Source organism: Cedecea sp. B1(4) (assembly GCF_059414925.1).
Genome location: NZ_JCAHMZ010000004.1, coordinates 57,672 through 114,747, shown reverse-complemented (window position 1 = coordinate 114,747; position 57,076 = coordinate 57,672). Strand labels below are relative to the sequence as shown.

At 57.1% G+C, this 57,076-nt stretch carries 52 protein-coding genes (2 of these 52 only partly in view); 27 read left to right on the top strand and 25 right to left on the bottom strand.

Annotated features, from left to right (window positions below; genetic code table 11):
* On the bottom strand, positions 1-1,398 hold the 5' portion of the coding sequence (norR, locus tag ACR6JA_RS10155; RefSeq protein WP_494492677.1) for a nitric oxide reductase transcriptional regulator NorR. It extends 144 nt beyond the left edge of the window; only the first 1,398 of its 1,542 coding nucleotides appear in the window; the start codon lies at positions 1,396-1,398; the stop codon falls past the left edge of the window.
* 221 nt (positions 1,399-1,619) lie between these two features.
* On the opposite strand from norR, the gene norV reads away from it, so the two are divergent.
* Together norV and norW are read left to right on the top strand one after the other, a co-directional pair.
* Positions 1,620-3,071, top strand: a complete 1,452-nt coding sequence (gene norV, locus ACR6JA_RS10150; RefSeq protein ID WP_494492676.1) for an anaerobic nitric oxide reductase flavorubredoxin — start codon at positions 1,620-1,622, stop codon at positions 3,069-3,071.
* A complete protein-coding gene (gene norW, locus ACR6JA_RS10145; RefSeq protein WP_213715593.1) occupies positions 3,068-4,204 on the top strand; it encodes an NADH:flavorubredoxin reductase NorW in 1,137 nt (378 codons plus the stop codon). The genes norV and norW overlap by 4 nt, the downstream gene beginning before the upstream one ends.
* A gap of 83 nt (positions 4,205-4,287) precedes the next feature.
* Here the strand turns inward: norW and ACR6JA_RS10140 are convergent, their stop codons facing one another.
* Entirely contained in the window at positions 4,288-5,367 is a 1,080-nt protein-coding gene (locus ACR6JA_RS10140; RefSeq protein ID WP_213715592.1) for an oxidoreductase, read from the bottom strand.
* A 176-nt stretch (positions 5,368-5,543) separates the two neighbouring features.
* On the opposite strand from ACR6JA_RS10140, the gene ACR6JA_RS10135 reads away from it, so the two are divergent.
* From ACR6JA_RS10135 to ACR6JA_RS10120, 4 genes are read left to right on the top strand one after another with little or no spacing between them, the layout of a single operon-like run.
* Positions 5,544-7,049 (top strand): sugar ABC transporter ATP-binding protein, encoded by a 1,506-nt coding sequence (locus tag ACR6JA_RS10135; protein WP_494492675.1) that lies wholly within the window; start codon positions 5,544-5,546, stop codon positions 7,047-7,049.
* The gene (locus tag ACR6JA_RS10130; protein ID WP_008460348.1) at positions 7,046-8,041 is read left to right on the top strand and encodes an ABC transporter permease; all 996 of its coding nucleotides are present in this window, start codon (positions 7,046-7,048) and stop codon (positions 8,039-8,041) included. Before ACR6JA_RS10135 ends, ACR6JA_RS10130 begins: the two co-directional genes overlap by 4 nt.
* 28 nt (positions 8,042-8,069) lie before the next feature.
* Positions 8,070-9,134 (top strand): sugar ABC transporter substrate-binding protein, encoded by a 1,065-nt coding sequence (locus ACR6JA_RS10125; protein WP_213715589.1) that lies wholly within the window; start codon positions 8,070-8,072, stop codon positions 9,132-9,134.
* A gap of 11 nt (positions 9,135-9,145) precedes the next feature.
* A complete protein-coding gene (locus ACR6JA_RS10120; protein ID WP_213715588.1) occupies positions 9,146-10,384 on the top strand; it encodes an LVIVD repeat-containing protein in 1,239 nt (412 codons plus the stop codon).
* Between the two features lie 659 nt (positions 10,385-11,043).
* Here ACR6JA_RS10120 and mtnK read toward each other — a convergent pair.
* Entirely contained in the window at positions 11,044-12,243 is a 1,200-nt protein-coding gene (gene mtnK, locus ACR6JA_RS10115) for an S-methyl-5-thioribose kinase (protein WP_494492674.1), read from the bottom strand.
* A gap of 106 nt (positions 12,244-12,349) precedes the next feature.
* Between mtnK and mtnA the strand changes: the two genes are divergently transcribed.
* Complete coding sequence (gene mtnA / locus ACR6JA_RS10110; RefSeq protein ID WP_494492673.1) at positions 12,350-13,375, top strand: S-methyl-5-thioribose-1-phosphate isomerase; 1,026 nt, start codon at positions 12,350-12,352, stop codon at positions 13,373-13,375.
* Between the two features lie 238 nt (positions 13,376-13,613).
* Here mtnA and ACR6JA_RS10105 read toward each other — a convergent pair whose 3' ends face one another.
* Both ACR6JA_RS10105 and mtnC read right to left on the bottom strand, forming a co-directional pair.
* Complete coding sequence (locus ACR6JA_RS10105) at positions 13,614-14,156, bottom strand: 1,2-dihydroxy-3-keto-5-methylthiopentene dioxygenase (RefSeq protein WP_494492672.1); 543 nt, start codon at positions 14,154-14,156, stop codon at positions 13,614-13,616.
* The gene (gene mtnC / locus ACR6JA_RS10100) at positions 14,153-14,836 is read right to left on the bottom strand and encodes an acireductone synthase (RefSeq protein WP_494493243.1); all 684 of its coding nucleotides are present in this window, start codon (positions 14,834-14,836) and stop codon (positions 14,153-14,155) included. The genes ACR6JA_RS10105 and mtnC overlap by 4 nt, the downstream gene beginning before the upstream one ends.
* 149 nt (positions 14,837-14,985) lie before the next feature.
* Here mtnC and ACR6JA_RS10095 point away from each other — a divergent pair, with 149 nt between their 5' ends.
* Complete coding sequence (locus ACR6JA_RS10095; RefSeq protein WP_494492671.1) at positions 14,986-16,146, top strand: pyridoxal phosphate-dependent aminotransferase; 1,161 nt, start codon at positions 14,986-14,988, stop codon at positions 16,144-16,146.
* A 31-nt stretch (positions 16,147-16,177) separates the two neighbouring features.
* On the opposite strand, the gene ACR6JA_RS10090 is transcribed toward ACR6JA_RS10095, so the two are convergent.
* The 3 genes from ACR6JA_RS10090 to upp form a co-directional block, all read right to left on the bottom strand.
* The gene (locus tag ACR6JA_RS10090) at positions 16,178-16,879 is read right to left on the bottom strand and encodes a DnaA inactivator Hda (protein ID WP_213715630.1); all 702 of its coding nucleotides are present in this window, start codon (positions 16,877-16,879) and stop codon (positions 16,178-16,180) included.
* A gap of 97 nt (positions 16,880-16,976) precedes the next feature.
* A complete protein-coding gene (gene uraA, locus ACR6JA_RS10085; RefSeq protein ID WP_039296041.1) occupies positions 16,977-18,263 on the bottom strand; it encodes a uracil permease in 1,287 nt (428 codons plus the stop codon).
* Positions 18,264-18,348: 85 nt separating this feature from the next.
* Positions 18,349-18,975, bottom strand: a complete 627-nt coding sequence (upp, locus tag ACR6JA_RS10080) for a uracil phosphoribosyltransferase (protein WP_008459367.1) — start codon at positions 18,973-18,975, stop codon at positions 18,349-18,351.
* 223 nt (positions 18,976-19,198) lie between these two features.
* Here upp and purM point away from each other — a divergent pair, with 223 nt between their 5' ends.
* From purM to ppx, 4 genes are all read left to right on the top strand, one after another.
* On the top strand, positions 19,199-20,236 hold the full coding sequence (purM, locus tag ACR6JA_RS10075) for a phosphoribosylformylglycinamidine cyclo-ligase (RefSeq protein WP_166871772.1): 1,038 nt from the start codon (positions 19,199-19,201) through the stop codon (positions 20,234-20,236).
* Positions 20,236-20,874: a phosphoribosylglycinamide formyltransferase gene (purN, locus tag ACR6JA_RS10070; RefSeq protein ID WP_494492670.1), complete on the top strand. Its 639-nt coding sequence runs from the start codon at positions 20,236-20,238 to the stop codon at positions 20,872-20,874. Before purM ends, purN begins: the two co-directional genes overlap by 1 nt.
* 173 nt (positions 20,875-21,047) lie before the next feature.
* Positions 21,048-23,108, top strand: a complete 2,061-nt coding sequence (gene ppk1 / locus ACR6JA_RS10065) for a polyphosphate kinase 1 (protein ID WP_494492669.1) — start codon at positions 21,048-21,050, stop codon at positions 23,106-23,108.
* A 23-nt stretch (positions 23,109-23,131) separates the two neighbouring features.
* Positions 23,132-24,673 (top strand): exopolyphosphatase, encoded by a 1,542-nt coding sequence (gene ppx, locus ACR6JA_RS10060; protein ID WP_008459374.1) that lies wholly within the window; start codon positions 23,132-23,134, stop codon positions 24,671-24,673.
* 1 nt (position 24,674) lies between these two features.
* Here the strand turns inward: ppx and ACR6JA_RS10055 are convergent, their stop codons facing one another.
* Positions 24,675-26,936 carry an EAL domain-containing protein gene (locus ACR6JA_RS10055; protein WP_494492668.1) on the bottom strand — a complete coding sequence of 754 codons (2,262 nt, stop codon included), beginning with the start codon at positions 26,934-26,936 and terminating at the stop codon, positions 24,675-24,677.
* Positions 26,937-27,292: 356 nt separating this feature from the next.
* Here ACR6JA_RS10055 and ACR6JA_RS10050 point away from each other — a divergent pair, with 356 nt between their 5' ends.
* The 4 genes from ACR6JA_RS10050 (at position 27,293) to ACR6JA_RS10035 (ending at position 30,011) form a co-directional block, all read left to right on the top strand.
* A complete protein-coding gene (locus ACR6JA_RS10050; RefSeq protein ID WP_034809523.1) occupies positions 27,293-27,466 on the top strand; it encodes a YfgG family protein in 174 nt (57 codons plus the stop codon).
* A 146-nt stretch (positions 27,467-27,612) separates the two neighbouring features.
* On the top strand, positions 27,613-28,032 hold the full coding sequence (locus ACR6JA_RS10045) for a VOC family protein (protein ID WP_008459377.1): 420 nt from the start codon (positions 27,613-27,615) through the stop codon (positions 28,030-28,032).
* A gap of 187 nt (positions 28,033-28,219) precedes the next feature.
* Positions 28,220-29,221 carry a fatty acid desaturase gene (locus ACR6JA_RS10040; RefSeq protein WP_213715578.1) on the top strand — a complete coding sequence of 334 codons (1,002 nt, stop codon included), beginning with the start codon at positions 28,220-28,222 and terminating at the stop codon, positions 29,219-29,221.
* Positions 29,214-30,011, top strand: a complete 798-nt coding sequence (locus ACR6JA_RS10035; RefSeq protein WP_213715577.1) for a phosphate/phosphite/phosphonate ABC transporter substrate-binding protein — start codon at positions 29,214-29,216, stop codon at positions 30,009-30,011. Before ACR6JA_RS10040 ends, ACR6JA_RS10035 begins: the two co-directional genes overlap by 8 nt.
* A gap of 121 nt (positions 30,012-30,132) precedes the next feature.
* On the opposite strand, the gene ACR6JA_RS10030 is transcribed toward ACR6JA_RS10035, so the two are convergent.
* The 5 genes from ACR6JA_RS10030 to ACR6JA_RS10010 are packed head-to-tail and all read right to left on the bottom strand — an operon-like array spanning position 30,133 to position 34,813.
* On the bottom strand, positions 30,133-31,464 hold the full coding sequence (locus tag ACR6JA_RS10030) for an NtaA/DmoA family FMN-dependent monooxygenase (RefSeq protein WP_494492667.1): 1,332 nt from the start codon (positions 31,462-31,464) through the stop codon (positions 30,133-30,135).
* 45 nt (positions 31,465-31,509) lie between these two features.
* Positions 31,510-32,409 carry an ABC transporter substrate-binding protein gene (locus ACR6JA_RS10025; protein WP_045783513.1) on the bottom strand — a complete coding sequence of 300 codons (900 nt, stop codon included), beginning with the start codon at positions 32,407-32,409 and terminating at the stop codon, positions 31,510-31,512.
* 37 nt (positions 32,410-32,446) lie between these two features.
* Positions 32,447-33,115: an ABC transporter permease gene (locus ACR6JA_RS10020; RefSeq protein WP_213715574.1), complete on the bottom strand. Its 669-nt coding sequence runs from the start codon at positions 33,113-33,115 to the stop codon at positions 32,447-32,449.
* Positions 33,115-33,744, bottom strand: a complete 630-nt coding sequence (locus ACR6JA_RS10015; protein WP_494492666.1) for an ABC transporter permease — start codon at positions 33,742-33,744, stop codon at positions 33,115-33,117. The genes ACR6JA_RS10020 and ACR6JA_RS10015 overlap by 1 nt, the downstream gene beginning before the upstream one ends.
* Positions 33,737-34,813: an ABC transporter ATP-binding protein gene (locus ACR6JA_RS10010; protein ID WP_494492665.1), complete on the bottom strand. Its 1,077-nt coding sequence runs from the start codon at positions 34,811-34,813 to the stop codon at positions 33,737-33,739. Before ACR6JA_RS10010 ends, ACR6JA_RS10015 begins: the two co-directional genes overlap by 8 nt.
* Before the next feature lie 269 nt (positions 34,814-35,082).
* Here ACR6JA_RS10010 and ACR6JA_RS10005 point away from each other — a divergent pair, with 269 nt between their 5' ends.
* Genes ACR6JA_RS10005 through ACR6JA_RS09995 form a run of 3 tightly spaced genes read left to right on the top strand, consistent with a single transcriptional unit; the run spans position 35,083 to position 37,009 of the window.
* Positions 35,083-35,589, top strand: a complete 507-nt coding sequence (locus ACR6JA_RS10005) for a P-loop nucleotide/nucleoside kinase family protein (protein WP_494492664.1) — start codon at positions 35,083-35,085, stop codon at positions 35,587-35,589.
* Between the two features lie 23 nt (positions 35,590-35,612).
* Entirely contained in the window at positions 35,613-36,620 is a 1,008-nt protein-coding gene (locus ACR6JA_RS10000) for a S66 family peptidase (protein WP_494492663.1), read from the top strand.
* A 17-nt stretch (positions 36,621-36,637) separates the two neighbouring features.
* Entirely contained in the window at positions 36,638-37,009 is a 372-nt protein-coding gene (locus ACR6JA_RS09995) for a DUF4180 domain-containing protein (protein ID WP_494492662.1), read from the top strand.
* Here ACR6JA_RS09995 and ACR6JA_RS09990 read toward each other — a convergent pair.
* On the bottom strand, positions 37,003-37,923 hold the full coding sequence (locus ACR6JA_RS09990; protein ID WP_213715569.1) for a LysR family transcriptional regulator: 921 nt from the start codon (positions 37,921-37,923) through the stop codon (positions 37,003-37,005). The genes ACR6JA_RS09995 and ACR6JA_RS09990 overlap by 7 nt on opposite strands.
* Before the next feature lie 184 nt (positions 37,924-38,107).
* Between ACR6JA_RS09990 and ACR6JA_RS09985 the strand changes: the two genes are divergently transcribed.
* Positions 38,108-38,722, top strand: coding sequence for a LysE family transporter (locus ACR6JA_RS09985; RefSeq protein WP_494492661.1), 615 nt, complete (start codon positions 38,108-38,110; stop codon positions 38,720-38,722).
* A gap of 50 nt (positions 38,723-38,772) precedes the next feature.
* Here the strand turns inward: ACR6JA_RS09985 and ACR6JA_RS09980 are convergent, their stop codons facing one another.
* Positions 38,773-39,978: a M24 family metallopeptidase gene (locus ACR6JA_RS09980; RefSeq protein ID WP_494492660.1), complete on the bottom strand. Its 1,206-nt coding sequence runs from the start codon at positions 39,976-39,978 to the stop codon at positions 38,773-38,775.
* A 95-nt stretch (positions 39,979-40,073) separates the two neighbouring features.
* Entirely contained in the window at positions 40,074-40,907 is an 834-nt protein-coding gene (locus ACR6JA_RS09975) for an enoyl-CoA hydratase/isomerase family protein (protein ID WP_494492659.1), read from the bottom strand.
* Between the two features lie 124 nt (positions 40,908-41,031).
* On the opposite strand from ACR6JA_RS09975, the gene ACR6JA_RS09970 reads away from it, so the two are divergent.
* The 3 genes from ACR6JA_RS09970 (at position 41,032) to ACR6JA_RS09960 (ending at position 42,815) form a co-directional block, all read left to right on the top strand.
* Positions 41,032-41,394: a winged helix-turn-helix transcriptional regulator gene (locus tag ACR6JA_RS09970; RefSeq protein ID WP_213715565.1), complete on the top strand. Its 363-nt coding sequence runs from the start codon at positions 41,032-41,034 to the stop codon at positions 41,392-41,394.
* A gap of 107 nt (positions 41,395-41,501) precedes the next feature.
* The gene (locus ACR6JA_RS09965; protein ID WP_494492658.1) at positions 41,502-42,350 is read left to right on the top strand and encodes an AraC family transcriptional regulator; all 849 of its coding nucleotides are present in this window, start codon (positions 41,502-41,504) and stop codon (positions 42,348-42,350) included.
* Between the two features lie 57 nt (positions 42,351-42,407).
* Positions 42,408-42,815 carry a DUF2000 family protein gene (locus ACR6JA_RS09960; protein WP_494492657.1) on the top strand — a complete coding sequence of 136 codons (408 nt, stop codon included), beginning with the start codon at positions 42,408-42,410 and terminating at the stop codon, positions 42,813-42,815.
* A gap of 67 nt (positions 42,816-42,882) precedes the next feature.
* Here the strand turns inward: ACR6JA_RS09960 and guaA are convergent, their stop codons facing one another.
* Complete coding sequence (guaA, locus tag ACR6JA_RS09955) at positions 42,883-44,460, bottom strand: glutamine-hydrolyzing GMP synthase (RefSeq protein WP_213715562.1); 1,578 nt, start codon at positions 44,458-44,460, stop codon at positions 42,883-42,885.
* A 67-nt stretch (positions 44,461-44,527) separates the two neighbouring features.
* Entirely contained in the window at positions 44,528-45,994 is a 1,467-nt protein-coding gene (guaB, locus tag ACR6JA_RS09950; protein ID WP_213715561.1) for an IMP dehydrogenase, read from the bottom strand.
* A 160-nt stretch (positions 45,995-46,154) separates the two neighbouring features.
* Between guaB and xseA the strand changes: the two genes are divergently transcribed.
* The gene (gene xseA / locus ACR6JA_RS09945) at positions 46,155-47,540 is read left to right on the top strand and encodes an exodeoxyribonuclease VII large subunit (protein WP_494492656.1); all 1,386 of its coding nucleotides are present in this window, start codon (positions 46,155-46,157) and stop codon (positions 47,538-47,540) included.
* Positions 47,541-47,545: 5 nt separating this feature from the next.
* Here the strand turns inward: xseA and ACR6JA_RS09940 are convergent, their stop codons facing one another.
* Complete coding sequence (locus ACR6JA_RS09940; RefSeq protein WP_213715559.1) at positions 47,546-47,767, bottom strand: zinc ribbon domain-containing protein; 222 nt, start codon at positions 47,765-47,767, stop codon at positions 47,546-47,548.
* Between the two features lie 258 nt (positions 47,768-48,025).
* Here ACR6JA_RS09940 and ACR6JA_RS09935 point away from each other — a divergent pair, with 258 nt between their 5' ends.
* From ACR6JA_RS09935 to biuH, 3 genes are read left to right on the top strand one after another with little or no spacing between them, the layout of a single operon-like run.
* Positions 48,026-49,474 carry an amidase gene (locus ACR6JA_RS09935; protein ID WP_494492655.1) on the top strand — a complete coding sequence of 483 codons (1,449 nt, stop codon included), beginning with the start codon at positions 48,026-48,028 and terminating at the stop codon, positions 49,472-49,474.
* Entirely contained in the window at positions 49,467-50,777 is a 1,311-nt protein-coding gene (locus tag ACR6JA_RS09930; RefSeq protein WP_494492654.1) for a purine-cytosine permease family protein, read from the top strand. Before ACR6JA_RS09935 ends, ACR6JA_RS09930 begins: the two co-directional genes overlap by 8 nt.
* Positions 50,770-51,477, top strand: coding sequence for a biuret amidohydrolase (biuH, locus tag ACR6JA_RS09925; RefSeq protein ID WP_494492653.1), 708 nt, complete (start codon positions 50,770-50,772; stop codon positions 51,475-51,477). The genes ACR6JA_RS09930 and biuH overlap by 8 nt, the downstream gene beginning before the upstream one ends.
* A 52-nt stretch (positions 51,478-51,529) precedes the next feature.
* On the opposite strand, the gene der is transcribed toward biuH, so the two are convergent.
* The 5 genes from der to ispG all read right to left on the bottom strand — a co-directional run.
* On the bottom strand, positions 51,530-53,035 hold the full coding sequence (der, locus tag ACR6JA_RS09920; RefSeq protein WP_039305677.1) for a ribosome biogenesis GTPase Der: 1,506 nt from the start codon (positions 53,033-53,035) through the stop codon (positions 51,530-51,532).
* Between the two features lie 123 nt (positions 53,036-53,158).
* Positions 53,159-54,340, bottom strand: coding sequence for an outer membrane protein assembly factor BamB (gene bamB / locus ACR6JA_RS09915; protein ID WP_166871687.1), 1,182 nt, complete (start codon positions 54,338-54,340; stop codon positions 53,159-53,161).
* 10 nt (positions 54,341-54,350) lie between these two features.
* Positions 54,351-54,971, bottom strand: a complete 621-nt coding sequence (locus tag ACR6JA_RS09910; protein ID WP_494492652.1) for a YfgM family protein — start codon at positions 54,969-54,971, stop codon at positions 54,351-54,353.
* Between the two features lie 35 nt (positions 54,972-55,006).
* Positions 55,007-56,281, bottom strand: coding sequence for a histidine--tRNA ligase (hisS, locus tag ACR6JA_RS09905; protein ID WP_008459407.1), 1,275 nt, complete (start codon positions 56,279-56,281; stop codon positions 55,007-55,009).
* A 115-nt stretch (positions 56,282-56,396) separates the two neighbouring features.
* Positions 56,397-57,076, bottom strand: partial view of a flavodoxin-dependent (E)-4-hydroxy-3-methylbut-2-enyl-diphosphate synthase gene (gene ispG / locus ACR6JA_RS09900; protein WP_494492651.1) — the 3' portion only. Its footprint extends 442 nt past the window's final position; only the last 680 of its 1,122 coding nucleotides appear in the window; the start codon falls outside the window, past its right edge — the gene reads right to left on this strand; the stop codon is at positions 56,397-56,399.

The following is a 57,076-nucleotide window of genomic DNA, read 5'->3' as shown; positions in this document are numbered from 1 at the left end:
AAACGCATCGGTCGCTTCTCGCAGGCTGGCAAAAGGGGTTTCTACAGGTGGAATTTCTGGCTCGTGGGCTACCACATCCAACTGGCCAGCAAGCTGGAAATGTTGAGGCTGAAGCACAAGCTCGCCCTGCGGGTAACCGGCGCGGGCCAGCACAATCGCGCGATAAATGGCGTGTTCCAGCTCGCGGATATTTCCCGGCCAGCCATACTGCGCCAGAAGCATCCGAGCCGATTCACTCAGCCCAACCTGCTTCAGCCCCATCTTCACGCGGCTTTGCTCGCAGAAAAAACCGGCCAGCAGCGCAATGTCCTCTCCCCGCTCGCGCAACGGTGGAATGTGCAGCGGAAAAACGCTCAGGCGGTGAAACAGGTCGGCGCGAAACTCGCCGGCCAGTACCTGCTGGCGCAGATCGCGGTTAGTCGCGGCCAATACCCGAACATCCACGCGCTGGCTGCGATCGTCCCCTACCCGCTGAATATCACCGTACTGCAACACGCGCAGCAGCTTGGCCTGCAGCGCCAGCGGTAATTCACCGATTTCATCGAGAAACAGTGTGCCGTTATCCGCCATTTCAAACTTGCCGGTACGGTGATGAATCGCCCCGGTAAAAGCGCCCTTCACATGGCCGAACAGCTCACTTTCCGCCACGCTTTCCGGTAGCGCGGCGCAGTTAAGGTAAACCAGCGGACTGGCCACCCTGACCGATCCGGCGTGAATCGCCCGCGCCACCAGCTCTTTCCCCACGCCAGTCTCGCCGGTGATCAGCACGTTCAGATCGGAACTGGCAACGATATCAATCTCTTTTTTCAGTTGGATGATGCCCGGCGAGCGGCCAATCATCTCCCCAGCGGCCTCCCGCGCAATAGCGGGCTGCACCGTGCCTTCCGGCGTTTGTTTTTCAAGCTGTTCCAGCAGCAAAGCATTGTTCAGCGCCCCGGACGCCAGCACGCCAATCAGCCTGAGTTCCTCATCGCTGAAGCTGTCGAACTGATAAGGATCCATGCCGTCCACGGTCAGCGCCCCGATGAGCGTCTGGTCGGCAAACAGCGGCAGCCCCAGACAGGCGTGAACCTTGAGTTCTTCATGGTCTGGAATCAGGCCGTCATACGGATCGGGCAGCTCGCTGTCTGCCGGGAAACGCACCACGTCACCCGCGCGGGCAATGGCCTCCAGTCGCGGATGAGCGTCCACGGCAAAGCGCCGCCCCAGCACATCGATGGCAAGGCCGTCTATCGCCAGCGGGTAAAAATGCCTCGACTCGTAGCGCAGCAGCGCCGTGGCATCACCGCCGAGCAGCTTTCTCAGGGTTCGGATAACGCGGGTAAAGCGATCGGAATGGCTGATGCCGCTCTGCAGTTCGATTGCAATGGCGGCGAGAGAAGACATCGACAGGCTCATAGGGAGGCTCCTGGAACGCGAGGCGTTCAGCTTACGCCTGAATAGTCAAAATGACAAACATCAGAGTCATTATGACCAAAAACAAAAATGTCATTATGACAATAAAAAAGAACACAAAAAACAACAAATAATTAAAAATCAATAAATTATAAAACTGGCACGATACTCGCAATAACACAGTCATTGAAGTACTTAACGCTATGACATCAATGAGGTTCTCAATGGCTATTCAGGTTAAAAACAACATTCAGTGGGTTGGGCAACGTGACTGGGAAGTGCGTGATTTTCACGGCACCGAATATAAAACGCTGCGCGGCAGCAGCTACAACAGCTACCTCATTCGCGAAGAGAAAACTGTCCTGATCGATACTGTGGACCACAAGTTCAGCCGCGAGTTTGTGCAAAACCTTGAGCGTGAAATTGACCTTAACACGCTCGACTACATCATTATCAACCACGCAGAAGAAGACCACGCGGGAGCGCTGACCGAGCTGATGTCACGCATCCCGCACACGCCAATCTACTGCACCGCCAACGGCATCGACTCCATTAATGGTCACCACCATCACCCGGAGTGGAACTTTAAGGTGGTGAAAACCGGCGACAGCCTGGACATCGGCAATGGCAAACAGCTGATCTTCGTTGAAACGCCAATGCTGCACTGGCCGGACAGCATGATGACCTACCTGACCGGCGACGCGGTGCTGTTCAGCAACGACGCCTTCGGCCAACATTACTGCGATGAACATCTGTTTAACGACGAAGTGGATCAGACCGAGCTGTTCGAACAATGCCAGCGCTACTACGCCAACATCCTGACGCCGTTCAGCCGCCTGGTAACGCCGAAAATTACCGAAATCCTCGGCTTCAATCTGCCGGTGGAGATGATTGCCACTTCCCACGGCGTGGTCTGGCGCGACAACCCGACGCAAATCGTTGAGCTGTACCTGAAATGGGCCGCCGATTACCAGGAAGACCGCATCACGCTGTTCTACGACACCATGTCGAACAACACCCGCATGATGGCGGACGCCATTGCCCAGGGCATTCACGAAGTTGACCCACGCGTGGCGGTGAAAATCTTCAACGTGGCGCGCAGCGATAAAAACGAAATTCTGACCAACGTGTTCCGCTCGAAAGGCGTGCTGGTCGGCACCTCCACCATGAACAACGTGATGATGCCGAAAATCGCCGGGCTGGTGGAAGAGATAACCGGGCTGCGCTTCCGCAACAAACGCGCCAGCGCCTTCGGCTCCCACGGCTGGAGCGGCGGCGCGGTCGATCGCCTTTCCACCCGTCTGCAGGACGCCGGGTTTGAAATGTCCCTCAGCCTGAAGGCGAAATGGCGTCCGGACGGCAACGCCCTGGAACTTTGCCGCGAACACGGTCGCGAAATCGCCCGCCAGTGGGCGCTCTCCCCGCTGCCGGTGGCTCAGGCTTCAATCTCCGTCGCTCCGCTAGCCGAAGAAGCAAAAGCAGAATCCACCGGCGCCGACCTCGGCCCCTGCATGCAGTGCAGCGTTTGCCAGTGGATTTACGATCCAGCCCAGGGCGAACCGATGCAGGCCGTTGAGCCAGGCACGCCATGGAGCGAAGTGCCTGACAGTTTCTTGTGCCCTGAATGTTCGCTGGGCAAAGACGTCTTCGACGAACTGGCAACGGAGGCCAAATGAACAACGGCATTGTGATAGTCGGCTCGGGCTTTGCCGCCCGCCAGTTGGTGAAAAATATCCGCAAACACAGCGCAGAGGTGCCCATCCGGCTTATTGCCGCCGACAGCGCCGACGAGTACAACAAACCGGACCTGAGCCACGTCATCAGTTTAAATCAGCAAGCCGAAGCGATGACCCGCCAGCAGGCTGGCGCGTTTGCGGAGCAGTTCAACCTGACGCTGCACGCCAATAGCTGGGTCAGCAGCCTTGACCCCAAAAATAAACGGGTCAGCTGCGGCGAGCAGCAATGGCACTACGACAAGCTGGTGCTGGCGACCGGCTCTTCCGCCCTGCTGCCGCCCGTTGCCGGCAAAGAGCTGATGACGACGCTCAACAGTCAGCAGGAGTATCAGGCCTGTGAAGCCCGGCTGCGCGACGCCCGGCGGGTGATGATCCTCGGCGGCGGGCTGATCGGCAGCGAGCTGGCGATGGACTTCTGCCGTGCGGGCAAAGAGGTCGTGCTGGTGGATAACGCCAGCCACCTGATGGCGTCGCTGCTTCCGGCAGAGGTTAGCGGCCGCCTGCAATCCCGCCTGAACCAGATGGGCGTCGAGCTACTGTTCAACCAGCGTCTGGCAGCGGTGAGTCAGGCGGAGTCAGGGCTGTGTGCCACGCTCAACAACGGACGTGAGCTGCAAGTTGATGCGGTAGTGTCCGCCATCGGCCTGCGCCCGAACGTTGGGCTGGCCCAGCATGCAGGGCTTGAGGTTAACAGGGGCATCAAGGTGAACAGCCAGCTGCAAACATCCGATCCGAATATTTACGCCCTCGGCGACTGCGCAGAAATCGATGGCAAAGTGCTGCCGTTCCTGCAGCCGATTCAGCTCAGCGCCATGACGCTGGCGAAAAACCTGCTCGGGGCGAGCGACGCGCTTTCTCTTCCGGCGATGCTGGTCAAGGTGAAAACGCCGGAGATGCCGCTGCACCTGGCCGGAGAAACCCACCGCCGCGACCTGGTCTGGCAGATTAGCGCCAGCCCGCAAGGGCTGATTGCCAAAGGGATGGACGCTGCGCAGCAGCTAAGGGCGTTTATCGTCAGCGAGGATCATATGAAGCAGGCGTTTAGTTTGGTGCGGGAGTTGCAGTTAAGCTGAAGGGAAATGAGCGTAGGGAGCAATTTGTCCCCTCACCCCGGCCCTCTCCCCTGTGAGGAGAGGGTTAGGGGGAGGGGCAAACCTTACAACGCCTCAACCTTCTCCAGCGCCGCCAGCAAACTCTCCGGCGACAGCGCCACCGGCAGCGCATGAATCGACTCCCCGGCCTGTAAAGTACGGGCAATCATCTTATTCAGGTTGGCACGATTATGGATATCCACATCCAGCTGCGCCAGTTTCGTTGGCAGATTGAAACGCTTATAGGCCTGCGTCAGCTGCGCCAGAACATCGTCCTGCCCCAGCAGTGCGCTCTGCACCAGAATCCCGTAGGCCACTTTCGTGCCGTGCAGGAAGCGGTCGGTTTGCGGCAGCGTCGTCAGCCCGTTATGGACGGCATGCGCGGCGGCAACGCGGGTGTAACGTTCGCCCAGGCCGCCCACCATCCCGCCCCCGGCAATAATCGCCTCGACCACGTCCAGAAACGCCTGACTTAACTTGCCCTGGCGCTGATCTTCCAGCGCCTGCTCGCTGCTCTCCAGCAAAACATCGCGGATCGCCAGCGCCGCACCAATGCCGAGGCGCACGGTCAGCGGCAGATTTTCCGGCTGCGGGCTAAGCACCACCGCTTCGTACCACTTCGCCAGCGTGTCGCCGACGCCGGCCAGCAGATATTCCTGCGGCGCACGCAGGATAATTTCCGGCTCCACCAGCACCAGATGGTTAGCATCGTTGAAAATCTCGAAGCGCAGCGCCTGCCCTGCGTCGTTGTACCACACGGACAGCGGCGTCCAGGCCGCGCAGGTTGCCGCGATGGTCGGGATCGCCACCACTGGTGCATTCAGCCGACGAGCAACCACTTTGACCGTATCCAGCAGCGCTCCACCGCCGAGGCCGATCACCACCTGACGTTCACCAGACTCCGCCACCAGCCTCTGCACGTCGCTTTCGCTGCAGTGCCCACCAAACTGAATATGCTTCGCGCCTGGCAGCGAAAACGCCGCCGGCAGGAAAGGCCGGGCCGCCGCAAACGCACGTTCGCCGTAGATCCAGACCGCGTTATTCAGCTGATCTTCGCTGTAAAACTCAGTCAGACGGGCAAGGCTGCCGGGGTGTGAATAGTAATTCGCGGGGCCGGTAACCACGCGGATAGCGGTGCTGGTCATGATGCATTTCCTTTTCTTCGCTGGCGGGATATATTCTATGCCGATGATATGTCCAGACATCTGGACGGCTAATATCATTTTGCTTTATCTTATGTCTTTTCGTTCATTGCCCGCAACCCAGAAGGCCGTTAAAAATTCGACAGATCAATTCATTAAACCCGGAAGCCGCCGCCGCTATGACCACGCTTAACCGCCTTGAGATGCGAGAAATCTCTATCGCCTTCGCGGGCTTTAACGCGCTGAGCCAGGTGAGTTTCCGGCTGGAGGGCGGCTCGGTACATGCTTTAACCGGCGCAAACGGCGCGGGTAAATCCACGTTGATGGCGGTGCTTTCCGGCGCGCACGAGGGTTACCAGGGCAAAATCCTGATCGACGGTGAAACGGTGACGATCCGCAGCCCGCGTGACGCCAAACTGCTGGGGATCCATCTGGTGCAGCAGGAAGTGGACGTTGCCCTGGTGCCGGGCCTGAGCGTGGCGGAAAACATCATGCTCGATAAGCTGGCCGAAACGGGGCATGTCTACCGCTGGTCGAAAATTTACCGGCAGGCTCGCGAAGCGCTGGCGCAGCTCGACGTGGAGATCGACGTCAAAAAACGTATTGAGCAATGCACCCTGGCGGAAAAACAGCAAATCCTGCTGGCACGGGCGCTCTCTCACCATTGCCGCTTTCTGATCCTCGACGAACCCACCGCTCCGCTGGACAGCCAGGAAAGCGAGCATCTTTTCCGCGTCGTGCAGCGACTACAAAGCGGTGGCATCGGCGTGGTGTTTATCTCACACCGCATTCACGAGCTAAAAGCCATTTGCGACCAGATGACGGTGCTTCGCGACGGCAAGCTGGTGGACAGCGGCCCGATGGGGCATCTCAGCGGCGAAGAGATTGTCGAGAAAATGCTGGGCCACCAGTTGGACGATATTTATCCCCCTCACCGCCCGCCGGTTGAAGGCGACACGCTGCTGGCGGTGGAAGGTTTGCATGACGATGCGCTGCTGCGCGACATCTCGTTGCGCCTGCGCAAAGGCGAAATTCTGGGCATTGCGGGCCTCGCCGGAGCGGGGAAAACCGAGCTTTGCAAAGCGCTGTTCGGCGCCACCCGCAGCACGCTTGAGGGTGGCGAACTAAAAGGCAAGGCCTGGCGCCCGACCGACCCGGCGGATTCCGTCACTCGCGGCATTGTGCTGGTGCCGGAGGAGCGCCGCAAAGAAGGTATTTTTATCGACGAGTCGGTCACCATGAATCTCGCCGTCAGCGCCGACAGCCAGTTTACCCGCTGGGGGCTGTTCGACTACCGCAAAGCCAGGCGCTGGGCGGAGGAGACCATTCAGCAGTTGGGCATTCGCACCAGCGGCCCGGCGCAAACGCTGCGCCGCCTGTCCGGCGGCAATCAGCAAAAAGTGGCCATCGGCAAATGGCTGCGCAACGAAGCCGACGTGCTGATTTTTGATGAGCCAACCAAAGGCGTAGACATCAAAGCCAAAACCGACCTCTTCGTGCTGATTGATAAGTTGGCCCGCCGTGGCAAAGGGGTGATTTACGCCTCGGGCGAATTTGCCGAGCTGGTCGGGCTGTGCGATCGCATCTGCGTACTGTGGGACGGGCACATCGTCGCTGAACTGGACGGCCACCAGGCCACCGAAGAAACCTTATTACTCTACTCCACCGGAGGAACCCCCGCGTGAGCAAAGCATTATCCCTTAAGGCCAGCGCGTCAGGCCGCCAGCAGTTCTTTGACTTTCTCTACAAATGGGGGATGTTGCTCACCGTGGTGGCCCTGGTGGCGCTGTTCGGCATCGCGTCCGACAGTTTCCTTGAGCCGAACAACATCATCAACATTCTGCGCTCCATCGCCATCGTGACGGTGATCGCCATCGGCGTGTCAATCTCGCTCACCGTGGGCGGGTTTGATTTGTCGGTCGGCTCGACCGCCTCGCTGGCAAACGCGCTGGTGATTTCGCTGTTCGTCTGGCACGGCTTCGGCACCACCGAAGCGATTCTTATCACCCTGGTGCTGTGCACGCTGGTCGGGCTATTCAACGCCTTCCTGATCGTGGTGCTAAAAATTCCCGACATGCTTGCCACGCTTGCCAGCCTGTTTGTGATTCAGGGCGTGGCGATGACCTACAGCTACGGTGGCTCGATCACCGAAAACATGGTGCTGCCGAGCGGCGACATGGCGGAAGGGACGATTCCCGCCGCCTTTGGCCTGCTCGGGCAGGTGCCGACCATCGTCATCATCATGCTGGTGGTTACGCTGGTCGCACAACTCGCGCTCTCTCTGACCAAACATGGCCGCCGGATGTACGCCATCGGCGGCAACCCGGAGGCGGCTCGCCTGTCCGGCATTCGCACCACCCGTTACCGCGTGGCGGCCTACGTGCTGGCCTCGCTGCTGGCAGGTTTGGGCGGCATCCTGCTGGCCTCACGTATTGGCTCTTCACAGGTTAACGCCGGTGGCGGCTACCTGATGGATGCCGTAGCTGCCGCCTGGATTGGTTTCTCTCTGGCAGGTTCCGGTAAACCTAACGCGCTCGGCACGCTGGTAGGCGCGGTGATTCTGGGCGTGTTGCAAAACGGGCTGGTGATGCTCTCCGTGCCCTATTACGCGATGGACATTATTAAAGGCCTGGTGCTGGCTGCCGCACTGGCAATTACTTACATACAACGACGCTAAAACAACAACTTCACACAGGGTAACGACCATGAAAAAACTGACAACTTCACTGCTGGCGCTTAGCCTGCTTGCCGCTCTGCCGGGCCACGCCGCCACGCCATCGCCGGTGCCGGAAAAAATCGCCGCCCACGACGGCCCAATCCGCATCGCCGTGATCCGCAACCTGGGCTCCGACGACAACACCACGCAGTTTGTCGCAGGTGCGGTTCAACAGGCTAAAAAGCTGGGCTTCAAGGTCAGCACGTTCCTGAGCAACGGCGACGACGCCCGCTTCCAGGACTTTGTGAACCAGGCGATCAGCCAGAAGTATGACGGGATTATTCTTTCTCAGGGTCGCGATCCTTACTCCACCGAACTGGTGAAAAAAGCCGTAGCCGCAGGCATTGCGGTGTCGGTCTTTGATACCGCTGTAAACGGCACCATTCCCGGCGTGACCGTCACCCAGCAGGACGACGCCTCGCTGACCAGCCTCTCCTTCGGCCAGTTGGTCAAAGACTTCAACGGCAAAGCCAACATCATCAAGCTGTGGGTGGCCGGTTTCCCACCGATGGAACGCCGCCAGGCCGCCTATCAGGAACTGCTGAAAGCCAACCCGGGCATTAAAGAGCTGGAGTCCATCGGCGCGGTTTCTTCCGACGTGCAGGGCGACACCGCCAACAAAGTGGGCGCAGTGCTGGCGAAGTACCCGAAAGGCAAGATCGACGCAATCTGGGGCACCTGGGATGCCTTCAGCCAGGGCGCCTATAAAGCGCTGCAGGAAAACGGCCGTACCGAAATTAAGCTCTATAGCATCGACGTTTCCAACCAGGACATTCAGCTGATGCGCGAAGCCAACAGTCCGTGGAAAGTCAGCGTGGCGGTCGATCCGAAGCTGATCGGTGCCACCAACGTGCGCCTGGTGGCCTACAAGATCGCCGGGGAACAAACGCCTGCGACCTACGACTTTAAAGCCGCAGCCATTCCGCAGGCTCTGCTAGCCAACCAGCCTGGCCCGGTCAACGTCACTTCGTTGGGCAAAATCATTCCAGGCTGGGGCCAGACCGACGACTTTATCGCGCCGTGGTTCGCCACGCTCGAAGCGAAAAATAAATAAGGAGTTCCGCAATGGCACTGCCACAACCCGAATACAGCCGCAATATGCGGCTGATCGGCCATAGCGATCAGGGAGGAAAACCGGACGGCGTGCAGCTAATGGTGCACCGGGGATATGCGTATATCGGCCATATGGTGTCGCAGGGCTTTTCGATTGTGGACGTCCGCGATCCTAAAAACCCGAAAGCGGCGGGCTTCATGCCTGCGCCGCCGGGCACCTGGAATATTCACCTGCAGGCGCACGACGACCTGCTGCTGGTGATTAACGCCCGGGATCTGTTTGCCGACGTGCGCTTCGCCGATGAGAAGGTTTACTACACCAAATCGGTTGGCGAAACGGTTCGCGACGTGCAGGACAAAGGCTGGAGCGCCGGGTTACGCATTTTCGATATCTCCACGCCGGACAAGCCTAAAGAAATCAGTTTTCTGTCGCTGAGCGGCATCGGCATCCACCGCTGCTGGTACGTGGGCGGCCGCTGGGCCTATGTTTCCGCGCTGATCGATGGGTTTAGCGATTATATCTTCCTGACTATCGACCTCGCCGACCCGCGCAATCCGCAGGTGGCAGGCAACTGGTGGCTGCCGGGCATGAACACCGCCGCAGGCGAGCAGCCCACCTGGCCGGAAGGCAAACGCTATGCGCTACACCACGCGATTATCAGCGGCGACACGGCGTATGCCAGCTGGCGCGACGGCGGCCTGACGCTGCTGGACGTTTCCGATCGCGCTCAGCCGCAGCTCATCAGCCACCGTAACTGGAGCCCGCCCTTTGGCGGCGGTACCCATACGGCGCTGCCGCTGCCGAATCGCGATTTGTTGGTAGTACTCGACGAAGCGGTGCTGGACAATCAGGAGGACGGCGAGAAGCTGATTTGGCTGTTCGATATTCGCACCCCGTCGAACCCGGTCAGCATCTCCACATTCCCGCAGCCGGATGAGATTGATTATGTGGCGAAAGGCGCGCATTTCGGCCCGCATAATCTGCACGAAAACCGCCCAGGCAGTTTTATCAGCGATACGCTAATTTTCGCGACGTATCAGAACGCTGGCGTGCGAGCCTACGATATTTCCAACCCGTACCGCCCGGTAGAAACAGGTGCGCTGGTACCTGCCGCCCCGGAAAAGATGATGGATACTCGCCCTGGACGCCCACGGGTGATCCAGTCCTGTGATGTCTTTGTCGACGCTCAGGGGATTGTGTACAGCACGGATTATAACGGCGGGTTGTCGATTATTGAGTATTTGGGGTAGTTTGACTTAAAGAGGCAATTGCTTTGACATTGATAATTTTTATGCAGATACGGATGAAATTCCGTTCACTTCCAGCCCTGTCAGATATGTCGCACCCCAGCTTGTGAACGGCTCGGGGGAGTCACCGTCACTCCCCCGAGACCCTGGACTCCCGGCCAAATAAATCAACCGCTGAAGCGGCAGACCTCCGTTTTATCTCCCAGTCCAGGGTCGCCTGAGATGCGTTTCCGGCGGCCGGGCCCTGGCCAGTCGGAGAGAAAACGCAGGCGATTTAAGCCGGAACCGTGCCTCGTTTCAAGCTCATAGCCACGCGGAACGCTAACGTTGCTGCAAGACCCACAGCCACGTCCTTGTCCCCGGCTCTCAGCGCCCCCGGTGATGACACAACTCAAGCGGGGTTGAGCTGTCGGGAACAGCGAAAGAGAGCGATCGTCGGGAACGAATCGCGAACAACCCCGAATGTTTGGGTGATAGCCGGTGGGTTTACCGCTTCAGCGGCGATGAGCTTGCCGAGCGCCGGGGGTTGTCAGGGGGCATGGCGTAATGCCACCTGACACGTTCACCGGTTCGGTGGTCACATATGAAACGGGATTGGAAGTGAACGGAACCTTTCTCTAGACCCACATAGACCCTATTTAAATCTAACGTAGCAGAGAAACTCACCCCTTCTGCCGAACTCTGGCAATAAACTCATCCACCGAATTCACCTGCCCGGCGATCAGAATCAAAAACTTGCCCAGCTCAATCGCGTGGCTGACACAGGCCAGGCGCGCCGCCTCATCCTCAATACTTTCCAGATCGGCAACGTGCGACAAACCAACCGAGCGGCGAATCAGTTCGGTGCCGCAGAAGCCTACCGCATCAACCCACACTTTTTGCAGGTAGTGCTCAACATAGCCTTCCGTTGCCAGCGCCGCGTCGCGTGTTTTCTCGCGGGCAAGCGCCGTAAAGCGCTCTGAGAAGCTCAGCCACAGTTCCTGAATATCCTTCAGGCGCTGTTCACGCTGGCTGGCTGCGTCCCGTGGACCAAAATGCCCCGGCAGCGCACAGTAGTTCAGCAGCAGGTTGCCGATGGCGGTCCCAAGATCAAACCCGGCCGGGCCCACGTAACCAAATTCAGCGTCGATCGCTTTCAGGCTACCTTCCGCAACGAAAATCGACCCGCTGTGGATATCGCCGTGCAACAGCGCTTCAGCGCTGGAAAAGAATTTATGCTTCAGTAACGCCACGGCCAACTTCAGGTCGCTGTCGCTTCGCAGCGCGGCAACCTGTTGTTCCAGCGCGGCCGGGTAGTTATTTCGCTCGTGGATCTGATACGGATCGTTAAAGAACAGATCTTCGGTGATTTCGCACATTTCCGGGTTGATAAAGCGGGCAACCAGCGCCTTCTTATCATGTGCATGCAGATAAAAATCTGACGTGTGGAACAGCGCCTTTGCCAGATACTCACCAAGCTGGCTGGCCGCCTGAGGATAATAAACTCCCTTCACCAACTCGCCGCGCCAGATGCGATGGCTGGAGAGATCTTCCATCACCATCACCGCCAACTCTGGGTCGTAATGCACCACGTTGACCGTGTGTTCCGGGCTGTGCTGGTAGTGCTCCACCAGGGTTTGCGCCTCAAGGCGAGCGCGATCCAGCGTCAGCGGCCAGGACTCGCCCACGCAGCGCACATACGGCAGCGCCTGCTTCACGATAGTCCGGCTGATGCCCTGCGTATCAAAGATTTTAAACACCAGATTGAGGTTGCCGTCGCCCACTTCCTGCGCCTCCACCAGCTCAGACGGCGTCTGCAGCCCGCCAAACTGTTGAGCATAGGCCACTGCGTCAGCGGCGGTAAAAGTGCGGTATTGCGACATGGCGATCCTCTCAGAAATAAAGTTAATTAAGACGTTTGGACGTCTATACATCTGGAAGTCATGTTGGCACAATATACCGCAACAACGCAACATGGAATTAACACGAATGCATAATTTAAAAACCACCAGCCTTGAAGTGCGTGATAACCAGCTTTGGATCCTTGACCAGCAGGCGCTGCCGCAGCAGAAAAACTGGCTCCCGGCGCACACCGTGTCACAGCTGGTCGCGCATATTCACGCCCTCAGCGTACGCGGCGCGCCGCTCATCGGCCTTTCCGCCAGCCTGCTGCTGGCGCTGTTGGCGGAGCAAGGGCTGACAAAAGCTCAGCTCGCTGAAGCGCTGGAAACCCTGCGGGCGTCCCGCCCGACGGCGGTGAACCTGATGAATAACCTCGACCGCATGAAGCAGGCGCTGGCTCAGGAAAATGTTGTGGCTGCGCTCGAAGAAGAAGCGCTGCGGCTGGTGGCAGAAGATAAAGTGCTGTGCGATAACATCGCCCAGGCGGGTGCGGCGCTGGTTAAACCCGGTAGCCGCCTGCTGACCCACTGCAATACCGGCGGGTTGGCTACCGTAGGCGTGGGCACCGCGCTGGGCGTTATTCAGCGGGCATTTAACGAAGGTAACGTCGCGAGCGTTTGGGTGGACGAAACCCGCCCGCTGCTGCAAGGCGGCAGGCTGACGGCGTGGGAACTAGGGGAGCTGGGTATTCCTTACCAGCTGATTTGCGATTCCATGGCCGCCAGCCTGATGGCGAAAAAGCAGGTGGACGCCATCTGGGTGGGCGCGGACCGCATCGCCGCGAATGGTGACGTGGCCAACAAAATCGGCACATACAGCCTGGCTGTACTGGCACATTATCACGGCGTTCCGTTCTATGTTGCCGCCCCGCACACCACGCTCGACAGAAACTGTCCAAACGGCGAAGCCATTCCGATTGAGCAACGTGCCGCCAGTGAAGTGACCGGCGTGGCGGGCAGCTTTGGCAGCGTGCAGTGGGCGCCAGACAACGCAAGCGTATATAACCCGGCGTTTGACGTTACCCCGGCAGAATTAATTAGCGGCTGGATTTTGGATACGGGCGTGGTAACACCGGAACAGGTTCGGGATGGCATATTTTTACCGAAGAAATAATTCCCCTCACCCCGGCCCTCTCCCTCTGGGAGAGGGTTAGGATAAGGGTAAAAAAACCAGAAGCGACACTGTGGCTAAGGGAAATATTGTTCGTACTGCGAGGCACGGTTTAGGCTTAAATCGCCTCGGTTTTCTCTGACTGGCCAGCCTCAAGCCGTCGGAACCGGCCAGAGGCTGGAGGTGAACGGCACAACAGCTGGACTAAAAAGCCTTCCCGAAGGAAGGCTCAACTAAACAGCTAAGGCAAGCGTGGATAAGCATCCGCAATCGTATCGCCGGTAAAGTGCGCCACCCAGCCTTCCGGGTTATCAAAAATACGAATCGCGGTAAAATGCGGCTCAGACCCCATATCAAACCAGTGCGGTGTCCCGGCCGGGACGGAAATCAGGTCGTTCTTCTCGCAGAGGATCTGATACACCTTGTCGTCCAGATGCAGGCAGAACAACCCCGCGCCTTCGACGAAGAAACGTACTTCATCTTCGCCGTGGGTATGTTCAGACAGGAATTTAGTCCGCAGCACGTCTTTCTGCGGGTTATCCGCCCGCAGGCTGATCACATCCCAGCTCTGATAGCCCTTCTCCGCCACCAGCTTGTCGATAGCATGCTGATAAGCATGGATCACCGTTTCCGGCGTTGGGTCGTTGCCTAAATCCTGGTTCGCTTCCCAGCGTTCAAAACGCACGTCTTTGGCGTTCAACTGCTCGCGAATTTCTTGCGCGTCCGTGCTGTGCCATACCGGCTCCTTTGCTTCGGTATCGGTAAAAATGGTCAATGCGCTCATGAAGAAAACGACTCCAGATTAATGTGGTCGAAACGGTTTACCTGGCGATGGCGGCTGACGTCATCCGCCTCGCCGCGAATAAGCTGCACGGTTTGCCAACCGGCCTCCCGTGCGGCATCCAGCTCCTGGTGAATATCTGACAAGAACAGCAGCGACTCTGGTGCCACGCCGATCTCCGCCGCGATTTTGCGGTAGGACTGCGCTTCACGCTTAGCTCCAACGTGAGTATCAAAATAGCCGCTGAACAACTCAGTAATATCCCCGGCGTCGCTGTAGCCAAAAAGCAGCTTCTGCGCCGCCACCGAGCCGGATGAATAGACAAACAGGGCAATGCCCTGCTGTTTCCAGGCCTTGAGCGCGGGCAGAACGTCATCATAGAGATGGCCGGTGAAGTCTCCATTCACGTAGCCATCTCGCCAGATAAGTCCCTGCAACGCTTTTAGCGCGGTAGATTTACGATCTACATCCATGAAGCTAAACAACGTCTCAATCAGCCGTTCAATATCCGCCTGCGGTTCATTAATTTCCGCCCGCAGGTCGTTGAGTATTGGGGCTATTTCATTTTGCTGCTCGCGAACAAAACCCGCGAGGCGTTCGCGGGCATACGGGAACAGGATGTTGTGCACAAAGCGAATGTCGCTGGTGGTGCCTTCAATATCGGTAACAATGGCGCGAATCATCATCTCTCCAGCCGTTAACGCTGCGTTATGTTTGCAACTGAGGTCATTATTATTTAGACGTCTAAGCGTCTTGATTGCTAAATCTTAACATCGTGTTATAGTCCCGGCAACACAGGGAAACAGACGCACCACGTTAAGGTCGAAGAATAATGAGCCACTCCCCTTTGATTCCAGAAAGCAAACTGCCGGCGCTCGGCACCACTATTTTCACGCAAATGAGCGCCCTCGCGCAGCAGCACAATGCGATTAACCTTTCCCAGGGCTTCCCGGATTTTGACGGACCGCGCTACCTGCAGGAACGCCTGGCGTTTCACGTCAGTCAGGGCGCAAACCAGTACGCCCCGATGACCGGCGTGCCGGCCCTGCGCGAAGCCATCGCCGAGAAAACCGAAGCCCTGTACGGCCACAAGCCGGATGCCAATACCGATATCACGGTCACCGCTGGCGCCACCGAAGCGCTTTATGCCGCCATCACCGCGCTGGTTCGCCCGGGCGATGAAGTGATTTGCTTTGACCCAAGCTATGACAGCTATGCCCCAGCCGTGACGCTTTCCGGCGGCATTCTGAAACGTATTGCTCTCCAGCCGCCGCACTTCCGCGTCGACTGGCAAGAATTTGCTGCTCTGCTGAGCGACAAAACTCGCCTCGTCATTCTTAACACGCCGCACAACCCCTCCGCTACCGTCTGGCGCAAAAGTGATTTTGCCGCGCTGTGGCAGGCCATTGCGCAGCACGAAGTCTACGTGCTGAGCGACGAAGTGTACGAGCATATCTGTTTCGACGAAGAAGGCCACGCCAGCGTACTGGCCCACCCGCAGCTGCGCGAGCGCGCTATCTCTGTGTCCTCTTTCGGCAAAACGTTCCATATGACGGGCTGGAAAGTGGGCTACTGCGTGGCACCGGCGGCCATCAGCGCTGAGCTGCGTAAAGTTCATCAGTATCTGACGTTCGCGGTGAATACCCCGGCGCAGCTTGCGATTGCCGACATGCTGCGTGCCGAACCGGAACATTATCGTGAACTGCCGGAGTTTTACCGCGCGCGCCGCGACCGCTTTGTTGAAGCGTTGGCGGACAGCCGGTTTGAAATTCTGCCCTGCGAAGGGACTTACTTCCTGCTGGCCGACTACAGCGCAATCTCCGATCTCGACGACGTGAGTTTCTGCCAGTGGCTGACCAAAGAAGTCGGTGTGGCGGCAATTCCGCTGTCGGTGTTTTGCGCGGATGCTTTCCCGCATAAGCTGATTCGCCTGTGCTTTGCCAAGCAGGAAGCGACGCTGGACGCTGCGGCAGAAAGATTACGCCAGGTATAAAGCGACATTCCCCGTCAGCGGACGGGGAAAACTACAGGCTGAGGATCTCTTTAACGAACGGAATAGTGAGTTTGCGCTGGGCGGTAATCGAGGCGTGATCGAGCTGATCGAGCGTCATAAACAGGGTTCGCATTTCGCGATCGAGGCGTTTTAACAGGAAACGCCCCACGTCTTCCGGCAGCTCAAACCCCCGCAACCGGGAGCGCAGCTGCAGCGCCTGCAGCTTGTCGTCATCGGAAAGCGGCTGCAGCTTGTAGATTTGTCCCCAATCGAGGCGGGAAGCCAGGTCAGGCAACTGCAGGTTGAGCTGGCGAGGCGGCCTGTCACCTGTGATCAGCAGGCGCGTTTTCCCGGATTCCAGAATGCGATTATAAAGATTGAAGATCGCCATTTCCCACGGCTCATCCCCGGCCACGCATTCGATATTGTCGATGCAAACCAGCGACAGCTGCTCCATCCCGTCGAGCACTTCCGGCACAAACCAGGTGCGCTTATCCAGCGGCACATAGCCCACGGCTTCACCGCGCTGGGAAAGCTCTGCGCAGGCCGCATGCAGCAAATGGCTGCGCCCGCCGCCTTCACGCGACCAGAAATAGATGTACCCGCTGTGATCCTGACGGAGTACCGCCTGCAGGGCGGCTAATAAAGAAGGGTTGTCACCCGGCCAGAAACTCGCAAAGGTTTCGTCGTCGGGAAGATAGAGTGGCAGTGAGAGCTGTGCCGGCGTATTCAGAAGTACCTCAACCATAACAGGCAGAAAATCGAAACGAGTCTAACACAGAATGGCTGAGGTTTAGAACCGGGCGAGGATCCGCCCGGTGAGGAAACGATCAGGCCTGCGCGTCGTTGTCTTTCGCGTCAAGCACGACTTCTTCCGGGCGCAGTATGCTGATAAGTTTGAAAATAAGGCTCAGGCCCACGCCGACGATGGTCGCCAGCGCCATGCCTTTCAGCTCTGCCGCACCAATGTGCACTTTCGCCCCGCTCACCCCGATGATCAGGATCACGGAGGTCAGGATCAGGTTTTGCGCTTTGCTGTAATCCACTTTGGATTCGATCAGCACGCGAATACCGGAGGCGCCGATCACTCCGTACAGCAACAGAGAAACACCGCCCATCACCGGCACCGGAATGATTTGAATCGCCGCCGCCAGTTTGCCGACGCAGGAAAGCAGAATGGCGATAATTGCCGCACCGCCGATAACCCAGGTCGAGTACACGCGGGTGATCGCCATGACGCCGATGTTTTCACCGTAGGTGGTGTTTGGCGTGGAGCCGAAGAAGCCGGAGAACACGGTTGAAATGCCGTTGGCAAACATCGAACGGTGCAGGCCCGGGTCGCGAATCAGGTCTTTTTTCACGATATTCGCGGTAACCACAAGGTGGCCCACGTGTTCGGCAATAACCACCAGCGCAGCAGGCAGAATGGTGAAGATAGCGAACCATTCAAAGCGAGGCGTATAGAAGGTTGGCAGCGCGAACCAGTGCGCTTCGCGGATTGGTGTCACGTCTACCACGCCCATGGCGAAGGAGAGCGCGTAACCCGCCAGCACGCCGATGAGAATCGGGATAATGGCCATAAAACCACGGAACAGCACGGAACCAAACACCGTGACCGCCAGCGTCACCAGCGAGATAATAATGGTGGTGGAATCCGGGGATGCACCCTCCGCAGGCAACAGCCCTGCCATGTTAGCCGCCACGCCCGCCAGCTCAAGGCCGATAACCGCAACAATCGCGCCCATCGCCGCCGGAGGGAACATCACGTCCAGCCAGCCGGTACCGGCTTTTTTCACAATCAGCGCCACGATGCAGAACAGCACGCCGCACATAATAAATCCGCCGAGGGCTACTTCATACCCCAACGGCAGCAGCAGTAATACCGGAGAGATAAACGCGAAGCTGGACCCGAGATAAGCCGGGATTTTGCCTTTACAGATGAACAGGTAAAGCAAGGTGCCGATGCCGTTAAACAGCAGCACCGTAGCCGGGTTGATGTGGAACAAAATTGGCACCAGCACGGTTGCGCCGAACATGGCGAACAGATGCTGCAGGCTCAACGGAATCGTTTGCAGTAAGGGCGGGCGTTCACTTACCCCAATGGCGCGGCGGGTCATGTTGTTTTCCTCTAAGTGTTATTTTTAACGAACGGTGTTTGCTGCAATCAAAAAAAAGCCGACTTTCAAAGTCGGCTGATGAATCTTATTTGGTTCCGAATATCTTATCGCCCGCATCACCGAGGCCGGGAATAATGTACCCGTGCTCGTTGAGGCCCTGATCGATAGAAGCGGTGTACAGCTCCACGTCCGGGTGCGCTTTTTCCAGCGCGGCGATGCCTTCCGGCGCGGCAACCAGCACCAGTACCTTAATGCTGGTACAGCCCGCCTTTTTCAGCAGGTCGATGGTGGCAATCATAGAGCCGCCGGTCGCCAGCATCGGGTCAACCACCAGCGCCATACGTTCTTCTATATTAGAAACCAGCTTCTGGAAGTAAGGCACCGGCTGCAGGGTTTCTTCATCGCGGTAAACGCCAACGACGCTGATACGCGCGCTTGGCACGTTTTCTAGTACGCCTTCCATCATGCCAAGGCCAGCACGCAGAATCGGCACAACGGTAATTTTCTTGCCTTTGATCTGGTCGACTTCCACCGGGCCGTTCCAGCCTTCGATGGTGACTTTCTCGGTTTCCAGATCCGCAGTGGCTTCATAGGTAAGCAGGCTGCCTACTTCAGAGGCGAGTTCACGAAAGCGCTTGGTGCTGATGTCTTGCTCGCGCATCAGGCCCAGCTTGTGTTTGACGAGTGGGTGTTTCACTTCCACGATCTTCATACTCTTTCTCCCCCGAGATAGTTGGCTACCACAAAAAAAATCGCCGGATTATACCGCTTTTTTGCCGCTGCGCTACAGCTAATGGGATGATCGAGATCAACCGGACTGGATTGAGTCTATCTCAGGAATTCTTTTCTTGCCGATGATAAGAGGCTCGCAAACGTTTGCCTGCACTGTTAGAATTGCCGCGTTTTTCTTATATACCACCCGTGGGGAACGAGCAGTGACCGATAAAACCTCTCTCAGCTATAAAGATGCCGGTGTAGATATTGATGCTGGTAACGCTCTGGTCGACAGAATTAAAGGCGTAGTGAAAAAGACCCGCCGCCCGGAAGTGATGGGTGGCCTGGGCGGTTTCGGTGCGCTGTGCGCGTTGCCTCAGAAATATCGCGAACCGGTTCTGGTTTCCGGCACCGACGGTGTGGGGACCAAGCTGCGTCTGGCAATGGATTTAAAACGCCACGATGCGATCGGCATTGACCTGGTGGCTATGTGCGTGAACGACCTGGTGGTTCAGGGCGCCGAGCCGCTGTTCTTCCTTGACTACTACGCCACCGGCAAGCTGGACGTGGACACCGCCGCAAGCGTCATCACCGGCATCGCCGAAGGCTGCCTGCAATCAGGCTGCTCGCTGGTTGGCGGTGAAACTGCTGAAATGCCGGGCATGTACCACGGGGAAGACTACGACGTGGCCGGGTTCTGCGTCGGCGTGGTTGAGAAATCGGAAATCATCGACGGGTCTAAAGTTGCCGATGGCGATGTCCTGATTGCACTGGGTTCAAGCGGCCCGCACTCCAACGGCTACTCGCTGGTGCGCAAAGTGCTGGAAGTGAGCGGCACCGACCCGCTGACCACCGAACTGGAAGGGAAACCGCTGGCGGATCACCTACTCGAGCCAACCCGCATTTACGTGAAAAACATCCTTGAGCTGATTGAAAACGTGGATGTTCACGCCATCGCCCACCTGACCGGCGGCGGCTTCTGGGAAAACATTCCGCGCGTACTGCCGGACAACACCCAGGCCGTTATCACCGAATCTTCCTGGCAGTGGCCAGCCGTCTTCAACTGGCTGCAGCAGGCCGGTAATATCAGCCGCCACGAAATGTACCGCACCTTTAACTGCGGCGTGGGCATGGTCATTGCGCTGCCGGCGGCAGAAGCGGATAAAGCCGTTGCGCTGATGCAGGCCAAAGGTGAAAAGGCGTGGAAAATCGGTATCATCAAGGCATCTGATTCCGAAGAGCGCGTGGTTATTGAGTAATGAAACACATTGTGGTGCTGATTTCCGGTAACGGAAGCAATCTGCAGGCGATCATTGACGCCTGCCAGCAGAAGAAGATTAACGGCACCATCAGCGCGGTGTTCAGCAATAAGGCCGACGCATTCGGCCTTGAGCGAGCCCGCGAAGCCGGGATCCCGACCCACGCGCTGGCGGCAAGCGAGTTTTCCAGCCGCGAGGCGTTCGATCGCCAACTGATGCAGGAGATCGACGCCTACGCGCCGGACGTCGTGGTGCTGGCGGGTTATATGCGTATTCTCAGCCCCGCCTTTGTGGCGCGCTACAGCGGTCGCTTACTCAACATTCACCCTTCCTTGCTGCCGAAATATCCCGGCCTGCATACCCACCGACAGGTGCTGGAAAACGGCGATGAAGAGCACGGCACTTCCGTGCATTTTGTCACTGACGAACTGGACGGCGGCCCGGTCATTTTGCAGTCCAAAGTGCCTGTATTTGAAGGGGATGATGAGGACGAAATCACCGCCCGAGTTCAGCATCAGGAACACGCGATTTACCCGCTGGTCGTGAGCTGGTTCCTCGACGACCGCCTAAAAATGCGCCAAAACGCCGCCTGGCTTGATGGCGTGCAGCTGCCCCCGCAGGGACATGCAGCAGAATAATTTAACTAAAAAGGGCTTCGGCCCTTTTTTTGTGTCTGTCTCTCATAAAGTTGTCATGGTCAGATGAGAGAGTTTCATCTGCATAGTTGGACATTCTCCGCTAAAGCTCGCCATAATAACTGACGTGACGGTGACGGCATTGCCACGTCCACGAAAACGGAGTGTGAGGACTAATGGGTCAGGATAAGCTGTATATCGAAAAAGAACTGAGCTGGTTGTCTTTTAACGAACGCGTTCTGCAGGAAGCGGCGGACAAGCTCAACCCGTTGATTGAAAGGATGCGTTTTCTCGGCATCTATTCCAATAACCTCGATGAATTCTATAAAGTGCGTTTCGCCGAACTGAAGCGCCGCATTTTAATCAGTGAAGAACAGGGTTCTCCTTCCAACCAGCGCCATCTGCTGAACAAGATTCAGGCTCGGGTGCTGAAGGCCGATCAGGAATTTGACAGCCTGTATAACGAGCTGCTGCTGGAGATGGCCCGCAACCAAATCTTCCTGATTAACGAACGTCAGCTTTCCGAAAATCAGCAAAACTGGCTGCGCAGCTACTTCAAGCATCAGCTTCGCCCGCACATCACCCCGATTTTGATCAACCGCGATACCGACCTGGTGCAGTTCCTGAAGGACGATTACACCTACCTGGCGGTGGAAATCATTCGTGGGGACAGCATTCGCTACGCGCTGCTGGAGATCCCGTCTGACAAAGTGCCGCGGTTTGTGAACCTGCCGCCGGAAGCGCCACGTCGCCGCAAGCCGATGATCCTGCTGGATAACATCCTGCGCTATTGCCTGGACGAGATCTTCAAAGGGTTCTTCGACTACGACGCGCTCAACGCCTATTCAATGAAGATGACGCGTGACGCCGAGTACGACCTGGTCACCGAAATGGAATCCAGCCTGCTGGAACTGATGTCCTCCAGCCTGAAACAGCGCCTGACCGCCGAGCCGGTGCGCTTTGTTTATCAGCGCGATATGCCGGACGCGATGGTGGAGATGCTGCGCGACAAGCTGACCATTTCCAACTATGACTCGATCATTCCCGGCGGGCGCTACCACAACTTCAAAGACTTTATTGGCTTCCCGAACGTCGGGAAAGCGAACCTGGTGAACAAGCCGCTGCCGCGCCTGCGCCACATCTGGTTCGATAAATTCCGTAACGGCTTCGACGCCATTCGCGAGCGCGACGTCCTGCTTTATTACCCGTACCACACCTTCGAACACGTCCTTGAACTGCTGCGCCAGGCCTCCTTCGACCCGAGCGTGCTGGCGATTAAAATCAATATTTACCGCGTGGCAAAAGACTCGCGCATTATTGATTCGATGATCCACGCCGCGCATAACGGCAAGAAAGTGACCGTAGTGGTGGAGCTGCAGGCGCGTTTCGACGAAGAAGCGAATATCCACTGGGCGAAGCGCCTTACCGAGGCGGGCGTCCACGTTATCTTCTCCGCGCCGGGGCTGAAAATTCACGCCAAGCTGTTCCTGATCTCACGTATGGAAGGCGAAGAGATTGTGCGTTATGCGCACATCGGGACCGGTAACTTTAACGAGAAAACTGCCCGTCTCTACACGGACTATTCCCTGTTAACCGCCGATGCGCGCATCACCAACGAAGTGCGTCGCGTGTTTAACTTTATCGAAAACCCGTATCGCCCGGTGACCTTCGACTATCTGCTGGTGTCGCCACAGAACTCGCGTCGCCTGCTGTACGATTTGGTGGATCGCGAAATCAAAAATGCCCAGAACGGGCAGCCTGCCGGGATCACGCTGAAGCTGAACAATCTGGTAGACAAAGGCCTGGTGGACAGACTGTATGCAGCGTCCAGCGCGGGCGTGAAGGTGAACCTGCTGATACGCGGCATGTGTTCACTGATTCCAGAACTCGATGGGATCAGCGATAATATCCGTGTGCTGAGTATCGTTGACCGCTACCTCGAGCACGACCGGGTCTATATTTTTGAAAACGGCGGCGATAAAAAAGTCTTCCTCTCGTCAGCCGACTGGATGACCCGTAACATCGACTACCGCATTGAAGTGGCCGTCCCGGTCCTCGATCCGCGCCTAAAGCAGCGTATGCTTGATATCATTGATATCCAGCTGAACGACACGGTGAAAGCGCGCATCATCGACAAAGAACTGAGTAATCGCTATGTGTCGCGCGGCAACCGCCGGAAAGTGCGTTCGCAACTTGCGATCTACGATTATATTAAAACTCTGGAACAACCTGACTAACGCTCTCAGGCGAAGATAAAATTATGCCGATATCAAACCATGCTCCACGGCCGCAGGAATTTGCTGCGGTCGACCTCGGCTCGAACAGCTTCCACATGGTCATTGCCCGTGTGGTGGATGGCGCCATGCAAATCATTGGCCGCCTGAAGCAGCGCGTGCACCTCGCGGATGGCCTCGGGCCCGATAACAAATTAAGCGAGGAGGCCATGGAGCGTGGGCTCTCCTGCCTGGCGCTGTTTGCCGAACGCCTGCAGGGATTTGCAGCAGACAACGTGTGCATTGTGGGCACCCACTCGCTTCGCGAGGCCACCAATGCCGCCGAGTTTCTGAAACGCGCGGAGAAAGTGATCCCCTACCCGATCGAAATCATTCCCGGGAACGAAGAAGCCCGTCTGATTTTTATGGGCGTGGAACACACTCAGCCGGAGAAAGGCCGCAAGCTGGTGATTGATATCGGCGGGGGTTCCACCGAACTGGTGATCGGCGAGGATTTTGAGCCGATGCTGGTGGAAAGCCGCCGTATGGGCTGCGTCAGCTTCGCACAAAACTTCTTCCCCGGCGGCGTCATCAGCCCGGAAAACTTCAAGCGCGCCCGCATGGCGGCTATCCAAAAACTGGAAACCCTTGCCTGGCAATATCGCCTGCAGGGCTGGAAAGTCGCGATGGGCGCCTCTGGCTCCATTAAAGCGGCGCATGAAGTGCTGATCGAGATGGGCGAAAAAGACGGGATGATCACCCCGGAACGCCTGGACATGCTCCAGCAGGAAGTGCTGAAGTTTAAAACCTTCGACGCCCTGAGCCTGCCGGGCCTGTCCGAAGAGCGTAAAGCGGTGTTTGTGCCTGGGCTGGCCATTCTGTGCGGCGTGTTTGATGCGCTCGCCATCCGCGAGCTGCGCCTGTCTGACGGTGCGCTGCGGGAAGGCGTGCTGTACGAAATGGAAGGCCGCTTCCGCCATCAAGATATTCGCATTCGCACCGCGCAAAGCCTGGCGGAGCAGTACCACATCGACAGCGATCAGGCTCGTCGGGTACTGGAAACCGTTGAACTGCTGTACCAGCAGTGGGAAAAACAGAACCACAAGCTGGCTAACCCGCAGATGGCCGCGCTGCTGAAGTGGGCCGCGATGCTGCATGAAGTCGGGCTTGGCATCAACCACAGCGGGATGCACCGCCACTCGGCCTACATTCTGCAAAACAGCAACCTGCCGGGCTTCAACCAGGAGCAGCAGGTGCTGATGGCTTCCCTGGTGCGCTACCACCGCAAGGCCATTAAGCTGGACGATCTCCCGCGCTTCACGCTGTTTAAAAAGAAACAGTTCCTGCCGCTGATTCAGCTGATTCGTCTGGCCACGCTGCTGAATAACCAGCGCCAGGCGACAACCACCCCGCCGACGCTGGTGCTGGAAACCGACGACAACCACTGGACGCTGCGCTTCCCGCACGACTGGTTCAGCCAGAACACGCTGGTTCAGCTGGATTTGGAGCGTGAACAGCTGTATTGGGAAAGCATGACCGGCTGGAAGCTGACCATCGAAGAAGAGGCCGAAGCGGCGCTCTCCGCCTGATTTACTCCATCAGCCCCCTGACGTCTTCCGGCGCAGAGGGGCTTTGTTCTTCTACAAGGCTCTCCAGCGGCTGAGGGCGACCAATCAAATATCCCTGCACATAATCTATGCCCATCGCCCGGACGGCATCTTTCAGCGCCTGCGTTTCGACATATTCCGCCACAACCTGCATCTTCTTCATTCTTGCCAGCTGGCATATCGAGCTCACCACCTGGTAATCCAGGCTGCTGGTTAAAATATTGCGGATAAAGCTGCCGTCAATTTTAAGGATGTCGGCGCTCAGCTCTTTCAGACGCGCATAGCTGGCATAGCCTGTGCCAAAGTCGTCGATGGCCACCCGGCAACCCATACGCTGCAGCATCTTCAACGTTACATTGGCCTGTTCAAGGTTGGTTAAAGAGTGACTTTCTGTCACTTCAAAAACCAGCTGCCACGGCTCAATACGGTACTTTGTCAGCAAATGCTGCACATCCCCCGGAAGCTGGGCCTGGCACACCGAAGCGGGCGTCAGGTTAATGGCGAGCCTGCAGCCCGGCAAACTGTCGCGGTGCTTATCCATAAACTGCAGGGCGGCATTCAGCACCCAGCGGTCAATGCGGGATGAAAGCCCAAATTCATGGGCGACGGGCAAAAAGATATCCGGTGACAGCAGTTCGCCTTTATCGCCGCGCATCCGCAGCAGCACCTCGTAGTAGGCGTCACCCCGTAACCCTTCAATACGCTGCGCCATCAGCACAAACAGGTCCTGATCGAGCGCATGCTGGAGGCGGTTCATCATTTCAACTTTTCGTTTGACCGCATTCTGAATGTGATTGGAGCCTTTTTGCTGCAGGCTTTCGGGCTGTTGCGTAGAGAGCGATACCCCGGCCATGGTGCTTAGCTCGCCGAGCAATAAGTAGAGATGAGACACCGGGTGGCGCACAAAGCAATAGCTGATGCCGATTTGCGGCTGCAGCGGCATCCCATCCCACATAAAGCGGAACCGTCGGGCATGGGCGTACAGAGACTCAATTTTAGCCTGATGAGATTCATAATTGAGGCGCAGGGCGAGATCGTGCCCGGAAAGGTTGTACACCCTCTCCCCGGGCGACAGCTGGCCGCGCAAATATTCCGCCAGCTGCTGTTTGTATTGAATGCGCAGCAAAACGCCGTAGTTTCGCCCCAGAAGCTCCAGCTCGGGAATCGACACAAATCCCAGCGCGGACCAGGGCGTGTTCCCGAGGTCGCGAGATAACGCGCGTAGATTCGGCATCTGCATCATTGGGTCGATGAACGCCACGCGGCGTGCTTTATAGTGCAAGAAGCGCTGTCGGGTGGTCACCGCCGCCATTAAATAGATGGTGATGGAGAACACCGCGTAGCAGGACGACGCAATGGCCAAATGCAGCTGAAAGCCCATATCCGGCGGCAGGTAATTATGGAACCCGCCGCAGAGAATAATCAGCACCATGGTCCAGGCGTTGGTAATAAACAAGAAGCCGAAACGCATCGCCCCCCACAGCATAACGGGCAGAATAAGCGTCAGCGTGTAATCGGTATTAAAAATAGTTTTGTTTTGGCTAATCGGGTACAGCAGCAGCCAAATAAGCAGGCCAACGAGCGCTGCCCAGAGCAGCATTTCACTTCGCGTCACGCCCTTCTGCCGCTGTCCCCGCATGCGGGACCAGAAGCTTTTGATAAAGCGCGGGTGCACTATCATTCTTAAAATAAAATAGAAGAACGGCAGCCCGGTTAATCCCCCTACCAGCACGGCCTGGAAATTAATTAATGTCCTGGCGCTCCACGGCGTGGCGGACAGAATAGAAAAGCTGCGATCGTACCAGCCTAAAAATAACGCCATCTCGTAGAACACCAGAAATAACCCGGCGTTAACCAGCACCAGCCAAAACATACGCTGAGCGGTGAGCTGAATCAGGCCGAAGGTCACCGCGCTGCGTCGCGGCGCAAAATAGCGGTAGCAGCACGAACTGACCGTAATCGGCACGATAAAGTGCAGGACGGCGAGCAACGAAACCCCCCCCCCTTCTGAGGGCAGATAGCGAATCAGCAATGCCAGAACAATGCCCGGAATAGCCGCGCGCCCAAACAGTACGATGCAGGCGGTTAGCAGCGGGAGCGACATGTAAAGCAGGAAAACTCGCCCGCCATCCAGTACCGTCTGCGCGTTAAACGTTGCCACCAGGGGCAGCAGCAGGCTGGGGAGAATCAGGGGCAGTGCCCACCATTTACTTTTTGATTGTTTATACCAGCTAGCCAGTTGCATACATCTTCGCCAAAATCCCTGTTCCTCTTCGGGTATCTCCCGGATATCCTTTCCGGTTCGTTACGGCCCATCTTCCGTCACTGCGGGGGACAAATTTTAGTTCGCTAACATTAAGAACAATTGATGCATATCAGTATCAGTTCAATGAATCACCGCTGAGGTAAAATTCAGACTGAATATGATTCATATTAGTTCACAACAAATTCACCTCATGAATGAAATGCCCATGAATCATTCATTCAGGCCGTTTTTACATGATGAATAATTGACCTGAGTGGTTCTGTGTGACTAAATAGCCCCGTCGCCCGCATCGCCGGGCCAATCTTAAGGACCCCTGCGTGACACAGGTTACGACTATGCAAAGACGAAACCGTTTTAATAATCGCATGACCCGCATTATTCTGCTCATCAGTTTTCTGTTCTTTTTTGGTCGCTTTATTTATTCCTCCATCGGAGCCTGGTACCACCATCAGGATAAAAAAGCAGAAACCCAACAAAGCAGCCAGCAGGTGGACAGCGCTAACCGCTAGTCCGTCGGTTCCCCCTCGCGCTCTTTTAGTTTCCTACCACTTGTTCAAAAATGCTCAAGCGTCTCGTTTGCTGGCCCCTCGCCTTGACCTAAAGTTAACTTGAGGTTGTAAAGTCACGCCATCAAAAACAGCTGAATGGGCACACTATGGAACAGATTGATGTCGGCTTTACCCACGTCGCATTTATGGTGAAGGATCTGGATAAAAGCGTCGATTTCTACCTCCGCTATACCGCAATGAAAGTGATTCACCAGCGCGAACCCAACCTGCCGGACGCACGCAAAGTGGCCTGGCTAAGCGATCGCACCCGGCCTTTTGCGCTGGTTCTGGTACAGGCAGACAACAACACCGACACGCCGCTAGGGAATTTTGGTCACCTGGGCGTGGCCTGCGCAACCAAAGAAGAAATTGATCGCAAGACGGAAATGGCGAGAGCCGAAGGTGTGCTGCGCAGAGAACCAGAGCAGCTTGGCGACCCGGTGGGTTACTTCGTGTTCTTTGCCGATCCGGACGGTAACACGCTTGAACTCTCCTACGGCCAGCGGGTTGGCATTGAGTCAATGTAAAGCCTGCAGGGCGGCCAAAAGTCGCCCTTTTCTGCCTTGATGCCGCTACGCACCTCTGCCTTTATTCTCTCTTTCCGCTAAAGCATTTTATGTTCTAAGCATAGCTATTTATATTCCTATGGGCTTTAGCGGCGACGATTTACTCTCTGCTCAAATCAACGATTAATTGCGGGCAGTGATAAGTTAAATGAGTGGCAGAGCGTCGGTCTATTTACATGAAGAACAACGGGAATTTGTCAGTAAACTGCGGCGTTCGTGGCTGTGGCGCACGGAGCTGCCCACCTGGCTGCTGATTATCACGATTTACGGCGGCTGGTTTGCCACCGTGGCGTGGTGGAAAACCATTGGCCTCTTCCCGGCTACGCTGCTGCTCATCTGGTTAGCCACCTGGTATATGTCGCTGCAGCATGAGCTTTTACACGGCCACCCGACGCGCTTCCCGCGCCTGAACCAGCTGTTCGGGCTGATCCCTTTTTCTCTCTGGTATCCGTACGGCACTTATCGCGATCTGCATCTGAAACATCACCAGGATGAAGATCTGACCGTGCCGGAAACTGACCCGGAAAGTTACTACTTTACCCGCCGTCGCTGGCAGCATTTTAGCGGCGTTCAGCGCTTGCTGGTCCGCCTGCGTAACACCTTCCCAGGTCGGCTGCTGCTGACGCCGGTGCTAACCATGCGCTGGACGGTGGTCAATATTTGGGAAACTTTCCGCAGCGGTAATCGCCCGGCGATGGCAATGTGGACGGTACATCTGCTGCTGCTTATCCCGGTGCTCGGCTGGCTGGTGAAGCATGATTTCTCGGTGGTTTACTACCTGCTGGTCGTCACCTGGCCGATGCTGGCGATGACCAAAGTCCGCTCTTTCTTCGAACACCGCGCGGCGGAAGACCCTGAGGCTCGAACGGTGATTAACGAAGCAGGCGTGTTCTGGCGTCTGCTGTTCTTGAATCTGAACTATCACTCAGTGCACCACGATCTCCCCGGCATTCCGTGGTACGGGCTGCCAACCGTTTACCGCGCGTATAAAGAGGAATACCTGCGGCGGAACCAGGGCTTCTTTGTGAACGGTTACGGCGAGCTGATGCGCGAGCATCTGATTAAACCGATCCAGGTGGAAATTAACCCATTCTTCCCGGACGGCCGCCTGGCGCAAGACGCGGTGCCGCAGGAGAAAGCCCATGAGTAAGCTTATCTCGCTGCCGATGTACGACGTGCATCACCCGGATACCGAAGCGCTGTTAGCCGCCTTGCGCCTGCTGCTGAGCGAAGAAGGGCTGGACGGCGACAGTTTGATTTATAGCGAACCCGAAGATCGCCTGAGCCACTGGAAAGACTCGCGGCTGCTGCTCAGCCAGACCTGCGGTTATCCCCTGCGCGCCCTGCTGCCTAACGTGCAGGTCGTCGGTACGTTTCATTATCAGGCAGCAGGCTGCGAAGGGTTTCACTACAGCAGCCAGCTGATTGTTCGTGAAGCCGACGCGGGAAAAACGCTGGCAGATTTCCGGGGAAAGCGCGTCGTCTGCAACAGCGACGACTCCCAGTCCGGCTATCACGGCCTGCGCAGCCTGGTTGCCCCGCTGCAAAAAGACGGGAAGTTCTTCTCAGACATCGCCTTTAGCGGCAGCCACCGCCAGTCGCTGGCGGAGGTGCAGGCCGGCACGAGCGATATTGCCGCCATTGATGCAGTCACTCTCGCGCTGGTTGCTTATCACGAACCGGAACGCGTTGCGGGCCTGGTTTCTATCGGCACAACGGCGCTGGCACCGGGTTTACCGATGATCACCTCGGCGCAAACTTCAGCCGTGGAACTGGCGCAGCTGCGCCGCGCGTTGAAACGGCTGGTGAGCGAGCCTGAGTGGCGAGCCGTGCGCGAAGCACTGCTGATTGAGGATTTTAGAGCGACGCGGCGTGAAGATTATCAGCCGATTAGCGATGCGGCGCAGAAAGCTGCGGCTAGTGGTTTGGTGACGCTTTAGGTTACGGCTTTTTTACCCTCACCCCGACCCTCTCCCAAAGGGAGAGGAGTATTCGTTATTCCTTGCGTTTTTAGCCCCCCTCTCCCCCGTGGGGAGAGGGTTAGAGTGAGAGGCGAACCTGTCACCCACGCTTAAACTGATTCCCCACCGGCGGCAGCCCCAACTTCTCACGCAGCGTACCTGGCCGGTAAGCCTGCTGCATCACCCCGCTCTCTTTCAAAATCGGCGCCACCTGGCCGACAAAATTATCGAAATCCACCGGCAGGAACGGGAACATCAAGTTGTAGCCGTCCACGGCCCCGGCATGAAACGCCTCACTCAGCGTGTCGGCGACTTCCTGCGCCGTGCCAATGACCAGCCAGCTGTCGGAACTTTGAAGCAATAACCGGCCCAGCTCCAGCACCGTCAGGGCGGGATCGTAACCCTTGATGATCTGCAGCGCGGTTCTCAGCCCGTCAAAGCCCTGTTCGTCCGGCAAAGGCGGCAGCGGCGCGTGGCGATCGTATTCCCCCATATCCATCCGCAGATAGGTACTGAGGAGATCCAGCGCCATCTGGTCGTTCATCAGCGTCTGAATCAGCGCCCGGCGCTGCTCCTTTTCTTCCGGCGTGTTCACCACCACCGGCAGCACGCCACCGAGGATCTTAAAATGTTCCGGCTCGCGCCCATTTTCACGCAGACGTTTATCCATATCCTCGCGATAGGCCAGCCCTTTTTCGATGTTGCTCATAAACACAAAATGAATGTCAGCCTGAGCCGCCGCCAGTGCTTTACCGGACTCGGAGGAGCCAGCCTGTACCACAATCGGGTGCCCTTGCGGCGGGCTCGGCACGTTCAGCGGGCCGCGCACCTTAAAGAATTCACCTGCGTGGTTGAGCGGATGTACGCGCTCAGGATCGGCAAAATAGCCGCTTTGCTTATCGATCAGCACGGCTTCCTCTTCCCAGGAATCCCACAGTTTTCTTACCACTGCGATAAACTCGGCGGCGCGCTCGTAACGCCTGCCGTGCTCTGGCAGGGTATCCAGCCCATAGTTGGCCGCTTCTTCTGGCAGCCAGGATGTGACAACGTTCCAGCTCGCTCGCCCCCCGCTCAAATGGTCAAGCGAGGCAAAATAGCGCGCCAGATTATAAGGTTCGGTGTAGGACGTTGAAGCCGTCGCCATCAGGCCGATGTTTTCGGTCACCGCCGACAGCGCAGCCAGCAGGGTGATTGGCTCAAGCCGCGGGTTAGCGTAATGCGGCACTCCGCTCGGCACCGTGTCCCAAATAGCGACATGGTCGGCGATAAAAATGTTATCCAGCGCGGCGGCTTCGGCCCTGCGCGCCAGGTCGGCGTAATACTTCAGGGTAAAAATCTCTTTGCCCGGTGCCTTCGGATGGCGCCAGGAAAAGCGATAATCGCCCTGCGGGTTGAAGAAGAACAGGTTAAAAATGGCGGTAGCTTGCGACATGGCGGGATACTCGTTGTGAAATGGCCCTCCCTGGCCGGGGACTCATTATTTAGCGGCCAGTTTTTCTTTTACCCACTGGTCGGCAACTTTAGCCGGATCTTTATGATCGACGTCTACCAGCTTGTTCAGCTGGATCAAATCTTTGGTGGTCAATTTGGCGGAGATATCGTTGAGTACGTCCTCCACTTTCGGCGAAACAGCGCCTTTGTGCACCAGCGGGACCAGGTTCTGAGCCGGCTGCTCGTGTTTGTCATCCTCCAGCACCACCCACTTCTCTTTCAGCAGATCGCCCTGGGTCGACACCAGCGTCGCTACGTCGATTTTGCCGGAGTTCAGCGCCAGGCGGCTCAGCGGGCCACCGATATCCAGTGACTTAAAGGATTTGAATTTGATTCCGTACACGCGCTCCAGCCCCGGCAGGCCAAGGGCGCGGGTCGCCACTTCCGGCGGGCCACCGACCACAAGCTCAGGGGCAACTTTCGCCAGGTCGGACAGCGTTTTCAGATTATATTTTTTGGCCGTCTCTTCGCGCACACCCCATGCGGTAATGGAGGCCGCCGAGGACGGTTTGAGCAACGCCAGATCCGCCGGTAGCGCCTGCTGCAGTTCGGCAGAGACTTCCTGTTCGGTCGTCGCTTTACTGCCGCCGTGGTAATAGTTCAGCAGCGCGCCGAGATACTCCGGCACCACGTCCAGCTCGCCGGATTTCAGCGCCGGAATGATAATTTCGCGGTTGCCGAGGTTAAGGCGTGTTTTTACCTCGATGCCCTGTTGCTTCAGCGCGCTGGCGTAAATGTTGGCCAGGATCGTTTGTTCTGAGTAGTTTGCGCCGCCAATCGTGACGGTTTCCGCGTGCGCCGCAAATCCTACGCTTGCCAGCCCCGCAGCCAGTAAAGTCAGCCTGAATCCCTTGCTTGCCGTTGTCAGCCAGTTTTTCATCATCATCACCTTTCTCTCTTTTATGTTGTGTTGTGCGCAGACGTTAACCTGCGGTTGGTATTGCAAACTTGAGCCAGCGTTTAGCCACCTGCGACATCAGCAGCTCGCAGCCGACGGCCAGCAGGGAAATCACCACCGAACCGGCGATCACCTGCGGGTAGTCGCGCTGCCCCAGGCCGTCGATGAGGAAGCGTCCAAGGCCATCCAGTCCGGCGTAGGCGGCAACCACCGCCGTCGCAATTAGCTGCAGCAGCGAGGTTCGGATGCCGGCAAAAATCAGCGGCATCGCCAGCGGAATACGCACTTTGATCAGGCTTTGCAGCGGCGTCATGCCCATCGCTTTGGCCGCATCACACAGCGTTTGATCGGCGTGGCTGATGCCGACGTAGGTGTTGGTCAGCATCGGCGGAATCGCCAGCGCAACGAGGGCGATAAACACCGGCACATCGTTAAAACCCAGCAGCATGATGCACAGCAGGATTATCCCCAGCGAAGGGAACGCCTGGCCGATGTTGAACAGGTTGATGGCGAAAAACGCCCCGCGCCGCCAGTAGCCGAGCAGAATGCCGAGCGGCTGGGCAATCAGCGCCCCAAGCAGCAGGCTTATCAGTACGTAATAAAGATGCTCGCCAAAGCGGTGCCAGATGCCGAGATCGCCTCCCCAGTGGTCGGCCTGCAAAAACCAAAGCCAGGTTTGATGTACGATATCCATCAGCGCGTCCACCCCGTCAGGCTGTAGCCGAGACGCGCAATCAGCAGATCAAGCCCCAGCGACAGCACCAGGCTCAGCGCCAGGCTGACCAGAATCGGCGTTAAGAAGTTTTGGTTGAAACCGAGGATCATGAGCTGCCCAAGCCCACCCTGGCCTATCAGCGCGGTGACGATCACTAAGCCCACCAGCGTCACGGAAGCGATGCGCAGCCCGGCAAACAGCGCGGGCAGAATCAGAAACAGCTCCACGTCGATAAAGCGGCCAAAGCGCGTGTAGCCCAGCGCCCGGCCAGACTCCAGCACGTCGGCGGGCAGTTTTTGCATACCTGCCAGGACGTTACGCAGCAGGATCAGCAGAGAATAAAGCGTCAGGCCGATGACCGCCGTGGTCACTGACAGCCCGGTCCACGGCAGCAGCAAAATAAACAGCGCCAGCGACGGAATGGTGAAAAGCACCCCGCTCAGGGAAATCAGCGGGCCGGACAGCGCGGGCCAGACGATGGACAGTAAAAGCATCCCGGCGGTCAGCAGCGTCCCCATCGCCAGAGACAGCAACACCATCTGCAAATGCTGCAGCATCAGCTCGCCTATCATGTCGAGATTGTCGGTCACCCATTGACAGTCAATCATTGCGGTGCAACTCCTGGTGCCGGTTAAGCGCATCGCTTAACAGAGCGCTGTCCACGGCGCCCGCGTAGTGCCCTTCTTCGGTGACACGCACCAGCACGCCCTGTGGGACATCCAGCAGGGCGCTGTAAACGTGGCGCAGCGACTCACTTTCTTTGGCAATACGGACCGGCAACTGCTGCCCGTTTTCCTGCCAGTGCTGAGGCCGCCCTTCGGCGTCCAGGACCAGTGCACGCTGCTCGTGGAGCAACGCAGAGTCGGTGGATGCTGACTCATCGTGCGTGAAGACTGGCACATCCCTACGCGGCAGATCGCCCACGCGCATCATGCCCAGCCGCTTGAGGTTAGGCTCAGGGCCAATAAAGTCGCGCACAAAGTCGCTGGCGGGCCAGGAGAGAATGTTGTCCGGGGTGTCAAACTGCTCGAGGTGCCCGCCTTCGCGGAAAATGGCTATGCGGTCGCCCAGGCGAATCGCCTCGTTGATGTCGTGGGTCACCAGGATGATGGTTTTATGCAGCCGGGCCTGCAGCGCCAGCAGCTCGCCCTGAAGCCTGTCGCGCACGACGGGGTCGATGGCGGCAAAAGGTTCGTCCATCAGCAAAATCGGCGGATCGGCCGCAAGGGCGCGGGCGATAGACACCCGGCTTTGCTGCCCGCCGGAAAGCTGATGAGGGTAACGCTTCAGCACCAGCGGGTTCAGGGACATCAGCGCCACAAGCTCGTCAATGCGGCGGACAATGGCCCGCTTATCCCAGCCTAAAAGGCGCGGCACGGTGGCGATGTTCTCCGCGACGGTGCGATGCGGAAACAGCGCGGGGCTTTGCATCACAAAGCCAATTTTGCGGCGAACCTGAATGATATCGGCCCGGGAGAGCGGCTCTCCCTGAATATAGACCTCACCGCTGTCCGGGATATCCAGGCGGTTGATCATTCGTAGCGTGGTGGTTTTCCCGCAGCCGCTGGGGCCAACAAAGGTACAAAACTCCCCTTCGTTGATGGTCATATTCAGCGAGTTAATCGCGTGCTGCACATTGCCCGGATAGATCTTATTGATGTTTTCTAGTTGAATCATGATGCTTATGCACTTCCTCATACCGCGCAATTTTGCCCTTCGGGCTTATACGTTTCAGCACACGCCAGGGCAGTATTGCAGAGGAAAAAGCGTTCACAAATTCAACATGATGCTAAGAATTGCCAGAAAATAACTATCGGCAATCATCGGGTTATTTCATATAAAAACAACAAATAAGGTAGCTATTTAAAAGCCGTTTCTCGCGCTACTATCGGCGGATACGCGCTAAAAAGCGCCTGATAACTCCTCCTAAAAAAAAAGCTTATCCGATGAATCAAATACACTTTATTGAAGGCCCGGTTGGCGCGGGTAAATCGACCTACGCTAAAGCCCTGGCCAAAAGCGACGGCTTTACCCATATCGCGCTGGACGAGTGGTTCGTGCGGCTCTACAGCCCCGACCGCCCGGCCGGGAATTTTGTGCCCTGGTATGTGGAACGCAAAGACCGGCTTATTGAGCTGATCCTGAGCTATGCCCGCACCGTGCTTGCCACCAACAGCATTGCGCTGGAGCTGGGGTTGATTCAGCAAGGCCCAAGGTTAGCGCTGCTTCGCCAGCTGCAGGAAGAAGGTATTCTATTCTGCGTGCACGTCCTCGACGCGCCCAAAAGCGTTCGCCGCGAGCGCGTGCAGCGCCGTAATACCGAGCAAGGCGAAACCTTCTCGATGGTGGTGCCGGACGATATTTTTGAAGTCGCCAGCAGCCTTTGGGAAGCGCCCGATGAGTTTGAACAGGAAGAGTTTGAGTTTGTTTTCCCGGCTACCGCCAGCCGCTAGCTGACCCACAGGGAGAAGTCGCCATGCCGCAAATTTATGCTCGCCCATTAACGGTGGGAGACACGATCGCCGTGTTTTCCCCCTCATCGGCGGCCACCGAGTTTGCCCCGCAGCGCTATCAAAGGGCAAAAGCGTTTATTGAGTCGCAGGGATTCTGTCTGCAGGAAGGCAGCCTGACGGGCAAAAAGGATTACTGGCGTTCTGGCTCCATTCGCAAACGGGCGGATGAGTTTAATGCCCTTTTGCATGACCCGAACGTGCGCTGCATTATTTCGGCTATTGGCGGCTTAAACAGCAACTCGCTGCTGCCTTATATTGACTACGCGCAGCTGATGAAAGATCCCAAAATCATCATCGGCTATTCGGACGTGACCGCGCTGCTGGCGGGCATCTATCAAAGAACTGGGTTGATTACCTTTTATGGCCCGGCGGTGGTGGCTTCTTTGGGAGAATTCCCTCCGCTGGTCGACAGCACGTTTGACTATTTCCTCAATATTCTCAGCCGGCCTCAGGAACTGCCCTACACGCTGAGCCAGCCCGCAGCGTGGACCGAGGAAATGCTCGACTGGGAAACACAATCCCGGGCGAAAACCCTGCGTCCAGGCGGCTGGTGCTTCGAGGGCGAAGGCAAGGTAGAAGGCCGCGTCATTGGCGGCAACCTGAATACGCTTTATGGCATCTGGGGCAGCGAATACATGCCCGATATCAACCGCGGCGATATTCTGTTTATTGAAGACAGCCTGCACAGCGCGGCTGAGCTGGAGAGGGAGTTTTCCCATCTTTTACTGTGCGGCGTTTTCGACCGCATCGCCGCCATTGTGCTCGGCAGACACGAGCTGTTTGACGATCAGGGCAGCGGAAAAACGCCGCTGCACATCCTGAGGGAAGTGCTGAACGGCCGCGAGATCCCCATCGTCTCTGATTTTGACTGCTGCCACACGCACCCAATGCTGACACTCCCGCTCGGGGTGCGGATGCGTATCGACTTTGACACTCAGGCCATGTCACTGACCAGCCAGTGGCTGGCATAAACGAAGGCGTCGCAGTAATGACTGAAGCACTCATCCAGGCAGGGGAAACCAAAGTGCTCTGTTTTACTGAGCAAGGCCCCACGTTTGATGACAACGCGGTGCGGGAAGGTATCAGCCAGGCCATTGAACGGCAGGCGGAGTGGATCGCCATCCCCGTCGAGCGACTACCAGCAAGCTTTTTCGATTTGCGTACCGGCGTGGCGGGCCTGTGGCTACAAAAACTGGTGAATTACCGGCTTGGGCTGGCGATCATCGGGGACGTTGAACCCTGGCAAAGGAAGAGCAAGGCGCTTGAAGCGCTGATCGTGGAATGTAATCGGGGCAAAAGCTGCTGGTTTTTACCGGATCTTGCGAGCCTGCAAGAGCGCCTGGCAAAAACCGGTCAGTAATCGAAAGCCAGCATACCCGAACGCCAGACACTGGTCGTGCGGATCAGCGCCTTATCGCGCAGGAAGTTAATCAGCGTGGCGATCACTTTGTCATGGCGCAGCTCGGGGCGGGTGACGATGAACAAATGGCGGCGCAGCGGCTGGGGCAAATCCAGAATGCGCATATTTTCCGGCACCGGCAGCACCGACAGCCACGGCATAATGGAGAACCCCAGCCCCTGATTCACCAGCCCGACTATCCCGCTGTCGCTGGCCAGCTTATGCACCACCTCATTACGGAGTCCCATCTCGCGGCAGCGCTCCACGGCGGGGCTTAAGGTGTTGGCATTCGGCTGGATAAACGGCAGGTTTTCTAACTGCTGCCAGCTAAAAGGCTGCCGCAGGCGGAAGCTGCGCGGCAGCATCAGCACGTAAGGATCGCTGATGTACGGCACGCCGTGCAGCGAGTCCGGGTAGCCCTGAATGGTAATACCGATATCCGCCCGCCCGGACACCACCGCGTCGTTGAGATGATGGTATTCCGTCGCGCTGTCATCAATATCCAGATGAATATCAGGCAGCGCCGTGGCCAGCGCCTCAAAATAAGGCGGCAACAGGTTCGCCGTTGCGCTGCGGAAGCAGGCCACCCTCACGCGCCCGGCAAGCTGTGGCGCTTCCGACGCAGTCTGCTCAATACCGTCCAGCAGCTGCATGATTTTTTTCGCATCTTTGAGGATTTGCGTGCAGGCGGCAGTCGGCACGCAGCCGCTGCGCGAGCGGTGAAGCAGGCGCACATTCAGGTGTTGTTCCAGCTCGGCAATCGCATGGCTGATGCGCGACTGAGTACAGCCCAATGCTGCGGCTGCGGCGCTGAAACCATTGTTTTCCACTACGGCTATCAGCATTTCCAGCTGATTTAGCTTTATTCCGGCCATATTTTCAGTCAGTTATTGGAAAGAGCAGCTTTCGACAAATCGAAATTCTTCATAGATAAGGAAAACATATCACGCTTTTCGGTTGCCGCATACCGGCCTTCCTTCCCATCATAAAGCCAGCCAGTACGGCGCATAAAAGCAAGAATGCATCATCTGAACTAAGCACTTTAAGGAAAACCTGAGCATGCCCGGCATCATTCATTACGGCACCTTTGTCGTCTCTTTCATCCTGCTGTTAATCATTCCCGGCCCCGGGAATCTGATCCTGATCACCAGCGCCAGCAAAGGCGGCGCGCGCAGCGGCTATCTCTGCCTGATGGGGATTATTCTGGGTGACCAGGTGCTGCTGTGGTTGGCTATCGCGGGCGTGGCGGCGCTGCTCGAATCCTCGCCGCATATTTTCCAGATAATTAAGTGGCTGGGCGCAGCTTACCTGCTGTGGATGGGTGCGCAGCTGCTGCTCAAGGCGAAAACCAGTGCCCCGCCGCCGGTGACCGGTAAAAGAACGCCTTTTTTGCAGGGCATGGTCATCACCCTGATGAACCCCAAACCCATTCTGTTTTACGTGATGTTCCTGCCGCTGTTTATCGACCCCGCGCGTAGCCTGGGGATCCCGACGTTCGCTATTCTGGCGGGAACGGCGGCCGCGCTGACCTTTATCTATTGTTCGATAATGATCTTCCTGACGACTTCGCTTGCCGAGAAAGTGCGTTCCCGACCGGGCATGGTTTATCTGCTGGGGAAAGCCACTGGCCTGTTCCTGGCGATATTTGCGGTCAAGCTGGCGTTTTTTAGCTGAGGTCGATAGCTCAGCAAAATAAAGGGGCAACGCCTTGCCCCGGATTAAGCTTACTCAAAACGCTGTAACGTTCTGGCTAACTGGCTAAACAATTCATAACCGTCATCGGTGATGAGCAACATATCTTCCAACATGATCGCCCCGATGCCGATACCGTAGTAAGGCGTTTCCACGCTAAAGACCATGCCCGGCTCAAAAGTTTCGGTCGCCGCAGCGCTCACGAATGGCGCCTCTTCCAGGCCTAAAAACAGCCCGTCGCCGTGCCCTAAATGGCCGCGATTATAGTGCGGCAAGCCATTGGCTTTGATTTTGCTCATCGTGTCGTTAAACACGTGGCTGAGCTTCACGCCTGGGCCAATCAGGCCGAGCATATGCTCGTGGCCTTGCAAAATGGTTTGATAGATTCGCTCGGCCATGGCCGTTGGCTGCCCGAACACCACGGTGCGCGCCAAATCCGCGCCGTAACCGGCGACATCCACGCCGCAGTCAAATTTGATTAAGTCCCCCGGTTTAACGGGTTCACGACTCGGAAGTAATTTGGGGGCAAAATCGTCGCCCACAGAGATCAAATGGAAGCGCGAAAGGTTGGTCTCCGGGTGCTGCATAATGGCCGCTTTATAGGCGGCGGTGAGATCCCACGCCGAACAACCCGCGCCAATCGCCTTAAAGGCTTCACTGATGCCATACTCGGTTACCTGCGCGCTTTTACGCAGAAAGGCTATCTCCCACGGGCTTTTGACCATCCGCAGCTCATTGAAGATTACCGTAGAGTCCACCAGCCGTAGATTCGGGATCACCTTATCCAGGGTCTGCTTACCGCCGTTGCTCATCGCATTCAGCTCGATAGCGATGTTTTTATCCAGCACCCCCGCGTCCGCCAATGTGGACTTGAGCAGCGTGAAAACGGCCTCCACAGGCGGGCCAATCGGCCGCTCTTTTACCACTCGCTGTGGGTTGAAAGGCTCATCCACATCCACCCAAACCGGGAAGGTCTTCAGCTCATAGTTCGGCAGATCAAACTGCAGGCCGGCCGCCTCAAACTCGTTCACCACGATCAAAGATGGCAGCTTTTCATCCCGGAAAATGACCGCCAGCGCCGCGCCTGTGTGGCGGAAGGTGTACATAAAGAAACTGGCAAACCCGGTGACATGGCAAAAGTTGTCCGGGGTGGTCACCACCAAAGCCTCAACATTGTTCCGTGTCATGATCGCTCGGGCTTTGGCCGTGACCGCATGGAGATGATCTGCTTTATTCATGGTGTTCGTTACCTCAGTCTTGTTTAACTTTTGCCGTAGTCAGGCCGCCAGATGTTTTAACAGATCACTCGGGATTTATATAGCGAGCTTTTGAGTCAGATACTGAGGTCGCGCAGCAGGCTTTCAAGCCTTGCTTCTCCTTCGACGGTTTGCGCCCCGGCCTTCAGCCCGCCACGGATCAACCTCTCTGCCGCAGGCCGGGCAAAGAGTCCAGCCCAGGCCTCGTGTTCGCGGTGGAACCCTTCCCTAAGATCCGAAGCCGGAATGGCTTTTTTCGCTGCCTCAATCACGCCGTCAGGCAGGCTGGCAATGTTGTTAGCTAGTCTTTCAACAAAAGAGTCCAGTTCGTCATCAGGTAAGGCACGATTTATCCAGCCATATCGCTCCGCCAATTTGGCATCTATAAGATCTGCCCCCAGCACCACTTCAAGCGCCCTGCCTCGCGTCATTCTGTCGGACAGATATTGCGTCGCCCCTCCGCCGGGAACAATACCCATCAACGCTTCACACTGCGCCAGACCTGCCCGTTTTTCTGCAGCAAACACCATGTCTGCGGCGGCAACAAACTCCGCGCCTCCGCCGCGCGCGAGGCCAGCCAGTTTCACGAGGGTAACCTGCGGCTGGCAGCGTAAGAGTTCGCCAAAAGCCTGGAAAGGATTTAGCCCATCAGGAGCCGCCTTGGCTAATTCGTCGAAGGCGTGAGGCTCATCAATCAGCGCCATATCCACATGCGCAATAAAGAATTCAGGGATTGCACTGTCGAAAACCAAAACCTTAATAGCGGGATCGCTACGCAGAGCAAGCAGAACCTGGGTGAGTTCGGACATGAGCGCCGCATCAAGTACATTCACCGGCGGATTGTTGATCGTTACCGTCATCACGCCATGGCGCTGAGTAAGCAGGAGCTTGCTGTAATTTGTTTTTCTCATCGGGGTATCCTTTATCATTTGGAAAATAGCCTGCCGGTATTTTCGCCAGCCCCTGAATAGTATATTTTGGATACCTGGCGTCAATTACGCACCTTAACCATCCCAGGGATGCTGGAGGATACCGATGAGCAAAAGTGACATCGTTTACCGGGCAGACTGCCCCAGCCGTATCGTGCTGGATCAAATAGCCGATAAGTGGTCGATGATGGTGTTGGAAGTGCTTCGCGAGCCGCAGCGTTTTAACGCCATTAAGCGAAGGCTAGAGGGTGTGACGCAGAGAGTCCTGACGCAGACGCTGCGCAAGCTGGAGCGCAACGGCATGGTCAAACGCAAAGTGCTGGATGGCAGGGTGCTCGGCGTGGAATATTCACTGACCCCGCTCGGGCAATCCTTGCAGGAGCCTTTCTCGATTCTGTTTAACTGGACGCTGGAAAATATAGACACCATTCAGCATAGCCAGAATTTGTATGATGCTGAGGGCGAATAAATTACCCCCAAATTGCATGGCCTGCAGGGAATGCTATTTGATAGTTATCGGGCATTTTAACTTTTGAGAAAGTGGTTTTCTTTACGGTAGCTAACGAGGCCAGATTGATGACAACGCGCGACAAAACGAGCAGTGACTGGGTTGATATCAATCGCGATGAAGAGAGCGGCATCGAAAGCATTAACGCTCACTTCTCCGGCCACGCTTATGACGCGCACGATCACGACGAAGTGCTTGTCGGCGTGACGCAGCAAGGGCTCCAGCGTTTTAACTGCCACCGCACCACGCATACCAGCCATCCGGGCAGAGCCATTCTGATTGAACCCGGCGCGGTGCACGACGGCCACGCTCCCGAAGCCGAAGGCTTTACTTACGCGATGCTCTACCTGCCGCAAGCCTGGGTAAGCGAGAACATGCAGCGTCGCGGGCTGGGCAACATCGCCACGCTGGAAGCCGCTTTCCATAACACTCTGGCGGACGACCCGCAGCTAAGTATTGCTATTCAGCAGGCGTTTTTTGCCGTACACCATCGCGAAGGGCGGCTCGCCCGCGACCAGACGCTCGACCACCTTGTCGCCCTGCTTTCCCGCCACATCAGCCTCAGGCCGCCTTCTGCCTCAAAGGATGCGCTGCGGCAAATGTATGAGGTCCGGAATTTTCTTCACGATCGGATGCATCTGGACATCAGCCTCGACGAACTCGCGCTGCACTCCGGGATCGACAGGTTCCGGCTCAACCGCCAGTTTAAGCAGGCTTTTGGCCAGTCGCCCCACGCTTACCTGGTGCGGCTTCGCCTGCGTACCGCCCGCTCGCTGCTGGCCCAGGGGAAAGAGCCTGCGCTGGTCGCCTCACAAACCGGATTTGCCGACCAAAGCCACATGGGACGCTGGTTCCAGCGCGCCTATCGCCTCTCCCCCGTCGCCTACCAGCGACGCTGCACAAACGTTCTATACTGACCGCCCTGCAATCTCCGATGATGCTTTCTCAGAAAGATAAACGGAGAAGCAGGACAGATGTTTGATACCAAAATTGCCTTTATCGTACGCGACGATTTACCCACCTGGCAGCGCCTGAACGTGGTGGCTTTTCTCGGCACCGGCGTGGCCGCCGCCTCCCCGGAAATCATGGGCGCTCCCTACATAGACGCGAAAGGCCGCGAATACGGCAATTTGTCCGGTCAGCCGATGCTGATTTTCGAATCCGACCTCGCCGGGCTGCAAACTGCGCACCGCAAAGGCCTGGAGCGCGAACTAACCCTGATCCCTTACGTACACGCCATGTTTTCCACCGGGCATGACGCAGCCAACCGGGAAGTCTTCAAAGCAGAAGATGCCGACAGCATGAACCTGGTCGGCCTGGCAATGCGCGGCCCGAAGAAGGTGGTGGATAAGGTGATAAAGGGGATGAAGCTGCATAACTGAGAGAAGATAAATATAAAAAAGCCCGCAATCGCGGGCTTTCAGCACATCTAATCAGCTAAGAGAGTGATTATTCCCACTCAATCGTCGCTGGCGGCTTACCGGAGATATCGTAAACCACGCGGGAGATGCCGTTCACTTCGTTGATGATGCGGTTGGACACGCGGCCGAGGAAGTCATACGGCAGGTGCGCCCAGTGCGCGGTCATGAAGTCGATGGTTTCTACCGCACGCAGGGAAACAACCCAGTCGTACTTGCGGCCATCGCCCATTACGCCCACAGAACGGACCGGCAGGAACACGGTGAACGCCTGGCTCACTTTGTTGTACAGGTCAGCTTTGTGCAGCTCTTCGATGAAGATAGCGTCGGCGCGGCGCAGCAGGTCGCAGTACTCTTTCTTCACTTCACCCAGCACGCGAACGCCAAGGCCTGGGCCCGGGAACGGGTGGCGGTAAAGCATGTCGTACGGCAGGCCCAGCTCGAGGCCGATTTTACGCACTTCGTCTTTGAACAGCTCACGCAGCGGCTCAACCAGGCCCATCTTCATCTCTTTCGGCAGGCCGCCCACGTTGTGGTGAGATTTGATGACGTGTGCTTTCCCGGTCGCGGAGGCCGCAGACTCGATAACGTCAGGGTAGATGGTGCCCTGCGCCAGCCATTTAACGTCTTCCAGCTTCAGCGCTTCTTCGTCGAACACTTCCACGAACACGCGGCCGATAATCTTACGCTTGGCTTCCGGGTCGTTCTCGCCCGCCAGCGCGGTCAGGAAGCGGTTTTCGCCTTCAACGTGAACGATGTTCAGGCCGAAGTGGTCGCCGAACATGTCCATCACCTGCTGAGCTTCGTTCAGGCGCAGCAGGCCGTTGTCCACAAACACGCAGGTCAGGTTTTTGCCGATGGCGCGGTGCAGCAGCATCGCGGTCACGGAAGAGTCAACGCCGCCGGACAGGCCGAGGATAACTTTATCGTCACCCACCTGCTCGCGGATGCGGACGATGGCGTCTTCGATGATTTTTGCCGGGGTCCACAGCGCTTCGCAGCCGCAGATTTCCAGCACAAAACGCTCCAGCAGACGCTGACCCTGACGGGTGTGGGTCACTTCCGGGTGGAACTGCACGCCGTAGAAGCGTTTTTCTTCGTTGGCCATAATGGCAAACGGACAGGTTTCGGTGCTGGCAACGGTCACGAAGTCAGACGGGATAGCGGTGACTTTGTCGCCGTGGCTCATCCAGACGTCCAACAGCGGTTGACCGGCTGCGCTCAGGGAGTCTTCGATGCCGCGAACCAGCGCGCTGTCGGTTTTCACTTCAACCTGCGCGTAGCCAAATTCACGCTCGGTAGAGCTTTCAACGTGGCCGCCCAGCTGCATGGCCATGGTCTGCATGCCGTAGCAAACGCCGAACACCGGCACACCGGCTTCGAACACGTACTCAGGTGCACGCGGGCTGTTTTCTTCGGTCGTGCTTTCCGGGCCGCCGGAAAGGATGATGCCGCTTGGGTTGAACTCACGAATTTGAGCTTCGGTAACATCCCAGGCCCACAGTTCGCAGTAAACGCCCAGCTCACGGACGCGGCGCGCCACCAGCTGAGTGTACTGAGAGCCGAAGTCGAGGATCAGGATGCGATGTTTATGAATGTTTTCCGTCATGGACGTTAATTCCGAGGCAAGTGAAACGAGAATATAAATAGCCCGGCGCGTGGCCGGGCTAGTGAAATCAGGAGCCCATACGGTAGTTCGGGGACTCTTTGGTGATCGTCACGTCGTGAACGTGGCTTTCCTGGATGCCCGCGCCGCTGATACGTACGAATTCTGCTTTAGTGCGCAGCAAGTCGATAGTACCACAGCCGGTCAGGCCCATGCAGGAACGCAGGCCGCCCATCTGCTGGTGCACGATCTCTTTCAGACGGCCTTTGTACGCCACGCGACCTTCGATACCTTCCGGCACCAGTTTGTCTGCGGCGTTGTCGGTCTGGAAGTAACGGTCAGAAGAGCCTTTGGACATCGCGCCCAGAGAACCCATGCCGCGGTAGGATTTGAACGCACGGCCCTGGTACAGTTCGATTTCGCCCGGAGACTCTTCGGTACCTGCCAGCATACCGCCAACCATAACGGCAGCTGCGCCTGCGGCGATGGCTTTCGCGATGTCGCCTGAGAAGCGGATACCGCCGTCAGCGATAACCGGAATACCGGTGCCTTCCAGCGCTTCAACTGCGTCAGCCACAGCAGTGATCTGCGGTACACCTACGCCGGTAACAATACGAGTAGTACAGATAGAGCCAGGACCGATCCCGACCTTCACCGCGCTGCAGCCAGCTTCGGCCAGGGCGCGAGCACCAGCGGCGGTTGCTACGTTACCGCCGATGATTTGCAGGTCAGGATATTTAGCACGGGTTTCACGAATACGTTGCAGAACGCCTTCGGAGTGGCCGTGAGAGGAGTCAATCAGCAGAATATCAACGCCAGCAGCGACCAGCGCGTCAACACGCTCTTCGTTGCCTGCGCCTGCGCCAACCGCAGCTCCAACGCGCAGACGGCCCTGCTCATCTTTACAGGCGTTAGGTTTACGCTCTGCTTTCTGGAAGTCTTTTACGGTGATCATGCCGCGCAGGTGGAAGCCCGCATCCACAACCAGCGCTTTCTCAACGCGTTTTTCGTGCATTTTAGACAGCACGACGTCGCGCGCTTCGCCTTCTTTCACGGTAACCAGACGCTCTTTCGGGGTCATGTATACGCTAACTGGCTGGGCCAGGTCGGTCACGAAGCGCACGTCACGGCCGGTGATGATGCCCACCAGCTCGTTGTCTTCGGTCACCACCGGGTAGCCGGCAAAGCCGTTACGCTCGGTTAATTCTTTTACTTCACGCAGGGTGGTGGACGGCAGCACGGTTTGCGGGTCGGTGACTACGCCGCTTTCGTGTTTTTTCACGCGCCTGACTTCTTCAGCCTGGCGCTCGATAGGCATATTTTTGTGGATAAAGCCGATGCCGCCTTCCTGTGCCAGGGCGATAGCCAGACGCGCTTCCGTTACGGTGTCCATCGCCGCAGAGAGCATTGGAATATTCAGGCGAATAGTTTTTGTCAGCTGGGTACTGAGATCGGCAGTATTCGGCAGAACAGTGGAGTGAGCGGGAACGAGGAGGACGTCGTCAAACGTCAGGGCTTCTTTGGCGATACGTAGCATGGGCAATATCTCTACCTGGAGGTTAATAAATATTGCCGCGGCATTATACAGAGCGTAATCGGTTGCATCCACACCTTTTTGCAAATAATGCTTGCGATCCCTGGTCTGCGGGTTACTATCGACTGAATAACCTGCTGATTTAGAATTTGATCCAGCTCACATGTCGACGCAAAATTCTCCCTCAATTTATACCGTTTCGCGCCTGAACCAGACGGTGCGTTTGCTGCTTGAGCAGGAAATGGGGCAGGTCTGGATCAGCGGTGAAATTTCTAACTTCAGCCAGCCCTCTTCAGGCCACTGGTATTTCACGCTCAAAGACGATACCGCTCAGGTGCGCTGCGCGATGTTCCGCACCAGCAACCGCCGCGTGACCTTCCGCCCACAGCACGGCCAGCAGGTGTTAGTGCGCGCTAACATCACCCTTTACGAGCCGCGCGGCGACTACCAGATTATTGTCGAAAGTATGCAGCCCGCCGGTGAAGGGCTGTTGCAGCAGCAGTACGAGCAGCTCAAGCAGAAGCTGAGCGCCGAAGGACTTTTCGACCCGTTGCACAAGCAGCCGCTGCCCATTCCGGCTCGCCAGGTTGGCGTTATTACGTCTAAAACCGGTGCGGCCCTGCATGATGTGCTGCACGTTTTACAGCGCCGCGATCCGTCCCTGCCGGTCATTATCTACCCGACCGCCGTTCAGGGCGCCGACGCCCCGCTGCAGATTGTGCGCGCCATTCAGCTGGCCAACCTGCGCAACGAATGTGACGTGCTGATTGTCGGGCGCGGCGGCGGCTCGCTGGAAGATCTATGGAGCTTTAACGATGAGCGGGTTGCGCGGGCAATATTTGCAAGCAAGATCCCGGTTGTTAGCGCCGTAGGGCATGAAACTGACGTCACGATTGCCGATTTTGTCGCTGATTTACGTGCACCAACGCCGTCCGCTGCGGCGGAAATCGTCAGCCGCAATCAGACGGAGTTACTCCGCCAGCTTCAGGCTCAGCAGCAGCGTATGGAAATGGCGATGGACTATTACCTCGCCCAGCGCTCGCGGAGGTTTACCCAGCTACACCACCGCCTGCAGCAGCAGCATCCTCAACTACGTTTAGCCCGCCAACAAACCACACTCGAGCGCCTGCGCCAGCGTCTGACCGTGGCAATGGACGGCAAAATGCGCCGGGCTAGTCAGCAGCAGCTACGCCTTAGCCAGCGTCTTAACCAACAGCAGCCTCAGCCCCGCATTCACCGCGCCCAGTCTCGCTTACAGCAGCTGGAATACCGCCTGTCGCAGTTAGTAAGCGCTCAGCTTAGCCAGACGAAACAACGCTTTGGCACCGCGCTCGCCCAGTTGGAAGCCGTCAGCCCGCTGGCGACGCTCGCGCGCGGCTACAGCGTGACTACCGCCGAAGACGGCAAAGTGCTCAAGAAGACCAAACAGGTGAAGTCTGGGGACACGCTAACCACGCGTCTGGATGATGGCTGGGTCGAGAGTCAGGTGACGGGCATTAAACCGGTGAAAGCACCGCGGAAGCGCAAGCCCGCGGCGAAAAATGAATAAGTCGCTCAGAGCGCGGCGGGCACAAACTCCACGCGCTTTTTAGAAATCAGTCCGTGGCCATTCTGACAGAAATAATCCACCGCCCCACACGCCTTCAGCACCTGCAACGGCTTATGGCAGTCCGGGCAAAGCGCTTCGAGGCGGAAGTCCTTCCCGCAGGCATCGCAGTGTGCCCCATCGTCCGTTTGTTTCAGTTCGCTACTACACGCCGGGCAATTAACCATCATCCTTCCCTCCCGCTAAGTCATCAATGAGCCGCATTATATACCCATAACGTTAAGATGGTTTCATTTCACACCTGTGCAAAAGGCAGGCAATTTTAGCGCATTCATGCACCGTTTTTGCCCAGAGTCCGTCTGCGTGGCCTCGCGCTTGTATCCTGCCTGGTATCCCAGATAGCGCCGTAGCTGAACCTTCAATTTTTTGAAGTCATTGGCACAATAATTGAATTATCCCTGTTATGCGTTTTAACGGGGAGGATTTTCATGTTTGATGAGCTGTTAGATAAAGATGCCACTGCACTTGCGGCACTCATTCGCGGCGGCGAGGTTTCAGCCCGGGAAGTCACTCAGGCGGCTATTGATCGCCAGCGGGCGCGAGAGCCCTTGATTCAGGCATTTTGTACCCCGACGCCGGAACTTGCCCTGGCTCAGGCGGACGCCGTCGATGCTAAGCGCGCCAGCGGGCAACCCTTAGGCGCGCTGGCGGGCGTTCCTCTGGCGGTGAAAGATCTGATTTGTACCGCCGGGGTGAAAACCACCTCAGGCTCTGTCGCCTATCAGGACTTTGTGCCAGAGGAAGACGATATCGCCGTGGAGCGTCTGCTGGCAGCAGGTGCCATCCTGCTGGGTAAAACCACCGCGCCCGAATTTGGCTACAGCGGCGTCGGGCACAATCCCCTGTTTCCCTCGCCGCGCAACCCCTGGGATCTTAGCAAAACGCCGGGCGGCTCCAGCGCAGGTTCCGGTGCAGCGCTCGCCGCCCGGATGTGCCCTATTGCGCTGGGCAGCGACGGCGGGGGTTCGGTACGCATTCCGGCCGCCCACTGTGGCGTCTATGGCCTGAAAGCGTCGATGGGACGCGTGCCGCTTTGGCCCGGCTGCCGCGACGACCGCTATCCGGGCGTCTCCAGCTGGGAGTCGTTAGAGCACATTGGCCCCATGACGCGCACCGTGCGGGATGCCGCCTTGATGATGTCGCTGCTGGCAGGCCCGGACATGCGCGACCGCCACTCAATTCCCTGCTCTGACGTTGACTGGCTGGGCTCGGTAGAAAAGCCCTTGAGCGGCCTGCGTATCGCCTTTAGCGCCGATTTTGGCTATGTCGCCGTGGACAGTGAGGTTCGCCGGGTCACGACGGAAGCAGCGCGTCGTTTTGCACGTGAGCTGGGCGCAGAGCTGGAGGAAGTTGACCCCGGCATTGCCGATGAGGCTGCTACCTTCGCCGCCCTTGTCGCCTTTGAAAGCGACCTGACCGGCATGCGTAAAATGCAGGCCAAACTCGGGCCGCGAATGTCGCCTCATCTCAGCGCCATGCTACAGCGCGAGTGGCGGGCAGAAACCTTCACCGACGCCAACACGCAGCGTAAAAAAATCTGCAATCAGCTTTGGCGCTTTATGCAGCGCTATGACCTGCTGCTGTCGCCCACGCTTGCCGTGCCGCCGTTTCCACTGAATATGCAGGGGCCGGAGATCATAGACGGGCGCATGGTCAGAAGCGACCACTGGCTCTCGTTCTGTTTCCCCTTCAACTTTACCGGCCAGCCGGCCGCTTCGGTGCCCGCAGGCTTTACCTCCGACGGTCTACCCGTCGGACTGCAAATCGTGGGTCGTCATCTGGATGATGGCCTGGTGATCGCGGCAAGCGCCGCTTTCGAGCGCATTCAACCATGGAATCACATCAGCCCTGCTTCACCCGGAGTTGTCCATGAATAAGAAATCATCCCCTGCCCTGGAGCAGGAATTTGAGCACGAGCCCGTACCGCTAAGCCACCGTCACTCCACGGGCTCCGTCTCGGCGGTGTGGTTTGGCTTCCCAATGATCCTCACCAATGCGCTGTTTGGCGGCATCATTACCTGGTCGCTGGGCTTCTGGCCTGCAATTATCGCCATTCTGCTGGGTAACCTGGTGCTGTTTGCCTATGTGGGTTCCCTCAGCTGGTTTGCCGGGCAAACGGGGATGAATTTCGCCCTGCAGGCCAAACGCACCTTCGGTACCAAAGGCTACATTTTGGTTTCTGGCTTTCTTTCCACCGTGGTGATTGGCTGGTATGCCTTTCAGACCGGCCTGACCGGCACGGTGATTAATCAGACCTTCGGCTGGAACGCGCTGGCAGTGACGGCATTCGCCATCGTGCTCTACACCGGAGTCACCTTCCTGGGCGTGCGGGCTCTGTCGATTCTCGGCATGGTTGCGGCCCCGCTGTTTGTGGTGCTGGGCCTGGTGGCGCTGTGGCTGATTAGTCAGCAGCATGATTTTAGCGCCGTCCTGCAATGGCACGGCAGCCCTGCCGCCGTGGGCACCATGAGCATGGGCACTGCCGTCACCATGGTGGTGGCGGGCTTTGCTGATTCCGGCACCATGACCGCAGACTTCACCCGCTGGTCAAAAAACGGGAAATCTGCCGTGATAGCCGCTTTCTCGGCCTTCCCCGTCGCCAACGTCATTTCTTATCTTTTTGGCGTGGTTATCGTGGCGGTCGGCGCGGCCGTTGACCCGGCAAGCAACGGCGGAAACTTTCTGCCGATTCTGATGGGGCACGGAGAATTACTGTCGGCCATCGCCTGCCTGTTTGTGTTTATTAATCTCGGCTCCGTGTGTACTCACTGCCTTTACAACGGGGCCGTTGGCTACAGCCATCTGTTCCACAGCAAAATGCGGCTCTGGACGCTTATTCTTGGCGTGGCGGGTGGCGTATTAGCGTTAGCGGGCGTGTGGTCTTATTTCCTGGAATGGCTGAGCCTGCTTGGTATTGTCGTGCCGCCGTTTGGCGCGGTGATGATCGTTGATTTGATTTTTATGGCCAAAATTAGCCAAAGCCGTAAAACAAGCCGTATGCGCGGCAGTGCCTTTGCGGCCTGGGCTATCGGCAGCCTGTGCGCCGTTATCGCCCACCTGCTGTTCCCGCAGTTTGGCGAAGCAGTCATTGGCCTGGTGACAGCGGCCATCAGTTACACCCTGATAATGAAAGTCAAAAGCGAAGCTCCAGCAAGCATCATGGAGGGAAAAAATGCCTGATTACACTCTAAATTCAACGCCCTACACCTGGCCCTTTGATGGACACTATAGCGCCAGCGACACCGCGCTGATCGTTATCGATATGCAGACCGATTTCTGCGGTAAAGGAGGCTATGTCGACAGCATGGGTTATGACATTGCGCTGACACGAGCGCCAATAAAACCGCTCCAGCGCGTTTTGGCCCGGATGCGGGAGCTTGGCTTTCCGATTATTCATACCCGCGAGGGGCATCGCCCGGACTTAAGCGACCTGCCAGCGAATAAGCGCTGGCGTTCAAAACGCATGAATGCCGAGATCGGTGCCGACGGTCCCTGCGGCCGCATCCTGGTCCGCGGGGAACCGGGCTGGGAAATCATTCCGGAACTGGCGCCGCTTGCGGGAGAAGTGATTATTGATAAGCCGGGCAAAGGATCGTTTTATGCTACCGATTTAGAGTTGATCCTGCGCAGCCGGGGGATCCGCAATCTGATTCTGAGCGGTATTACGACGGATGTTTGCGTGCATACCACGCTGCGTGAAGCCAACGACCGCGGTTTTGAATGCTTGGTCCTGACCGACTGCTGTGCGGCCACGGAAGTAAAACATCACGAAGCGGCACTGAGCATGATTCATATGCAGGGCGGAATTTTTGGGGCAGTGGCGAGTTCAGAGGTATTGCTGGAAGGATTAAGTCATCGTACGCCAGTGATGGCGGTGTGATCTTTAAGCCGGTGCGCTCACGCTTATGACACGTGGGCGCACCCGTTATCGCTTACTTGCTTTTCTTGATGTGCTTGATCAGACGCTTACGCTTACGCATCTGGTTCGGCGTCAGGGTGTTACGTTTCCCGGCGAACGGGTTCTCCCCTTCCTTAAACTGAATGCGGATTGGCGTCCCCATCACGTCCAGCGATTTGCGGAAGTAGTTCATCAGGTAACGCTTGTAGGAATCCGGCAGGTCTTTTACCTGGTTGCCGTGAATCACTACGATTGGCGGGTTATAGCCGCCAGCGTGCGCGTATTTAAGCTTAACGCGACGACCACGCACCAACGGTGGCTGATGATCTTCTGCCGCCATGTTCATGATGCGGGTCAGCAGCGCGGTGCTTACGCGACGCGTGGAGCTGTCGTAGGCTTCACGCACGGATTCGAACAGGTTACCTACGCCGCTGCCGTGCAGAGCGGAGATGAAGTGCACACGGGCGAAGTCGATAAAGCCCAGACGGTAGTCCAGCGTCTCTTTTACCTGCTCGCGAACTTCGTTGCTCAGACCATCCCATTTGTTGACCACGATAACCAGTGAGCGCCCACTATTCAGGATGAAGCCCAGCAGCGAGAGATCCTGGTCGGAAATGCCTTCGCGGGCATCAATAACCAGCAGCACAACGTTCGCATCTTCGATCGCTTGCAGGGTTTTGATTACCGAGAATTTTTCTACCGTGTCAGTAATTTTCCCACGCTTACGCACTCCCGCAGTATCAATCAGCACGAATTCACGCTCGTCGCGCTCCATCGGGATGTAGATGCTGTCGCGGGTGGTGCCCGGCATGTCATAAACGACAACGCGTTCTTCGCCGAGGATACGGTTAGTTAGCGTGGACTTACCTACGTTAGGACGGCCAACGATAGCGAGCTTGATCGGCAGATCCTGAGGATTGAAGGCTTCTTCTTCCTCTTCTTCCTCAAACTCTTCGTCATCGGACACAATGCCGTTTTTGGCGTTAAACGCGGCCCAGTAGGCTTCGTCTTCGTCCATCTCTTCCGGCTGTTCGCGCGGGTCGATATCGTCCATCCACGGCACCAGAACGTGTTCCAGCAGGCTGGTCACGCCGCGGCCATGGGAAGCCGCAATCGGGTGGATTTCGCCGAGGCCCAGAGAGTAGAAGTCAATCACCGCCTGGTCCGGGTCAAGACCGTCGGTCTTGTTCGCTACCAGGAAAGTTGGCTTCTGGCGGGAGCGCAGGTGCTGAGCGATGGCTTCATCGGCAGGCATCAGGCCCGCACGTGCATCCACCATGAACAGCACAACATCCGCCTCTTCAATCGCCAGCAGCGACTGCTCGGCCATGCGCGTTTCCACACCGTCTTCCGTGCCATCGATACCGCCGGTATCAATACAGATAAACTCGCGGCCTTCGACTTCCGCACGACCGTACTTGCGATCGCGAGTCAGCCCCGGAAAATCCGCAACCAGCGCATCGCGGGTACGCGTTAAGCGGTTAAACAGGGTCGATTTACCGACGTTAGGGCGCCCAACAAGCGCGACCACAGGTACCATTATAAAAGCCTCATTACTCAAAATTTATTAATAAAACAGCGTCAATTTTCGGCTGTTTTTAAAAAGCCAAAACGGCTCCCGAACTACGGGAACCGTTTCAAACGTGACGATTATCCGACAAGTTTAGCGTTTGATGGCGTACAGCGTGCCGTCTTTTGCCTGGATAAGCAGTTTGTCGCTGGCAACCACTGGCGTCGTCTGGAAGCCGGAGCTGTCCACTTTCTGCTGGGCAACAAAGCGCCCATCATCGTTGTTGATCCAGTGCATGTAGCCTTCGCTGTCGCCAACGACCAGGTAGCCATTGTACAGCACTGGCGCGGTCAGGTTTCGGTGCAGCAGATCGCTTTGCGTCCACAGCGTTACGCCGCCATCTACGTTCAGAGCCACAACGCGGTCATTCTGATCCACCAGGTAAATGCGGTTCCCGTCCACGATGAAGTCGTTCACCGAGCCCATCTCACGTTTCCACATGATCTGGCCGGAACGCAGATCCAGCGCCGTCAGGTTGCCGTTGTAAGCCAGAGCATAAACCACGCCATTCACGATAACCGGCGTGGTATCCACGTCGCTCAGACGGTCAATTTCTGTCGCGCCAGTCGCCTGGGAGATACGCTGCTGCCAGATAAGCTGGCCCTGCTGCATCAGCACGGCGCTCACGCGGCCGTTATCTCCGCCGACAATAGCGGCACCAAAGGCGGTAGCCGGAGCCGATTCACCGCGCAGGGACAGCGCAGGCATATCGAGGTTAACGCTCCATTTTACCGCGCCGTCTGCTTCGTTCAGCGCCTGCAGCATGCCGTTGCTGGTATGAATCAGCACCACGCCGTCGCTCACAACCGGGCGAGACAGCGCTTCACCAGCCACTTTTGCCTGCCAGGCGATGCTGCCGTCGGAGGTGTTCAGGGCGAAGACTTTCGCTTTTTCGGTGCCGACATAAACGTGGCCGCCGTCAACGGTCAGGCCGCCAGACAGCAGAGCAGGAATATTGCTGGAGAAGAAGCCGGTTTTTTCAGAGAGATCAACCTTCCACTCTTCTTTGCCGTCGTCCGCATTCAGCGCTTTCACGGTACCGCGACGATCAGCAGCATAGATGGTGCTGCCCTGCCACGCCGGATGCAGGTTAGAGTAGAAATCACCGATTCCATCACCCACGGACGTGCTCCACGCTTTTGCCGGAGTGAACTGATTTTCCACCGTTGGCAGCGGGGACATTTTAACCACATCCTCTTCGCCGCTGAACAGGGAGCAGCCGCTGAGCAGCGTCAAGGAGAGCAGCCCAGGCACAAATAGTTTACGCAATTGCATCGGGTCCCTCTTAGCTGGACAAATTATTGATTTTCATCTGCATCATTTCACGCAGGGCCGGAGAAGCATTGGTCTGTGAACCTTTGCTCCACGCATCACGAGCGCCCTGCTTATCCCCTTTACTGAGCAGCGCTTCGCCGCGCAGGTCGGCAACCATCGCTACCCAGCCTTCGCCTTTTACGCTATCCAGGGTTTTCAGCGCGGCATCAGCCTGTTTCTGCTGAATCTGAACGCGAGCCAGACGCAGATTGATCAGCGCCTGCATGTTCGCATCTTTGGTGCTGCTAAGGCCGTTCTGCAGCTGCGTTGCCGCTTTATCCATCTCGTTTTTATCCACGAACTGCTGCGCCAGCTCTAACGCCGCCAGCGCGCCGTAGGTGTTTTTGTTGTCAGCGGCAAATTTCTCGACCGCTTCCAGCGTTTGCGGCTGGTCTGCTTTCACCGCGCTGGTCACATTCTGGTAAGCCAGGGAGGCTTCACGCATGGAGTCGTCCTGGTGGCCGTTCCAGTAACGCCAGCCCACCAGAGCGCCGATACCCAGCACAACCCCGACTACCAGCGCTTTGCCGTTTTCCGCAAAGAAGCGCTTAACCGCTTCCATCTGATCGTTTTCGTTCTCGTAAACTTCCACGCAGTCCTTCTCCTTAACGAATAATCACCGGGTAATTAACCCAGTAACGCCTGCAGATGGGCGGCAGCGTCGGCTTGCGCGACGTTTTGTTGCTCACCTGTGCGTAAATCCTTAACCACGACTTCGCCTTTAGCGACTTCATCTTCGCCCAGCACCAGTGCAACGCGAGCGCCCCACTTGTCGGCACGAACGAACTGCTTCTTGAAGTTACCGCCGCCATAGTTAGTCATCAATTTCAGGGCCGGCACCTGGTCACGTAGCTTTTCAGCCAGCAGCATTGCCGCGCCCTGCGTTCCCTGACCTGAAGATATCAGGTACATATCGACAACGGATTCTGCTTTAAATTCAGGATTAATCGCCTGAACCAGTAAAACAAGGCGTTCGAGGCCCATGGCAAAGCCAACCGCTGGCGCCGCGCGCCCGCCAAGCTGCTCCACCAGACCATCGTAGCGGCCACCGGCACACACGGTACCCTGAGAGCCCAGGCTATTGGTCACCCACTCAAACACGGTGCGGTTGTAGTAATCCAGGCCGCGAACCAAACGCTGGTTAACGGTGTAAGCAATGCCTGCCGCATCCAGGAACTGGCACAGACCAGCGAAATGCTCGCGGGACTCTTCATCCAGGTAATCGCCCAGCTGAGGCGCGTCGTTCAACAGAGCCTGAACGTCCTGATTTTTGGAGTCCAGCACGCGCAGCGGGTTGCTGTACATGCGGCGTTTGCAGTCTTCGTCCAGCTTCTCTTTATGCTGTTCCAGGAAAGCAACAAGCGCATCACGGTAGTTAGCGCGCGCTTCCAGAGAACCGATGGAGTTCAGCTCCAGGCTGACGTGCTGGTCAATACCCAGCGCGCGCCACCAGCGAGCAGTCAGCATGATAAGCTCGGCGTCGATATCCGGACCGTTCAGGCCAAACACTTCCACACCCAGCTGATTAAACTGGCGATAACGCCCTTTCTGAGGACGTTCGTGGCGGAACATCGGCCCGATGTACCACAAACGCTGTTCCTGATTGTACAGAAGACCATGTTCGATACCGGCACGCACGCAGCCCGCGGTGCCCTCAGGACGCAGGGTCAGGCTGTCGCCGTTGCGATCCTCAAAGGTATACATCTCTTTTTCAACCACGTCGGTGACTTCACCGATAGCGCGTTTGAATAACGGGGTCTGCTCTACAATCGGCAAACGGATTTCGCTGTAACCGTAGCTCGCGAGCACCTGCTTAAGAATGCCTTCAATACGCTGCCAGATGGCGGTTTCGCCCGGCAGGTAATCGTTCATGCCGCGAATGGCTTGAATATTTTTTGCCACGTTTGTTCTCTGCTTTATATACAAAAAATGAACCCGAAATCAGGCCACTTACTCAGGTAAACGGCCGTGCGGGCTCAATCATACACGGGAAGCCCTGTGCTTCCCATGCTTCGCATTATTTTTCCAGCTGTTGGATATCAATACGCTGTTTTTCATCCAGCATGCTGGCTTTGGCACGAATACGCGCTTCAAGCTGCGCAATCATGTCGTAGTTGTCCATACGATCTCGCTGGCGGACGCCATCTTCGTAGAAACCACTTTTTTTATTGCCGCCGGTCACCCCAAGCGTGGAAACCAGCGCTTCACCCGGGCCATTCACCACGCAGCCGATAATGGAAACGTCCATCGGGGTGATAATGTCTTCCAGGCGCTGCTCCAGGGCGTTTACCGTCCCGATAACGTCAAACTCCTGACGTGAGCAAGTTGGACAGGCGATAAAGTTGATCCCACGGGAGCGAATGCGCAACGACTTAAGGATGTCGAAGCCCACTTTGATCTCTTCCACCGGATCTGCCGCCAGGGAAATGCGCAGCGTGTCACCGATCCCTTCAGAGAGCAGCAGCCCGAGGCCGATAGCGGATTTGACAGAACCTGCGCGCGCGCCGCCCGCTTCGGTGATCCCGAGATGCAGCGGCTGATCGATCTGTTTTGCCAGCAGGCGATAAGACTCAACGGCCAGGAATACGTCTGACGCTTTTACGCTCACCTTAAACTGATCGAAGTTGAGACGATCCAGATGATCGACGTGGCGCATGGCGGATTCGAGCAGCGCCTGAGGTGTCGGCTCGCCGTATT

Bases quoted from the DNA above. Each gene is read 5' to 3' on its own strand.
- ACR6JA_RS10125 (WP_213715589.1), top strand. From the start codon at position 8,070: ATGAAAAAACTGACAACTTCACTGCTGGCGCTTAGCCTGCTTGCCGCT.
- guaA (WP_213715562.1), bottom strand. From the start codon at position 44,460: ATGACGGAAAACATTCATAAACATCGCATCCTGATCCTCGACTTCGGC.
- ACR6JA_RS09965 (WP_494492658.1), top strand. From the start codon at position 41,502: ATGACAACGCGCGACAAAACGAGCAGTGACTGGGTTGATATCAATCGC.
- ACR6JA_RS09975 (WP_494492659.1), bottom strand. From the start codon at position 40,907: ATGAGAAAAACAAATTACAGCAAGCTCCTGCTTACTCAGCGCCATGGC.
- ACR6JA_RS09970 (WP_213715565.1), top strand. From the start codon at position 41,032: ATGAGCAAAAGTGACATCGTTTACCGGGCAGACTGCCCCAGCCGTATC.
- ACR6JA_RS10050 (WP_034809523.1), top strand. From the start codon at position 27,293: ATGCAAAGACGAAACCGTTTTAATAATCGCATGACCCGCATTATTCTG.
- xseA (WP_494492656.1), top strand. From the start codon at position 46,155: ATGTCGACGCAAAATTCTCCCTCAATTTATACCGTTTCGCGCCTGAAC.
- ACR6JA_RS10045 (WP_008459377.1), top strand. From the start codon at position 27,613: ATGGAACAGATTGATGTCGGCTTTACCCACGTCGCATTTATGGTGAAG.
- ACR6JA_RS10055 (WP_494492668.1), bottom strand. From the start codon at position 26,936: ATGCAACTGGCTAGCTGGTATAAACAATCAAAAAGTAAATGGTGGGCA.
- uraA (WP_039296041.1), bottom strand. From the start codon at position 18,263: ATGACCCGCCGCGCCATTGGGGTAAGTGAACGCCCGCCCTTACTGCAA.
- ACR6JA_RS10135 (WP_494492675.1), top strand. From the start codon at position 5,544: ATGACCACGCTTAACCGCCTTGAGATGCGAGAAATCTCTATCGCCTTC.
- guaB (WP_213715561.1), bottom strand. From the start codon at position 45,994: ATGCTACGTATCGCCAAAGAAGCCCTGACGTTTGACGACGTCCTCCTC.
- mtnA (WP_494492673.1), top strand. From the start codon at position 12,350: ATGCATAATTTAAAAACCACCAGCCTTGAAGTGCGTGATAACCAGCTT.
- ACR6JA_RS10000 (WP_494492663.1), top strand. From the start codon at position 35,613: ATGCCGCAAATTTATGCTCGCCCATTAACGGTGGGAGACACGATCGCC.
- ACR6JA_RS10095 (WP_494492671.1), top strand. From the start codon at position 14,986: ATGAGCCACTCCCCTTTGATTCCAGAAAGCAAACTGCCGGCGCTCGGC.
- ACR6JA_RS10040 (WP_213715578.1), top strand. From the start codon at position 28,220: ATGAGTGGCAGAGCGTCGGTCTATTTACATGAAGAACAACGGGAATTT.
- ACR6JA_RS09935 (WP_494492655.1), top strand. From the start codon at position 48,026: ATGTTTGATGAGCTGTTAGATAAAGATGCCACTGCACTTGCGGCACTC.
- ACR6JA_RS09990 (WP_213715569.1), bottom strand. From the start codon at position 37,923: ATGGCCGGAATAAAGCTAAATCAGCTGGAAATGCTGATAGCCGTAGTG.
- purN (WP_494492670.1), top strand. From the start codon at position 20,236: ATGAAACACATTGTGGTGCTGATTTCCGGTAACGGAAGCAATCTGCAG.
- norV (WP_494492676.1), top strand. From the start codon at position 1,620: ATGGCTATTCAGGTTAAAAACAACATTCAGTGGGTTGGGCAACGTGAC.
- ACR6JA_RS10005 (WP_494492664.1), top strand. From the start codon at position 35,083: ATGAATCAAATACACTTTATTGAAGGCCCGGTTGGCGCGGGTAAATCG.
- ACR6JA_RS09980 (WP_494492660.1), bottom strand. From the start codon at position 39,978: ATGAATAAAGCAGATCATCTCCATGCGGTCACGGCCAAAGCCCGAGCG.
- ACR6JA_RS10105 (WP_494492672.1), bottom strand. From the start codon at position 14,156: ATGAGCGCATTGACCATTTTTACCGATACCGAAGCAAAGGAGCCGGTA.
- upp (WP_008459367.1), bottom strand. From the start codon at position 18,975: ATGAAGATCGTGGAAGTGAAACACCCACTCGTCAAACACAAGCTGGGC.
- ACR6JA_RS10035 (WP_213715577.1), top strand. From the start codon at position 29,214: ATGAGTAAGCTTATCTCGCTGCCGATGTACGACGTGCATCACCCGGAT.
- norW (WP_213715593.1), top strand. From the start codon at position 3,068: ATGAACAACGGCATTGTGATAGTCGGCTCGGGCTTTGCCGCCCGCCAG.
- ACR6JA_RS09995 (WP_494492662.1), top strand. From the start codon at position 36,638: ATGACTGAAGCACTCATCCAGGCAGGGGAAACCAAAGTGCTCTGTTTT.
- biuH (WP_494492653.1), top strand. From the start codon at position 50,770: ATGCCTGATTACACTCTAAATTCAACGCCCTACACCTGGCCCTTTGAT.
- der (WP_039305677.1), bottom strand. From the start codon at position 53,035: ATGGTACCTGTGGTCGCGCTTGTTGGGCGCCCTAACGTCGGTAAATCG.
- ACR6JA_RS10020 (WP_213715574.1), bottom strand. From the start codon at position 33,115: ATGGATATCGTACATCAAACCTGGCTTTGGTTTTTGCAGGCCGACCAC.
- mtnC (WP_494493243.1), bottom strand. From the start codon at position 14,836: ATGATTCGCGCCATTGTTACCGATATTGAAGGCACCACCAGCGACATT.
- ACR6JA_RS10030 (WP_494492667.1), bottom strand. From the start codon at position 31,464: ATGTCGCAAGCTACCGCCATTTTTAACCTGTTCTTCTTCAACCCGCAG.
- ACR6JA_RS09960 (WP_494492657.1), top strand. From the start codon at position 42,408: ATGTTTGATACCAAAATTGCCTTTATCGTACGCGACGATTTACCCACC.
- mtnK (WP_494492674.1), bottom strand. From the start codon at position 12,243: ATGTCGCAATACCGCACTTTTACCGCCGCTGACGCAGTGGCCTATGCT.
- bamB (WP_166871687.1), bottom strand. From the start codon at position 54,340: ATGCAATTGCGTAAACTATTTGTGCCTGGGCTGCTCTCCTTGACGCTG.
- ACR6JA_RS09985 (WP_494492661.1), top strand. From the start codon at position 38,108: ATGCCCGGCATCATTCATTACGGCACCTTTGTCGTCTCTTTCATCCTG.
- ACR6JA_RS09940 (WP_213715559.1), bottom strand. From the start codon at position 47,767: ATGATGGTTAATTGCCCGGCGTGTAGTAGCGAACTGAAACAAACGGAC.
- ACR6JA_RS10010 (WP_494492665.1), bottom strand. From the start codon at position 34,813: ATGATTCAACTAGAAAACATCAATAAGATCTATCCGGGCAATGTGCAG.
- ppk1 (WP_494492669.1), top strand. From the start codon at position 21,048: ATGGGTCAGGATAAGCTGTATATCGAAAAAGAACTGAGCTGGTTGTCT.
- ACR6JA_RS10015 (WP_494492666.1), bottom strand. From the start codon at position 33,744: ATGATTGACTGTCAATGGGTGACCGACAATCTCGACATGATAGGCGAG.
- ACR6JA_RS10140 (WP_213715592.1), bottom strand. From the start codon at position 5,367: ATGACCAGCACCGCTATCCGCGTGGTTACCGGCCCCGCGAATTACTAT.
- ACR6JA_RS10120 (WP_213715588.1), top strand. From the start codon at position 9,146: ATGGCACTGCCACAACCCGAATACAGCCGCAATATGCGGCTGATCGGC.
- ACR6JA_RS09930 (WP_494492654.1), top strand. From the start codon at position 49,467: ATGAATAAGAAATCATCCCCTGCCCTGGAGCAGGAATTTGAGCACGAG.
- ACR6JA_RS10025 (WP_045783513.1), bottom strand. From the start codon at position 32,409: ATGATGATGAAAAACTGGCTGACAACGGCAAGCAAGGGATTCAGGCTG.
- ppx (WP_008459374.1), top strand. From the start codon at position 23,132: ATGCCGATATCAAACCATGCTCCACGGCCGCAGGAATTTGCTGCGGTC.